The sequence below is a fragment of the Pseudomonas antarctica genome, from assembly GCF_900624995.1.
Classification (GTDB): domain Bacteria; phylum Pseudomonadota; class Gammaproteobacteria; order Pseudomonadales; family Pseudomonadaceae; genus Aquipseudomonas; species Aquipseudomonas antarctica.
On sequence record NZ_UYXQ01000009.1, the window covers coordinates 1 to 54,788 of the forward strand.

The 54,788-nt window shown below is 56.2% G+C and carries 61 protein-coding genes, 4 tRNA genes, 1 rRNA gene and 1 pseudogene (1 of these 67 running past the window's edge); 57 read left to right on the forward strand and 10 right to left on the reverse strand.

The genetic code is table 11. The features are described from left to right. From rrf to bfr, 50 genes are all read left to right on the forward strand, one after another. A 5S ribosomal RNA gene (gene rrf, locus E0F99_RS31085) occupies positions 1-80 on the forward strand; the annotation flags it as partial. Positions 81-248: 168 nt separating this feature from the next. Next, positions 249-1,208, forward strand: coding sequence for a bifunctional biotin--[acetyl-CoA-carboxylase] ligase/biotin operon repressor BirA (gene birA / locus E0F99_RS08770; protein WP_083356517.1), 960 nt, complete (start codon positions 249-251; stop codon positions 1,206-1,208). Beyond that, positions 1,198-1,947 carry a pantothenate kinase gene (locus E0F99_RS08775; protein ID WP_083356518.1) on the forward strand — a complete coding sequence of 250 codons (750 nt, stop codon included), beginning with the start codon at positions 1,198-1,200 and terminating at the stop codon, positions 1,945-1,947. Before birA ends, E0F99_RS08775 begins: the two co-directional genes overlap by 11 nt. Positions 1,948-1,954: 7 nt before the next feature. Then, the gene (locus E0F99_RS08780) at positions 1,955-2,401 is read left to right on the forward strand and encodes a hypothetical protein (RefSeq protein WP_083356519.1); all 447 of its coding nucleotides are present in this window, start codon (positions 1,955-1,957) and stop codon (positions 2,399-2,401) included. A gap of 142 nt (positions 2,402-2,543) precedes the next feature. Further along, positions 2,544-2,628, forward strand: a tRNA-Tyr gene (locus tag E0F99_RS08785). A gap of 24 nt (positions 2,629-2,652) precedes the next feature. Further along, positions 2,653-2,726 (forward strand) — tRNA-Gly (locus tag E0F99_RS08790). Positions 2,727-2,752: 26 nt separating this feature from the next. Further along, positions 2,753-2,828 (forward strand) — tRNA-Thr (locus E0F99_RS08795). Between the two features lie 161 nt (positions 2,829-2,989). Then, positions 2,990-3,065 (forward strand) — tRNA-Trp (locus E0F99_RS08800). A gap of 45 nt (positions 3,066-3,110) precedes the next feature. Next, positions 3,111-3,479 carry a preprotein translocase subunit SecE gene (secE, locus tag E0F99_RS08805; RefSeq protein ID WP_083356520.1) on the forward strand — a complete coding sequence of 123 codons (369 nt, stop codon included), beginning with the start codon at positions 3,111-3,113 and terminating at the stop codon, positions 3,477-3,479. A gap of 9 nt (positions 3,480-3,488) precedes the next feature. After that, positions 3,489-4,022: a transcription termination/antitermination protein NusG gene (nusG, locus tag E0F99_RS08810; RefSeq protein ID WP_003176436.1), complete on the forward strand. Its 534-nt coding sequence runs from the start codon at positions 3,489-3,491 to the stop codon at positions 4,020-4,022. 117 nt (positions 4,023-4,139) lie between these two features. Next, a complete protein-coding gene (gene rplK, locus E0F99_RS08815; protein ID WP_003210097.1) occupies positions 4,140-4,571 on the forward strand; it encodes a 50S ribosomal protein L11 in 432 nt (143 codons plus the stop codon). Then, positions 4,571-5,266, forward strand: a complete 696-nt coding sequence (gene rplA, locus E0F99_RS08820) for a 50S ribosomal protein L1 (protein WP_003232403.1) — start codon at positions 4,571-4,573, stop codon at positions 5,264-5,266. The genes rplK and rplA overlap by 1 nt, the downstream gene beginning before the upstream one ends. Before the next feature lie 199 nt (positions 5,267-5,465). Beyond that, entirely contained in the window at positions 5,466-5,966 is a 501-nt protein-coding gene (gene rplJ / locus E0F99_RS08825) for a 50S ribosomal protein L10 (RefSeq protein WP_083356521.1), read from the forward strand. Between the two features lie 78 nt (positions 5,967-6,044). Then, positions 6,045-6,410 carry a 50S ribosomal protein L7/L12 gene (gene rplL, locus E0F99_RS08830; protein WP_083356522.1) on the forward strand — a complete coding sequence of 122 codons (366 nt, stop codon included), beginning with the start codon at positions 6,045-6,047 and terminating at the stop codon, positions 6,408-6,410. Between the two features lie 219 nt (positions 6,411-6,629). After that, a complete protein-coding gene (gene rpoB, locus E0F99_RS08835; protein ID WP_083356523.1) occupies positions 6,630-10,703 on the forward strand; it encodes a DNA-directed RNA polymerase subunit beta in 4,074 nt (1,357 codons plus the stop codon). Positions 10,704-10,767: 64 nt separating this feature from the next. Next, on the forward strand, positions 10,768-14,967 hold the full coding sequence (rpoC, locus tag E0F99_RS08840; RefSeq protein WP_083356524.1) for a DNA-directed RNA polymerase subunit beta': 4,200 nt from the start codon (positions 10,768-10,770) through the stop codon (positions 14,965-14,967). A gap of 216 nt (positions 14,968-15,183) precedes the next feature. Then, positions 15,184-15,555 carry a 30S ribosomal protein S12 gene (rpsL, locus tag E0F99_RS08845; RefSeq protein WP_002555494.1) on the forward strand — a complete coding sequence of 124 codons (372 nt, stop codon included), beginning with the start codon at positions 15,184-15,186 and terminating at the stop codon, positions 15,553-15,555. Positions 15,556-15,673: 118 nt separating this feature from the next. Continuing rightward, complete coding sequence (gene rpsG / locus E0F99_RS08850; protein WP_002555493.1) at positions 15,674-16,144, forward strand: 30S ribosomal protein S7; 471 nt, start codon at positions 15,674-15,676, stop codon at positions 16,142-16,144. 30 nt (positions 16,145-16,174) lie between these two features. Next, on the forward strand, positions 16,175-18,280 hold the full coding sequence (gene fusA / locus E0F99_RS08855; protein WP_015886136.1) for an elongation factor G: 2,106 nt from the start codon (positions 16,175-16,177) through the stop codon (positions 18,278-18,280). A 30-nt stretch (positions 18,281-18,310) separates the two neighbouring features. After that, a complete protein-coding gene (tuf, locus tag E0F99_RS08860; RefSeq protein ID WP_003176426.1) occupies positions 18,311-19,504 on the forward strand; it encodes an elongation factor Tu in 1,194 nt (397 codons plus the stop codon). Between the two features lie 159 nt (positions 19,505-19,663). Then, the gene (rpsJ, locus tag E0F99_RS08865) at positions 19,664-19,975 is read left to right on the forward strand and encodes a 30S ribosomal protein S10 (protein ID WP_003186070.1); all 312 of its coding nucleotides are present in this window, start codon (positions 19,664-19,666) and stop codon (positions 19,973-19,975) included. Positions 19,976-20,056: 81 nt separating this feature from the next. Then, positions 20,057-20,692, forward strand: coding sequence for a 50S ribosomal protein L3 (rplC, locus tag E0F99_RS08870; protein ID WP_007253310.1), 636 nt, complete (start codon positions 20,057-20,059; stop codon positions 20,690-20,692). A 12-nt stretch (positions 20,693-20,704) separates the two neighbouring features. Then, positions 20,705-21,307, forward strand: a complete 603-nt coding sequence (gene rplD, locus E0F99_RS08875; protein ID WP_017135963.1) for a 50S ribosomal protein L4 — start codon at positions 20,705-20,707, stop codon at positions 21,305-21,307. Beyond that, complete coding sequence (gene rplW, locus E0F99_RS08880) at positions 21,304-21,603, forward strand: 50S ribosomal protein L23 (protein ID WP_002555488.1); 300 nt, start codon at positions 21,304-21,306, stop codon at positions 21,601-21,603. The genes rplD and rplW overlap by 4 nt, the downstream gene beginning before the upstream one ends. A 14-nt stretch (positions 21,604-21,617) precedes the next feature. Beyond that, positions 21,618-22,442 carry a 50S ribosomal protein L2 gene (gene rplB, locus E0F99_RS08885; protein WP_003176423.1) on the forward strand — a complete coding sequence of 275 codons (825 nt, stop codon included), beginning with the start codon at positions 21,618-21,620 and terminating at the stop codon, positions 22,440-22,442. Positions 22,443-22,458: 16 nt separating this feature from the next. Further along, on the forward strand, positions 22,459-22,734 hold the full coding sequence (gene rpsS / locus E0F99_RS08890) for a 30S ribosomal protein S19 (protein ID WP_003232420.1): 276 nt from the start codon (positions 22,459-22,461) through the stop codon (positions 22,732-22,734). An 11-nt stretch (positions 22,735-22,745) separates the two neighbouring features. Further along, positions 22,746-23,078, forward strand: a complete 333-nt coding sequence (gene rplV / locus E0F99_RS08895; RefSeq protein WP_003103908.1) for a 50S ribosomal protein L22 — start codon at positions 22,746-22,748, stop codon at positions 23,076-23,078. 13 nt (positions 23,079-23,091) lie between these two features. Further along, complete coding sequence (gene rpsC, locus E0F99_RS08900; protein ID WP_003176422.1) at positions 23,092-23,778, forward strand: 30S ribosomal protein S3; 687 nt, start codon at positions 23,092-23,094, stop codon at positions 23,776-23,778. A gap of 12 nt (positions 23,779-23,790) precedes the next feature. Beyond that, a complete protein-coding gene (gene rplP, locus E0F99_RS08905) occupies positions 23,791-24,204 on the forward strand; it encodes a 50S ribosomal protein L16 (RefSeq protein WP_003232424.1) in 414 nt (137 codons plus the stop codon). Then, on the forward strand, positions 24,204-24,395 hold the full coding sequence (gene rpmC / locus E0F99_RS08910; RefSeq protein ID WP_002555481.1) for a 50S ribosomal protein L29: 192 nt from the start codon (positions 24,204-24,206) through the stop codon (positions 24,393-24,395). The genes rplP and rpmC overlap by 1 nt, the downstream gene beginning before the upstream one ends. Before the next feature lie 2 nt (positions 24,396-24,397). Next, a complete protein-coding gene (gene rpsQ, locus E0F99_RS08915) occupies positions 24,398-24,664 on the forward strand; it encodes a 30S ribosomal protein S17 (RefSeq protein WP_003176419.1) in 267 nt (88 codons plus the stop codon). Between the two features lie 23 nt (positions 24,665-24,687). Next, positions 24,688-25,056 (forward strand): 50S ribosomal protein L14, encoded by a 369-nt coding sequence (gene rplN, locus E0F99_RS08920; protein ID WP_002555479.1) that lies wholly within the window; start codon positions 24,688-24,690, stop codon positions 25,054-25,056. A gap of 11 nt (positions 25,057-25,067) precedes the next feature. After that, a complete protein-coding gene (rplX, locus tag E0F99_RS08925) occupies positions 25,068-25,382 on the forward strand; it encodes a 50S ribosomal protein L24 (protein ID WP_003176416.1) in 315 nt (104 codons plus the stop codon). A 20-nt stretch (positions 25,383-25,402) separates the two neighbouring features. Beyond that, the gene (rplE, locus tag E0F99_RS08930) at positions 25,403-25,942 is read left to right on the forward strand and encodes a 50S ribosomal protein L5 (protein ID WP_003176415.1); all 540 of its coding nucleotides are present in this window, start codon (positions 25,403-25,405) and stop codon (positions 25,940-25,942) included. A gap of 13 nt (positions 25,943-25,955) precedes the next feature. Further along, entirely contained in the window at positions 25,956-26,261 is a 306-nt protein-coding gene (rpsN, locus tag E0F99_RS08935) for a 30S ribosomal protein S14 (RefSeq protein ID WP_003176414.1), read from the forward strand. A gap of 208 nt (positions 26,262-26,469) precedes the next feature. Beyond that, positions 26,470-26,862, forward strand: a complete 393-nt coding sequence (gene rpsH / locus E0F99_RS08940; RefSeq protein WP_010566853.1) for a 30S ribosomal protein S8 — start codon at positions 26,470-26,472, stop codon at positions 26,860-26,862. 12 nt (positions 26,863-26,874) lie between these two features. Next, positions 26,875-27,408 (forward strand): 50S ribosomal protein L6, encoded by a 534-nt coding sequence (rplF, locus tag E0F99_RS08945; protein WP_003176412.1) that lies wholly within the window; start codon positions 26,875-26,877, stop codon positions 27,406-27,408. 10 nt (positions 27,409-27,418) lie between these two features. After that, positions 27,419-27,769 carry a 50S ribosomal protein L18 gene (rplR, locus tag E0F99_RS08950; protein WP_003176410.1) on the forward strand — a complete coding sequence of 117 codons (351 nt, stop codon included), beginning with the start codon at positions 27,419-27,421 and terminating at the stop codon, positions 27,767-27,769. A gap of 3 nt (positions 27,770-27,772) precedes the next feature. Continuing rightward, complete coding sequence (gene rpsE, locus E0F99_RS08955) at positions 27,773-28,273, forward strand: 30S ribosomal protein S5 (protein WP_003176409.1); 501 nt, start codon at positions 27,773-27,775, stop codon at positions 28,271-28,273. A 2-nt stretch (positions 28,274-28,275) separates the two neighbouring features. Beyond that, positions 28,276-28,452 (forward strand): 50S ribosomal protein L30, encoded by a 177-nt coding sequence (rpmD, locus tag E0F99_RS08960; protein ID WP_003176408.1) that lies wholly within the window; start codon positions 28,276-28,278, stop codon positions 28,450-28,452. A 3-nt stretch (positions 28,453-28,455) separates the two neighbouring features. Next, on the forward strand, positions 28,456-28,893 hold the full coding sequence (gene rplO, locus E0F99_RS08965) for a 50S ribosomal protein L15 (protein WP_003176407.1): 438 nt from the start codon (positions 28,456-28,458) through the stop codon (positions 28,891-28,893). Then, positions 28,894-30,222, forward strand: coding sequence for a preprotein translocase subunit SecY (gene secY, locus E0F99_RS08970; RefSeq protein ID WP_083356525.1), 1,329 nt, complete (start codon positions 28,894-28,896; stop codon positions 30,220-30,222). 28 nt (positions 30,223-30,250) lie between these two features. Beyond that, positions 30,251-30,367 (forward strand): 50S ribosomal protein L36, encoded by a 117-nt coding sequence (gene rpmJ / locus E0F99_RS08975; RefSeq protein WP_002555468.1) that lies wholly within the window; start codon positions 30,251-30,253, stop codon positions 30,365-30,367. Between the two features lie 129 nt (positions 30,368-30,496). Beyond that, positions 30,497-30,853, forward strand: coding sequence for a 30S ribosomal protein S13 (rpsM, locus tag E0F99_RS08980; protein WP_003210063.1), 357 nt, complete (start codon positions 30,497-30,499; stop codon positions 30,851-30,853). Positions 30,854-30,883: 30 nt separating this feature from the next. After that, a complete protein-coding gene (gene rpsK / locus E0F99_RS08985) occupies positions 30,884-31,273 on the forward strand; it encodes a 30S ribosomal protein S11 (protein WP_002555466.1) in 390 nt (129 codons plus the stop codon). 18 nt (positions 31,274-31,291) lie between these two features. Beyond that, positions 31,292-31,912: a 30S ribosomal protein S4 gene (gene rpsD, locus E0F99_RS08990; RefSeq protein WP_003210056.1), complete on the forward strand. Its 621-nt coding sequence runs from the start codon at positions 31,292-31,294 to the stop codon at positions 31,910-31,912. 22 nt (positions 31,913-31,934) lie between these two features. Next, positions 31,935-32,936 (forward strand): DNA-directed RNA polymerase subunit alpha, encoded by a 1,002-nt coding sequence (locus tag E0F99_RS08995; RefSeq protein ID WP_003176403.1) that lies wholly within the window; start codon positions 31,935-31,937, stop codon positions 32,934-32,936. A gap of 41 nt (positions 32,937-32,977) precedes the next feature. After that, on the forward strand, positions 32,978-33,364 hold the full coding sequence (rplQ, locus tag E0F99_RS09000) for a 50S ribosomal protein L17 (RefSeq protein WP_003176402.1): 387 nt from the start codon (positions 32,978-32,980) through the stop codon (positions 33,362-33,364). Positions 33,365-33,606: 242 nt separating this feature from the next. Then, positions 33,607-35,052, forward strand: a complete 1,446-nt coding sequence (locus E0F99_RS09005) for a catalase (RefSeq protein ID WP_083356526.1) — start codon at positions 33,607-33,609, stop codon at positions 35,050-35,052. 155 nt (positions 35,053-35,207) lie between these two features. After that, the gene (gene bfr / locus E0F99_RS09010) at positions 35,208-35,672 is read left to right on the forward strand and encodes a bacterioferritin (protein WP_130908744.1); all 465 of its coding nucleotides are present in this window, start codon (positions 35,208-35,210) and stop codon (positions 35,670-35,672) included. A 64-nt stretch (positions 35,673-35,736) separates the two neighbouring features. Here bfr and uvrA read toward each other — a convergent pair whose 3' ends face one another. Beyond that, positions 35,737-38,571: an excinuclease ABC subunit UvrA gene (uvrA, locus tag E0F99_RS09015; protein ID WP_083360358.1), complete on the reverse strand. Its 2,835-nt coding sequence runs from the start codon at positions 38,569-38,571 to the stop codon at positions 35,737-35,739. Between the two features lie 178 nt (positions 38,572-38,749). Between uvrA and E0F99_RS09020 the strand changes: the two genes are divergently transcribed. Together E0F99_RS09020 and E0F99_RS09025 are read left to right on the forward strand one after the other, a co-directional pair. Beyond that, positions 38,750-40,144, forward strand: coding sequence for an MFS transporter (locus E0F99_RS09020; protein ID WP_083356528.1), 1,395 nt, complete (start codon positions 38,750-38,752; stop codon positions 40,142-40,144). 9 nt (positions 40,145-40,153) lie between these two features. Then, a complete protein-coding gene (locus E0F99_RS09025) occupies positions 40,154-40,681 on the forward strand; it encodes a single-stranded DNA-binding protein (protein WP_010467282.1) in 528 nt (175 codons plus the stop codon). 97 nt (positions 40,682-40,778) lie between these two features. On the opposite strand, the gene E0F99_RS09030 is transcribed toward E0F99_RS09025, so the two are convergent. Beyond that, on the reverse strand, positions 40,779-41,882 hold the full coding sequence (locus E0F99_RS09030) for a hypothetical protein (RefSeq protein WP_083356529.1): 1,104 nt from the start codon (positions 41,880-41,882) through the stop codon (positions 40,779-40,781). Between the two features lie 103 nt (positions 41,883-41,985). Here E0F99_RS09030 and tam point away from each other — a divergent pair, with 103 nt between their 5' ends. Further along, the gene (gene tam / locus E0F99_RS09035) at positions 41,986-42,747 is read left to right on the forward strand and encodes a trans-aconitate 2-methyltransferase (RefSeq protein ID WP_083356530.1); all 762 of its coding nucleotides are present in this window, start codon (positions 41,986-41,988) and stop codon (positions 42,745-42,747) included. 21 nt (positions 42,748-42,768) lie between these two features. Here tam and E0F99_RS09040 read toward each other — a convergent pair whose 3' ends face one another. Next, entirely contained in the window at positions 42,769-43,329 is a 561-nt protein-coding gene (locus tag E0F99_RS09040) for a cysteine hydrolase family protein (protein WP_083356531.1), read from the reverse strand. Positions 43,330-43,568: 239 nt separating this feature from the next. Between E0F99_RS09040 and E0F99_RS09045 the strand changes: the two genes are divergently transcribed. Together E0F99_RS09045 and E0F99_RS09050 are read left to right on the forward strand one after the other, a co-directional pair. Then, positions 43,569-44,678 (forward strand): DUF3182 family protein, encoded by a 1,110-nt coding sequence (locus E0F99_RS09045; RefSeq protein WP_083356532.1) that lies wholly within the window; start codon positions 43,569-43,571, stop codon positions 44,676-44,678. Continuing rightward, on the forward strand, positions 44,668-45,423 hold the full coding sequence (locus tag E0F99_RS09050) for an alpha/beta hydrolase family protein (protein WP_083356533.1): 756 nt from the start codon (positions 44,668-44,670) through the stop codon (positions 45,421-45,423). Before E0F99_RS09045 ends, E0F99_RS09050 begins: the two co-directional genes overlap by 11 nt. 142 nt (positions 45,424-45,565) lie before the next feature. Here the strand turns inward: E0F99_RS09050 and E0F99_RS09055 are convergent, their stop codons facing one another. The 4 genes and pseudogenes from E0F99_RS09055 to E0F99_RS30405 all read right to left on the reverse strand — a co-directional run. Further along, on the reverse strand, positions 45,566-46,522 hold the full coding sequence (locus E0F99_RS09055; RefSeq protein WP_083356534.1) for a lysylphosphatidylglycerol synthase domain-containing protein: 957 nt from the start codon (positions 46,520-46,522) through the stop codon (positions 45,566-45,568). Further along, positions 46,512-47,774, reverse strand: a complete 1,263-nt coding sequence (gene clsB, locus E0F99_RS09060) for a cardiolipin synthase ClsB (protein ID WP_083356535.1) — start codon at positions 47,772-47,774, stop codon at positions 46,512-46,514. The genes E0F99_RS09055 and clsB overlap by 11 nt, the downstream gene beginning before the upstream one ends. Further along, positions 47,771-48,547: an endonuclease/exonuclease/phosphatase family protein gene (locus E0F99_RS09065; protein ID WP_083356536.1), complete on the reverse strand. Its 777-nt coding sequence runs from the start codon at positions 48,545-48,547 to the stop codon at positions 47,771-47,773. The genes clsB and E0F99_RS09065 overlap by 4 nt, the downstream gene beginning before the upstream one ends. Positions 48,548-48,558: 11 nt before the next feature. Next, a pseudogene (locus E0F99_RS30405) lies at positions 48,559-48,702 on the reverse strand (DUF72 domain-containing protein); the annotation flags it as partial. Between the two features lie 256 nt (positions 48,703-48,958). Between E0F99_RS30405 and E0F99_RS09070 the strand changes: the two are divergent. Together E0F99_RS09070 and E0F99_RS09075 are read left to right on the forward strand one after the other, a co-directional pair. Continuing rightward, the gene (locus E0F99_RS09070; protein ID WP_083356537.1) at positions 48,959-51,064 is read left to right on the forward strand and encodes a mechanosensitive ion channel family protein; all 2,106 of its coding nucleotides are present in this window, start codon (positions 48,959-48,961) and stop codon (positions 51,062-51,064) included. A gap of 595 nt (positions 51,065-51,659) precedes the next feature. Beyond that, positions 51,660-52,544, forward strand: a complete 885-nt coding sequence (locus tag E0F99_RS09075) for a sugar nucleotide-binding protein (protein ID WP_083356538.1) — start codon at positions 51,660-51,662, stop codon at positions 52,542-52,544. A gap of 137 nt (positions 52,545-52,681) precedes the next feature. Here the strand turns inward: E0F99_RS09075 and E0F99_RS09080 are convergent, their stop codons facing one another. The 3 genes from E0F99_RS09080 to E0F99_RS09090 form a co-directional block, all read right to left on the reverse strand. Continuing rightward, a complete protein-coding gene (locus E0F99_RS09080; RefSeq protein ID WP_083356539.1) occupies positions 52,682-53,380 on the reverse strand; it encodes an OmpW/AlkL family protein in 699 nt (232 codons plus the stop codon). Between the two features lie 96 nt (positions 53,381-53,476). Beyond that, positions 53,477-53,998 (reverse strand): DUF3299 domain-containing protein, encoded by a 522-nt coding sequence (locus E0F99_RS09085; protein ID WP_083356540.1) that lies wholly within the window; start codon positions 53,996-53,998, stop codon positions 53,477-53,479. 11 nt (positions 53,999-54,009) lie between these two features. Further along, positions 54,010-54,788: the 3' portion of an ABC transporter permease gene (locus tag E0F99_RS09090; RefSeq protein WP_083356541.1), read on the reverse strand. Its footprint extends 487 nt past the window's final position; the window shows 779 of its 1,266 coding nt (coding positions 488-1,266); its start codon lies beyond the right edge, outside the window; its stop codon occupies positions 54,010-54,012.

Here is a 54,788-nt window from a genome sequence, read left to right on the forward strand (position 1 = left end):
ATCCCGAACTCAGCAGTGAAACGATGCATCGCCGATGGTAGTGTGGGGTTTCCCCATGTGAGAGTAGGTCATCGTCAAGATTAAATTCCAGAACCCCTGTTTGCTAACGCAAACAGGGGTTTTGTTTTGGGCGGTCGGAAAGCGTGAATAGGCTCATCTCAACGGACATCAATGCTAAACCCCGCCCTTTCTATGCAATGGCGTTACGCATGGCTATCATGCCTGCCTCATTGTGAGGCGATACTTGCATGCTGATGTTGTTAGAACTTCTAAAAGATGGCCGATTTCATTCCGGAGAAGCGCTGGGTGCCGCCTTGGGCGTCAGCCGCAGTGCTATTTGGAAGCAGCTCCAGCATCTCGAGGCAGAGCTGAATCTGCCCATTCACAAAATCCGTGGTAAGGGCTATCAGCTTGCGGCTCCGTTGGTGTTCTTGAATGCAGGGGAGATTGAGGCGAATGCCGCCTCTCTGGCGTGGCCTGTTTACATCTATGACTCTATTGACTCCACGAATGCTGAGGCTTTGCGTCTAGTCGAGGCGGGCTGCGCTGCGCCGTTTCTGGTGCTTGCGGAGCAGCAAACGGCGGGAAGGGGGAGGCGAGGCCGTAAGTGGGTGAGCCCGTTCGCTCAGAATGTCTATTACAGCCTTGTATTGCGTATCGAGAGTGGGCTGCGACAGTTGGAGGGCCTTAGTCTCGTAGTCGGGTTGGCAGTCATGCAGGCTCTGCGTGAGTTGGGTGTGCAGGGGGCGGCCTTGAAGTGGCCAAATGATGTCTTGGTTGGGCACAAGAAAATTGCTGGCATCTTGCTTGAGTTGGTTGGCGATCCTGCGGACATCTGCCACGTTGTTCTCGGAATAGGAGTTAACGTCAATATGCAGCAAGCAGCTGAGGTTGATCAGCAGTGGACCTCGGTGCAATTGGAGGCTGGTTCTGCCGTCGACCGCAATTACTTGGTTGCACAGTTAGGTCTGCAGTTGCAAAGTCATCTTGAACGTCATAATGCCTCTGGTTTTGGTGAGCTCCAGGAAGAGTGGGAGCGGAATCATTTATGGCAGGGCAGGGCCGTCTCCCTCATCGCGGGCGTCAACCAGATTGACGGGGTTGTACTGGGGGTCGACCACCGTGGCGCGCTACGCCTGAGCGTCGATGGTGTCGAGCAAATATATAGCGGTGGTGAGTTAAGCCTGAGGCTGCGTGATGATTCTTGAGCTCGACTGTGGGAATAGCTTTATCAAGTGGCGTGTGCTCGATTCGCAGGTGGCTGGCACCTCTGTAGAGGGGGTTGTCGATTCGGATCTGGCGCTGATTGAGAGTTTGATAGCGGTTCCGGGGCTGTTGTTGACGCGTTGCCGCCTAGTGAGTGTACGTGCTTCAGAGGAGACCGATAAGCTGGTTGCTGCACTGCAAGAAGCCTTCGGTGTCACCGTCTCCTGTGCTACCTCGGCGCGAGAAATGGCAGGGGTGCGCAATGGCTATGAAGAGTTCGAGCGCCTTGGGCTTGATCGCTGGTTAGCTATGTTGGGTGGATTCAAGTTGGCATCAGGTGCTTGTCTGGTGCTCGATTTTGGTACAGCGGCGACAGCGGACTTTATTGCTGCTGATGGTAAGCATCTCGGCGGCTTTATATGTCCTGGGATGCCCCTAATGCGCAGTCAGTTGCGAACGCACACCCGTAAGATTCGCTACGACGACGCCGCGGCCGAGCAAGCCTTGGAGCGTCTCTCCCCGGGCCGGACAACCGTTGAGGCTGTCGAGCGAGGCTGTACGTTGATGCTCAGAGGGTTTGTGTTGACTCAGTTGGAGCTGGCACGCCGCTATTGGGGGGATGACTTCACTGTTTTCCTGACCGGGGGCGATGCTGACCTGGTCTCGGATGCTGTGCCGCACGCTCGCTTTATTCCTGATTTGGTCTTTGTCGGTCTGGCGATGGCGTGCCCTTTTTCCTGAGGTATTTATGCGTTGGCTATTTTTGCTTTTGCTCGTTCTCAATGCCTTTTATTACATCTGGCATCAACAAGAGGCGCCTCTGCGTGCCAAGGATGTCACGCCCCTAAGTCTCTATCGAGGCTCTCAGCAGGACATTCGCCTGTTGAGTGAGTCCTCTGATTCGGTGGTCCGTCGTGCTCGAGCGAAAAGCCCTGATTCACAAAATACTTGCTTATACATAGGCGGCTTTGCTGATCAGCGGCAAGTTCAGTCCCTTGAGCAGCGGCTGATGAGCCTGGATATAAAGGCCAGGGTGCAACTGCTGAATGAGCCTGACGTTTCCGGCTACTGGCTCCGCGTGGCGCCTGAAAGCAGGCGCCTGGCCGATGATCTACCCTTTGAAAACCTTGCTAAGGAATTCAATGAGTTAAAACATAAAATAATGTTGTGCGAAGGCGTTGCAACTGTCGAATAGTTTGCATAGAATGGCGCCCGCTTCGCAGTGAAGACCTTTACGGTCTACGGCGTGAAGTGAAGGTCAATGCAGCTAACCTCATATTTTTAATGAGAAAATGCTTGACAGAAGGTCGGCGTGATGTAGAATGCCGGCTCGCTTAGGAGGGGTTCCCGAGCGGCCAAAGGGATCAGACTGTAAATCTGACGTCTACGACTTCGAAGGTTCGAATCCTTCCCCCTCCACCATTTTTAGCGTGAGCTGCAAGCTCCGCGGGTATAGTTTAGTGGTAGAACCTCAGCCTTCCAAGCTGATGATGCGGGTTCGATTCCCGCTACCCGCTCCAAGTTTGCAGGTTGTGCACGGTGTTTTGCTCTTGTAGCTCAGTTGGTAGAGCACACCCTTGGTAAGGGTGAGGTCAGCGGTTCAAATCCGCTCAAGAGCTCCATATAACAAGGCAGATATGAAAATATCTGCCTTTGTTTTAACAGCTGCCTCGGCTTGATGGTGTTGTATCTGGCTTTATCGTCAGGTGATTTCAAGTCTGTTGGGGTTGGTTGTTGTAATGTCTTTTTCAGGCCTGCATAATGGTCGGCCTGATTTTGTTTTAGGTCAGTAGCTCAATTGGCAGAGCGACGGTCTCCAAAACCGTAGGTTGGGGGTTCGATTCCCTCCTGACCTGCCAGATTCACGTGGTGTATCTGGCTTTCTTTTCACAGGATCTTCATAGATGACTCCTAAGGCTGAAGCTCAAAGCTCTCGTTTCGATCTCGTCAAGTGGCTCGCTGTGGTCGCGTTGGTGGTCGTAGGCGTTGTTGGCAATCAGTATTATTCTGCTTCGCCGATCCTGTACCGTGTGCTCGCTTTGCTCGCTCTTGCTGCTGTAGCTGCCTTTGTAGGTCTGCAGACTGTCAAGGGCAAGTCTTTCGCGGTCCTGGTAAAGGAAGCTCGCACCGAAATCCGTAAAGTCGTTTGGCCGACTCGCCAAGAAACTACGCAGACCACGTTGATTGTTGTGGCTGTTGTTCTGGTTATGGCGTTGCTGTTGTGGGGGCTTGATTCCCTGCTCGGTTGGCTTGTTTCCTTGATTGTTGGCTAAGGGTGTCCCGTGGCTAAGCGTTGGTACGTTGTGCATGCTTACTCGGGTTACGAGAAGCATGTTATGCGCTCTTTGCTAGAGCGCGTAAAGCTGGCAGGCATGGAAGATGGCTTCGGCGAAATTCTGGTTCCCACTGAAGAAGTGGTTGAAATGCGGAATGGTCAGAAGCGCAAAAGCGAACGTAAGTTCTTTCCTGGCTATGTGCTGGTTCAGATGGACATGAATGAAGGTACTTGGCACTTAGTCAAGGACACTCCTCGTGTCATGGGCTTCATTGGTGGTACTGCCGATAAGCCTGCTCCTATCACTGACAAAGAGGCGGAAGCGATTCTGCGTCGTGTTGCTGATGGTAGCGACAAGCCTAAGCCGAAGACGTTGTTCGAGCCGGGTGAGGTTGTTCGTGTCACAGATGGTCCGTTTGCTGATTTCAACGGCACCGTCGAAGAAGTTAACTACGAAAAGAGCCGGATCCAAGTGGCAGTGCTCATTTTCGGTCGCTCTACTCCGGTAGAGTTGGAGTTCAGCCAGGTCGAGAAGGTCTAGCTGAGCAAGCATCCCAACCCCGCAGCCTTAGGCTGTGGGGTTTTGTCGTCACTGGGATAAACGCGCAAGTAACCGGGGAGCCTTTCGAGGCGTTTGAACCCGTAATTGGAGTGCCTCATGGCCAAGAAGATTACCGCTTACATCAAGCTGCAAGTGAAGGCCGCTCAGGCCAACCCAAGTCCACCTGTCGGCCCTGCTCTGGGTCAGCACGGCGTGAACATCATGGAATTCTGCAAGGCATTCAACGCCCGTACTCAGGGTATTGAGCCAGGCTTGCCGACTCCAGTGATCATCACTGTGTACAGCGACCGTAGCTTCACTTTCGAAACCAAGTCGACCCCGGCTTCGGTTTTGTTGAAGAAGGCTGCAGGTCTGACCAGCGGTTCCGCTCGTCCTAACACCGTTAAGGTTGGCACCGTAACTCGTGCTCAGCTGGAAGAAATCGCGAAAACCAAAAACGCGGATCTGACTGCAGCTGATATGGATGCAGCCGTGCGTACCATCGCCGGTTCTGCTCGTAGCATGGGCCTTAACGTGGAGGGTGTGTAATGGCTAAGCTGACCAAGCGCCAAAAGGCTATCGCCGGCAAAATCGAAGCAGGCAAGGCCTACAACTTTGTAGACGCTGCTGCCCTGCTGACCGAGCTGTCGACTGTCAAGTTCAGCGAGTCCGTTGACGTTGCTGTAAATTTGGGTGTTGACCCACGTAAATCCGACCAGGTCGTTCGTAGCGCTACTGTGCTGCCACACGGTACTGGCAAGACTGTACGTGTTGCTGTCTTCACCCAAGGCCCAGCAGCTGAAGCTGCTCTGGCCGCCGGCGCCGATCGCGTTGGTATGGACGACCTGGCTGCCGAAATGAAAGGCGGCGACCTGAACTACGACGTAGTTATTGCTTCCCCGGATGCAATGCGCGTTGTGGGTCAGTTGGGCCAGATCCTCGGTCCACGTGGTCTGATGCCTAACCCTAAAGTCGGCACCGTAACGCCAGACGTAGCTACCGCGGTTAAAAACGCCAAGGCTGGTCAGGTTCGTTATCGCACCGACAAAAACGGCATCATTCACACCTCCGTTGGCAAGGTCGGCTTCGACGCCGTCAAGCTGAAGGAAAACGTTGAAGCCCTGATCGCTGATCTGAAGCGTATCAAGCCAGCTTCCTCGAAAGGTATCTACGTGAAGCGCGTTACCCTGAGCACCACTATGGGCCCAGGTCTGGTCATCGACCAAGGCTCGCTGGACGTATAAGACACAGGTTGGTGCGAGAGATCGCGCCAATTGAAAAAATTGGGGTCCCTGCCTGGCGGGGGCTATCCAAGACCGTAGGCGGCGCAAGTCTTAAACCACAAGCCTACGCAGATGGTGCTCCCGGTTCCTTACCGAATCAGACACCAAAACGACATCCGGCTTCGGCCAGATGAAACGGTAACAAGCAGGAGTTAAACCCGTGGCAATTAATCTCAATGACAAGAAGGCCATCGTCGCTGAAGTCAACGAGGCTGCCAAAGCTGCTCTGTCCGCTGTCGTGGCTGATGCCCGTGGTGTGACAGTAAGCGCTATGACCGGACTCCGTAAAGAGGCTCGTGAAGCTGGCGTGTACGTACGTGTTGTACGTAACACCCTGCTCAAGCGCGCTGTTGCTGACACTGAATACAGTGTCCTCAATGACGTGTTCACCGGCCCGACTCTGATCGCATTCTCCACTGATCATCCAGGCGCTGCTGCCCGTTTGTTCAAAGAGTTCGCCAAGAGTCAGGACAAGTTCGAGATCAAGGCAGCTGCGTTCGAGGGCAAGTTCCTCGCAGCTAACCAAATCGACGTATTGGCAACACTGCCGACCCGTAACGAAGCTATTTCGCAGCTGATGAGCGTGATTCAAGGCGCTACCAGCAAGCTGGCTCGTACTCTGGCAGCAGTTCGCGAGCAAAAAGAAGCTGCAGCAGCCTAAGGCTGAGCATCTCCTTTCGCGTATTTTTGTTTATTTCGATGGCCGCGTAGGCCGTCCCCCAATTCAGGAAATACAGTAATGTCTATCTCCCAAGAAGATATCCTCAACGCCGTAGCTGAAATGTCGGTTCTGCAGGTTGTTGAGCTGATCAAAGCTTTCGAAGAAAAATTCGGCGTTTCCGCTGCTGCTGCTTCCGCTGGCCCAGCTGTTGCTGCTGTTGCTGCTGAAGAGCAAACCGAATTCAACGTCATGCTGCTTGAAGCTGGCGAGAAGAAAGTAAACGTGATCAAGGCAGTTCGTGAACTGACCGGTCTGGGCCTGAAAGAAGCCAAGGCTGTAGTTGATGGCGCTCCTGCCCAGGTTCTGGAAGCAGTGTCGAAAGACGCAGCTGACAAAGCCAAAGCTACTCTGGAAGAAGCAGGCGCTAAAGTCGAGCTGAAGTAAGCATCGACCTTGCGTCTCCAGCCCAAGCGTTAAGCTGAAGGCTGATGGCTGGTGGCTCATGCCACCGGCCTTTTTCCGTTCTTGGCTGTCGACTCGGTCGCCGCCATTAACGCGCTGTAGCCACCCGATGCGGTGGTGCAAACCATGGGGTTTGCAAGATTTTCTGGCTGCTCCCGTCGGGAGGGCCAAACAAGCAGGTGACCAAGCTGGGGAACGCTGATGGCTTACTCATATACTGAGAAAAAACGTATCCGCAAGGACTTTAGCAAGTTGCCGGACGTCATGGATGTCCCGTACCTTCTGGCTATCCAGCTGGATTCGTATCGTGAATTCTTGCAAGCGGGAGCGACTAAAGATCAGTTCCGCGACGTGGGCCTGCATGCGGCCTTCAAATCCGTTTTCCCGATCATCAGCTACTCCGGCAATGCTGCGCTGGAGTACGTGGGTTATCGCCTGGGCGAACCGGCATTTGATGTCAAAGAATGCGTGTTGCGCGGTGTTACGTACGCCGTACCTTTGCGGGTAAAAGTCCGTCTGATCATTTTCGACAAAGAATCGTCGAACAAAGCGATCAAGGACATCAAAGAGCAAGAAGTCTACATGGGCGAAATCCCACTGATGACTGAAAACGGTACCTTCGTTATCAACGGTACTGAGCGCGTTATCGTTTCCCAGCTGCACCGTTCCCCGGGCGTGTTCTTCGACCACGACCGCGGCAAGACGCACAGCTCCGGTAAGCTCCTGTACTCCGCGCGGATCATTCCGTACCGCGGCTCGTGGTTGGACTTCGAGTTCGATCCGAAAGACTGCGTGTTCGTGCGTATCGACCGTCGTCGTAAGCTGCCGGCCTCGGTACTGCTGCGCGCGCTCGGCTATACCACCGAGCAAGTGCTGGACGCTTTCTACACCACCAACGTATTCAGCCTGAAGGATGAAACCCTCAGCCTGGAACTGATTGCTTCGCGTCTGCGTGGTGAAATTGCCGTTCTGGATATCCAGGATGAAAATGGCAAGGTCATCGTTGAAGCCGGCCGCCGTATTACCGCGCGCCACATCAACCAGATCGAAAAAGCCGGTATCAAGTCGCTGGACGTGCCGCTGGACTATGTCCTGGGTCGCACCACCGCCAAGGTCATCGTTCACCCAGCTACGGGCGAAATCCTGGCCGAGTGCAACACCGAGCTGAACACCGAGATCCTGGCGAAAATCGCCAAGGCTCAGGTTGTTCGCATCGAGACCCTGTATACCAACGACATCGACTGCGGTCCGTTCATCTCCGACACACTGAAGATCGACTCCACCAGCAACCAATTGGAAGCGCTGGTTGAGATCTATCGCATGATGCGTCCAGGTGAGCCACCAACCAAAGACGCTGCCGAGACCCTGTTCAACAATCTGTTCTTCAGCCCTGAGCGCTATGACCTGTCTGCGGTCGGCCGGATGAAGTTCAACCGTCGTATCGGTCGTACCGAGATCGAGGGTTCGGGCGTGCTGTGCAAGGAAGACATCGTCGCGGTACTGAAGACCCTGGTCGACATCCGTAACGGTAAAGGCATCGTCGATGACATCGACCACCTGGGTAACCGTCGTGTTCGCTGCGTAGGCGAAATGGCAGAGAACCAGTTCCGCGTTGGCCTGGTGCGTGTTGAGCGTGCGGTCAAAGAGCGTCTGTCGATGGCTGAAAGCGAAGGCCTGATGCCGCAAGACCTGATCAACGCCAAGCCAGTGGCTGCGGCGGTGAAAGAGTTCTTCGGTTCCAGCCAGCTCTCGCAGTTCATGGACCAGAACAACCCGCTCTCCGAGATCACCCACAAGCGCCGTGTTTCCGCACTGGGCCCGGGCGGTCTGACCCGTGAGCGTGCTGGCTTTGAAGTTCGTGACGTGCACCCAACGCACTACGGTCGTGTTTGCCCGATCGAAACGCCGGAAGGTCCGAACATTGGTCTGATCAACTCCCTGGCCGCTTATGCGCGCACCAACCAGTACGGCTTCCTTGAAAGCCCGTACCGCGTGGTGAAAGACGCACTGGTCACCGACGAGATCGTGTTCCTGTCCGCCATCGAAGAAGCTGATCATGTGATCGCTCAGGCTTCGGCCACGATGAACGACAAGAAAATGCTGATCGACGAGTTGGTAGCTGTTCGTCACTTGAACGAGTTCACCGTCAAGGCGCCGGAAGACGTCACCTTGATGGACGTATCGCCGAAGCAGGTAGTTTCGGTTGCAGCGTCGCTGATCCCGTTCCTGGAACACGATGACGCCAACCGTGCGTTGATGGGTTCCAACATGCAGCGTCAAGCTGTACCCACCCTGCGTGCTGACAAGCCGCTGGTAGGTACCGGCATGGAGCGTAACGTAGCCCGTGACTCCGGCGTTTGCGTCGTGGCTCGTCGTGGTGGCGTGATCGACTCTGTTGATGCCAGCCGTATCGTGGTTCGTGTTGCTGATGACGAAGTTGAAACTGGCGAAGCCGGTGTCGACATCTACAACCTGACCAAATACACCCGCTCCAACCAGAACACCTGCATCAACCAGCGTCCGCTGGTGCGTAAAGGTGATCGAGTGCAGCGCAGCGACATCATGGCTGATGGCCCGTCCACAGACATGGGTGAGCTGGCGCTGGGTCAGAATATGCGCATCGCGTTCATGGCCTGGAACGGTTACAACTTCGAAGACTCCATCTGTCTGTCGGAACGAGTTGTTCAAGAAGACCGCTTCACCACGATCCACATTCAGGAACTGACCTGTGTGGCGCGTGACACCAAGCTTGGGCCAGAGGAAATCACTGCAGACATCCCGAACGTGGGTGAAGCTGCACTGAACAAGCTGGACGAAGCCGGTATCGTTTACGTAGGTGCTGAAGTCGGCGCAGGCGACATCCTGGTTGGTAAAGTCACTCCGAAAGGCGAGACCCAACTGACTCCGGAAGAGAAGCTGTTGCGTGCCATCTTCGGTGAAAAAGCCAGCGACGTTAAAGACACTTCCCTGCGCGTACCTACCGGTACCAAGGGTACTGTCATCGACGTACAGGTCTTCACCCGTGACGGCGTTGAGCGTGATGCTCGTGCACTGTCGATCGAGAAGACTCAACTCGACGAGATCCGCAAGGACCTGAACGAAGAGTTCCGTATCGTTGAAGGCGCGACCTTCGAACGTCTGCGTTCCGCTCTGGTAGGCCACAAGGCTGAAGGCGGCGCAGGTCTGAAGAAAGGTCAGGACATCACCGACGAAATCCTCGACGGTCTCGAGCACGGCCAGTGGTTCAAGCTGCGCATGGCTGAAGATGCTCTGAACGAGCAGCTCGAGAAGGCCCAGGCCTACATCGTTGATCGTCGCCGTCTGCTGGACGACAAATTCGAAGACAAGAAGCGCAAACTGCAGCAGGGCGATGACCTGGCTCCAGGCGTGCTGAAAATCGTCAAGGTTTACCTGGCAATCCGTCGCCGCATCCAGCCGGGCGACAAGATGGCCGGTCGTCACGGTAACAAAGGTGTGGTCTCCGTGATCATGCCGGTTGAAGACATGCCGCACGATGCCAATGGCACCCCGGTCGACGTCGTCCTCAACCCGTTGGGCGTACCTTCGCGTATGAACGTTGGTCAGATCCTTGAAACCCACTTGGGCCTCGCGGCCAAAGGTCTGGGCGAGAAGATCAACCGTATGATCGAAGAGCAGCGCAAGGTCGCAGACCTGCGTAAGTTCCTGCACGAGATCTACAACGAGATCGGCGGTCGCAACGAAGAGCTGGACACCTTCACTGACCAGGAAATCCTGGATCTGGCGAAGAACCTTCGCGGCGGCGTTCCAATGGCTACCCCGGTATTCGACGGTGCCAAGGAAAGCGAAATCAAGGCCATGCTGAAACTGGCAGACTTGCCAGAAAGCGGCCAGATGCAGCTGTTCGACGGCCGTACCGGCAACAAGTTTGAGCGCCCGGTTACTGTTGGCTACATGTACATGCTGAAGCTGAACCACTTGGTAGACGACAAGATGCACGCTCGTTCTACCGGTTCGTACAGCCTGGTTACCCAGCAGCCGCTGGGTGGTAAGGCTCAGTTCGGTGGTCAGCGTTTCGGGGAGATGGAGGTCTGGGCACTGGAAGCATACGGTGCTGCTTACACTCTGCAAGAAATGCTCACAGTGAAGTCGGACGATGTGAACGGTCGGACCAAGATGTACAAAAACATCGTGGACGGCGATCACCGTATGGAGCCGGGCATGCCCGAGTCCTTCAACGTGTTGATCAAAGAAATTCGTTCCCTCGGCATCGATATCGATCTGGAAACCGAATAACACGTGACGCGAATCGAGAGCGGGGCTGTATAGCCCGCTCTCTGCTCCGCCAGGAGGAAAGGCCTTGAAAGACCTACTGAATTTGCTGAAAAACCAGGGTCAAGTCGAAGAGTTCGACGCCATCCGTATTGGATTGGCATCGCCTGAGATGATCCGTTCGTGGTCGTTCGGTGAAGTTAAAAAGCCGGAAACCATCAACTACCGTACGTTCAAACCTGAGCGTGACGGCCTGTTCTGCGCCAAGATCTTTGGCCCGGTAAAGGATTACGAGTGCCTGTGCGGTAAGTACAAGCGCTTGAAGCACCGTGGTGTGATCTGCGAGAAGTGCGGCGTTGAAGTTGCACTGGCTAAAGTTCGTCGTGAGCGCATGGCGCACATCGAGCTGGCTTCGCCGGTTGCCCATATCTGGTTCCTGAAATCGCTGCCGTCCCGTATCGGCTTGCTGATGGACATGACCCTGCGTGATATCGAACGCGTTCTCTACTTCGAGAGCTATGTCGTTATCGATCCAGGCATGACCACCCTTGAAAAAGGTCAGCTGCTGAACGACGAGCAGTACTTCGAAGCGCTGGAAGAGTTCGGCGACGATTTTGATGCCCGCATGGGTGCCGAAGCTGTCCGCGAACTGCTGCACGCTATCGACCTGGAACACGAGATTGGCCGTCTGCGTGAAGAAATTCCGCAAACCAACTCCGAAACCAAGATCAAGAAACTGTCCAAGCGTCTGAAGTTGATGGAAGCCTTCCAGGGTTCCGGCAACTTGCCAGAGTGGATGGTGCTGACTGTTCTGCCGGTTCTGCCGCCAGACCTGCGTCCGCTGGTACCGTTGGATGGCGGTCGCTTCGCGACTTCCGACCTTAACGACCTGTACCGTCGCGTGATCAACCGTAACAACCGCTTAAAGCGTCTGCTCGATCTGTCCGCTCCGGACATCATCGTGCGCAACGAAAAGCGTATGTTGCAAGAAGCTGTCGATGCCTTGCTCGACAACGGTCGTCGTGGCCGTGCTATCACCGGTTCGAACAAGCGTCCTCTGAAATCCTTGGCTGACATGATCAAGGGTAAGCAAGGTCGTTTCCGTCAGAACTTGCTCGGTAAGCGTGTTGACTACTCCGGTCGTTCGGTAATTACCGTAGGCCCGACCCTGCGTCTTCACCAGTGCGGTCTGCCTAAGAAGATGGCTCTTGAGCTGTTCAAACCGTTCATCTTCGGCAAGCTGGAAATGCGCGGTCTCGCGACCACCATCAAAGCGGCCAAGAAAATGGTCGAGCGCGAACTGCCAGAGGTTTGGGACGTTCTCGCTGAAGTGATTCGCGAACACCCGGTTCTCCTCAACCGTGCGCCGACCCTTCACCGTCTGGGTATCCAGGCGTTTGAACCAGTACTGATCGAAGGTAAGGCTATCCAGCTGCACCCTCTGGTCTGTGCTGCGTACAACGCCGACTTCGACGGCGACCAAATGGCCGTGCACGTACCGCTGACACTGGAAGCCCAGTTGGAAGCGCGCGCGTTGATGATGTCGACCAACAACATTCTGTCGCCAGCCAACGGTGAGCCAATCATCGTTCCGTCGCAGGACGTTGTATTGGGTCTGTACTACATGACGCGTGAAGCGATCAACGCCAAGGGCGAAGGTCGTGTGTTCGCTGACCTGCAAGAAGTTGACCGTGTGTTCCGTGCCGGCGAAGCCGCACTGCATGCCAAGGTCAAGGTGCGGATCAACGAAACCGTCAACGACCGTGATGGCGGCAGCGTGAGCGGCACTCGTATTGTCGACACTACTGTCGGCCGTGCGCTGCTGTATCAGGTTGTGCCAAAAGGTCTGTCGTACGACGTCGTCAACTTGCCGATGAAGAAAAAGGCGATCTCCAAGCTGATCAACCAGTGCTACCGCGTGGTTGGTTTGAAAGAGACTGTGATCTTCGCTGACCAGTTGATGTACACCGGCTTTGCTTATTCGACCATTTCCGGCGTTTCCATCGGTGTTAACGACTTCGTTATCCCGGATGAAAAAGCCCAGATCATCAATGCTGCTACTGATGAAGTGAAAGAAATCGAAAGCCAGTACGCCTCCGGCCTGGTAACCCAGGGCGAGAAGTACAACAAAGTGATCGACCTTTGGTCCAAGGCCAACGATGAAGTGTCGAAGGCGATGATGGCTAACCTCTCGAAAGAGAAGGTTATCGACCGTCATGGCGTAGAAGTCGATCAAGAGTCGTTCAACTCGATGTACATGATGGCCGACTCGGGCGCACGGGGTTCTGCTGCGCAAATCCGTCAGCTCGCCGGTATGCGTGGCCTGATGGCTAAGCCGGACGGTTCCATCATTGAAACGCCGATCACTGCGAACTTCCGTGAAGGTTTGAGCGTACTTCAGTACTTCATCTCCACGCACGGTGCTCGTAAGGGTCTTGCGGATACCGCGTTGAAAACCGCTAACTCCGGTTATCTGACTCGTCGTCTGGTAGACGTAGCGCAAGACTTGGTTGTGACTGAAGTCGACTGCGGCACCGAGCACGGTCTGCTGATGACTCCGCACATCGAAGGCGGCGACGTTGTAGAGCCGTTGGGTGAGCGCGTACTGGGTCGAGTAATCGCCCGTGACGTATTCAAGCCGGGTACCGAGGAAATTATCGTTCCTGCCGGCACTCTGGTGGACGAGAAGTGGGTAGAGTTCATTGAACTCAACAGCATCGACGAAGTGATCGTTCGCTCGCCGATCAGTTGCGAAACCCGTTACGGCATTTGCGCCAAGTGCTACGGCCGTGACTTGGCTCGTGGTCACCAGGTGAACATCGGTGAAGCGGTCGGCGTTATCGCTGCCCAGTCCATCGGTGAGCCGGGTACCCAGCTGACCATGCGTACGTTCCACATTGGTGGTGCGGCAAGCCGGACCTCCGCAGCTGACAGTGTTCAGGTGAAGAATGGCGGTACCGTCCGTCTGCACAACCTGAAACACGTTGAACGAGTGGATGGTTGCCTGGTTGCTGTGTCCCGTTCCGGTGAGCTGGCAATCGCTGATGACTACGGTCGTGAGCGCGAGCGTTACAAGCTGCCGTACGGTGCCGTGATTTCGGTTAAAGAAGGTGACAAGGTCGACGCTGGCGCAATCGTGGCCAAGTGGGATCCGCACACTCACCCAATCGTTACCGAAATGAAAGGTACCGTGACCTACGTGGGCATGGAAGAAGGCATCACGATCAAGCGTCAGACTGACGAATTGACCGGTATGACCAACATTGAAGTACTCGATGCTAAAGACCGTCCAGCAGCAGGCAAAGATATCCGTCCTGCCGTGAAGATGGTTGATGACAACGGTAAGGACTTGTTGCTGCCAGGCACTGACGTTATCGCTCAGTACTTCCTGCCAGCCAACGCCCTGGTCGGTGTTGCGGACGGTGCGAAGATCGCGATCGGTGATGTTATCGCGCGTATCCCGCAAGAAACTTCGAAGACCCGTGACATCACCGGTGGTCTGCCGCGTGTTGCCGACTTGTTCGAAGCTCGTCGTCCGAAAGAAGCGTCGATTCTGGCTGAAGTCAGCGGCACCATCGCGTTCGGTAAAGAGACCAAAGGCAAGCGCCGTCTGGTTATTACCCCGAACGACGGTACCGATCCGTACGAGGAGCTGATTCCTAAGTGGCGTCACCTGAACGTCTTCGAAGGCGAACAGGTAAACCGCGGCGAAGTTATCTCCGACGGCCCGAGCGATCCACACGACATCCTGCGTCTGCTGGGTGTGAGTGCGTTGGCCAAGTACATCGTCAACGAGATCCAGGACGTTTACCGTCTGCAAGGCGTGAAGATCAACGACAAGCACATCGAGACCATCCTGCGTCAGATGCTGCGTAAAGTTGAAATCGCTGAATCCGGCGATTCCAGTTTCATCAAGGGCGACCAGATGGAACTGACTCACGTACTGGTAGAAAACGAACGTCTGGGCGCGGAAGACAAATTTGTCTCCAAGTTCACTCGTGTGTTGCTGGGTATCACCAAGGCGTCGTTGTCCACTGAGTCGTTCATCTCGGCGGCCTCCTTCCAGGAGACCACTCGCGTACTGACCGAAGCGGCGGTAACCGGCAAGCGCGATTACCTGCGCGGCCTGAAAGAAAACGTGGTCGTGGGTCGTCTGATCCCGGCGGGTACCGGTTTGGCTTACCACAGCGAGCGTAAGCGCCGCCGTGATGCTGACAAGCCGCTGCGCGTAAGCGCCAGTGAAGTGGAAGCTGCACTGACCGAAGCGCTGAACTCAAGCGGTAACTGAGTTCTGCGATAAATAAGTCTGGGCCCTGGCAGCCCCATTCGTCGGATCAAGGCAGATTTGCCCCGGTTCGACGAGAGGGGAGGTCGGGGCCTTGCCTTGACTGGGGGCAAGATCCTCTTTAGACTCTTGTACCCCTAAATTTGGCGGGAATTCGTTCCTGCCATTTTGCTTTTCTTGCAAGACAATAGCGTCGCAAGACAACAGTGGAGCTAGTAGATGGCAACTATCAACCAGCTGGTACGTCAGCCGCGTAAGCGTATCGTCGAGAAATCCGACGTGCCTGCGCTGCAGAACTGCCCGCAACGTCGTGGCGTATGCACTCGCGTGTATACCACTACGCCGAAAAAACCTAACTCGGCACTGCGTAAAGTATGCCGTGTGCGTCTGACCAACGGTTTCGAGGTTTCCTCGTACATCGGCGGTGAAGGCCACAACCTGCAAGAGCACAGCGTGGTACTGATCCGCGGCGGTCGTGTAAAAGACTTGCCAGGTGTTCGTTACCACACCGTACGCGGCTCCTTGGATACTTCCGGCGTTAAAGGTCGTAATCAGGGTCGTTCGAAGTACGGTACCAAGAAGCCTAAGTAGTAGCGGCTTTTTGTAAAACTGAATCATCTTATTTTCTGAGTCGATAAGAGTAAGGTCGGAGGCGTCCCGCAAGGGCACCGATTCCGAGCGAACCTGAAGACCGTTTGAGGGCTTATCCATGCCAAGAAGACGCGTAGCAGCCAAGCGCGAAGTGCTTGACGATCCAAAATACGGAAGCCAAATTCTGGCCAAGTTCATGAACCACGTGATGGAAAGCGGCAAGAAAGCCGTTGCCGAGCGTATCGTTTATGGCGCGCTGGAAAAGGTTAAAGAACGCAAGAACAGCGACCCCCTGGAAATCTTCGAGAAAGCTCTCGACGCCATCGCTCCGCTGGTCGAAGTGAAGTCGCGCCGTGTAGGCGGTGCTACTTACCAGGTTCCGGTTGAAGTTCGTCCGTCCCGTCGTAACGCCCTGGCAATGCGCTGGTTGGTAGACTTCGCCCGTAAGCGTGGCGAGAAGTCTATGGCTCTGCGTTTGGCTGGCGAACTGTTGGACGCTGCTGAAGGTAAAGGTGCTGCTGTTAAGAAGCGTGAAGACGTGCACCGTATGGCTGAAGCTAACAAAGCTTTCTCGCACTACCGCTTCTAATCTTAGCTTCACTAATTTTGCGAGGGCTTTATGGCTCGTACTACTCCGATTAGCCGCTACCGTAACATCGGTATCGTTGCTCACGTGGATGCTGGTAAAACCACCACCACCGAGCGCGTACTGTTTTACACCGGCAAAAGTCACAAGATGGGCGAGGTGCATGACGGCGCCGCGACCACAGACTGGATGGTTCAGGAGCAGGAGCGTGGTATTACCATTACTTCTGCTGCTATTACCGCCTTCTGGAAAGGTTCCGAGAAGCAGTACAAAGATGAGCACCGCTTCAACGTAATCGATACCCCGGGCCACGTAGACTTCACCATTGAAGTTGAGCGTTCCCTGCGCGTACTCGACGGCGCTGTCGTTGTGTTCTGTGGTACCTCGGGTGTTGAGCCTCAGTCGGAAACCGTATGGCGTCAAGCCAACAAATACGGCGTTCCACGTCTTGTTTACGTAAACAAGATGGACCGTGCTGGTGCTAACTTCCTGCGCGTGATCGGTCAGATCAAGCAGCGCCTGGGTCACACCCCGGTGCCAATCCAGTTGGCTATCGGTTCCGAAGACAATTTCCAAGGCCAGATCGATCTGCTGACCATGGAAGCTGTTTACTGGAACGATGCTGACAAGGGTATGGTTCCTGTTCGTAAGCCTATCCCTGCTGAACTGCAGGAACTGGCTGATGAATGGCGCAACAACATGGTTGAAGCTGCGGCCGAAGCCAACGAAGAGCTGATGAACAAGTACCTCGAAGGTGAAGAACTCACCAACGTGGAAATCAAGGCTGCTCTGCGCCAGCGTACTATCGCTGGTGAGATCGTCTTGGCTGTTTGCGGTTCCTCGTTCAAGAACAAGGGTGTTCCCCTGGTTCTCGATGCTGTGATCGACTACCTGCCTGCGCCAGTTGATATTCCTGCCATCAAGGGTACTGACCCGGATGACGAGACTATCGAGCTGGAGCGTCATGCAGACGATGCAGAGCCGTTCTCTGCTCTGGCATTTAAAATTGCCACTGACCCATTCGTGGGTACCTTGACCTTCGTCCGCGTTTACTCGGGCGTGTTGAACTCCGGCGACGGCGTGATCAACTCGGTTAAGGGCAAGAAAGAGCGCGTGGGTCGTATGGTGCAAATGCACGCAAACGCCCGTGAAGAGATCAAGGAAGTACGCGCTGGTGACATCGCGGCCTTGATCGGCATGAAGGACGTCACCACTGGTGAGACTTTGTGCAACGCTGATAAGCCAATCATCCTGGTTCGTATGGACTTCCCGGAGCCGGTTATTTCGGTTGCCGTAGAGCCTAAAACCAAGGATGACCAGGAAAAAATGGGTATCGCTCTGGGCAAGCTTGCTCAGGAAGATCCATCTTTCCGCGTCAAAACTGATGAAGAGACGGGTCAAACGATCATCTCCGGCATGGGCGAGCTGCACTTGGACATCCTGGTTGACCGGATGCGCCGTGAGTTCAACGTCGAAGCCAACATCGGTAAGCCTCAGGTTTCCTATCGTGAGCGCATCACGAAGAACTGTGAAATCGAAGGCAAGTTCGTTCGTCAGTCCGGCGGTCGTGGTCAGTTCGGTCACTGCTGGATCCGTTTTGCTCCTGCTGACGAAGGTCAGGAAGGTTTGCAATTCGTGAACGAAGTAGTAGGTGGTGTGGTTCCTAAGGAATACATCCCTGCTATCCAGAAGGGTATCGAAGAGCAGATGAAGAACGGTGTTGTTGCCGGCTATCCGCTGATCGGCCTGAAAGCAACCGTTTTTGACGGTTCTTACCACGACGTCGACTCCAACGAGATGGCGTTCAAGGTGGCTGCTTCCATGGCAACCAAGCAACTGGCCCAGAAGGGCGGTGGTGAGTTGCTTGAGCCAATCATGGCGGTAGAAGTTGTTACACCTGAAGACTATATGGGTGATGTCATGGGCGACCTTAACCGTCGTCGCGGCATGATCTTGGGCATGGAAGACACGGTTTCCGGCAAAGTGATTCGCGCCGAGGTTCCGTTGGGTGAGATGTTCGGTTATGCGACCGACGTTCGCTCCATGTCTCAGGGTCGCGCAAGCTACTCTATGGAATTCAAAAAATACAACACAGCTCCGGCGCACATCGCTGAAACTGTATCCAAAAAACAAGGCTGATTCAGTCCTTTAGGCAAGGAGTTAATTGTCGTGGCTAAAGAAAAATTTGATCGTTCCCTACCGCACGTCAACGTTGGCACCATCGGTCACGTTGACCACGGTAAAACCACTCTGACTGCTGCTCTGACTCGCGTTTGCTCCGAAGTATTCGGTTCCGCAATCGTTGATTTCGATAAAATCGACAGCGCACCAGAAGAAAAAGCTCGTGGTATCACCATCAACACCGCGCACGTTGAATACAACTCGCTGATCCGTCACTACGCTCACGTTGACTGCCCAGGTCACGCTGACTATGTGAAGAACATGATCACCGGTGCTGCCCAGATGGACGGCGCGATCCTGGTTTGTTCGGCCGCTGATGGTCCGATGCCACAAACTCGTGAGCACATCCTGCTGTCCCGTCAGGTTGGCGTTCCGTACATCGTGGTTTACCTGAACAAGGCTGACCTGGTAGACGACGCTGAGCTGCTGGAACTGGTTGAGATGGAAGTGCGCGATCTGCTGAGCACTTACGACTTCCCAGGCGACGACACTCCGATCATCATCGGTTCTGCTCGTATGGCTCTGGAAGGCAAAGACGACAACGAAATGGGCACCACGTCCGTTCGTAAACTGGTTGAAACTCTGGACAGCTACATCCCAGATCCAGTTCGTGTTATCGACAAGCCGTTCCTGATGCCAATCGAAGACGTATTCTCGATCTCCGGTCGCGGTACTGTTGTGACTGGTCGTATCGAGCGCGGTATCGTTAAGGTTCAAGATCCACTGGAAATCGTTGGTCTGCGTGACACTACCGTCACCACCTGCACCGGTGTTGAAATGTTCCGTAAACTGCTCGACGAAGGTCGTGCTGGCGAGAACTGCGGCGTTCTGCTGCGTGGTACCAAGCGTGACGACGTTGAGCGTGGCCAGGTTCTGGTTAAGCCAGGTTCGGTTAAGCCGCACACCAAGTTCGAAGCTGAAGTGTACGTGCTGAGCAAAGAAGAAGGCGGTCGTCACACTCCGTTCTTCAAAGGCTATCGTCCACAGTTCTACTTCCGCACTACCGACGTTACTGGTAACTGCGAACTGCCGGAAGGTGTAGAAATGGTAATGCCAGGCGACAACATCAAAATGGTTGTCACCCTGATCAAAACCATCGCTATGGAAGACGGTCTGCGCTTCGCAATCCGCGAAGGCGGCCGTACCGTTGGTGCTGGCGTTGTAGCTAAAATCATCGAGTAATTATCTCTTCTGAGATAGCTCCGATGTTTTGAGGAGGCCCCCGCTTAGCGGGGGCCTTTTTTATTGGGTTGACACCCATCAGGGCCGTCTATAGAATTGCGCCTCCTTTTAACGGGCGTATTGCGCTCGCTGGGAATAGCAGCCGGAGTCTGAAATCCAATGCAAAATCAGCAAATCCGTATCAGGTTGAAGGCTTTTGACCATCGCCTGATCGACCAATCCACCCAGGAAATCGTGGAAACCGCGAAACGTACTGGTGCTCAAGTGCGTGGTCCAATTCCACTGCCTACCCGTAAAGAGCGGTTCACCGTTCTGGTCTCCCCGCACGTCAACAAAGACGCGCGTGACCAGTACGAGATCCGTACTCATAAGCGCGTACTGGACATCGTCCAGCCAACGGATAAAACCGTTGATGCACTTATGAAGCTTGATCTGGCGGCCGGTGTGGAAGTACAGATCAGCCTCGGCTAAGACTTGGGTCTTAGTCGTGTAACGCTCTGAAATGGGCGGCCATAGCGGGTGAAAGCCCCGTACACTCATGAGGTTTACAACATGACTATTGGTGTAGTCGGTCGTAAATGCGGTATGACCCGTATTTTCACCGAAGAAGGTGTCTCCATTCCGGTCACGGTCATTGAGATCGAACCGAATCGCGTCACCCAGTTCAAAACTGAAGAAACCGATGGCTATCGTGCAGTGCAAGTCACTGTCGGCGAGCGTCGTGCTTCGCGCGTGACTGCTGCTCAAGCAGGTCACTTCGCTAAAGCAAACGTTGCAGCTGGTCGCACTGTTATGGAGTTCCGTCTTGAAGAGGGTGACTACCAGGCTGGCGATCTGATCAACGCTGAAATCTTCGCCGCTGGTCAACTGGTTGATGTAACCGGTCAGTCCAAAGGTAAAGGCTTCCAGGGTACGATCAAGCGTTGGAATTTCCGTGGCCAAGACAACACTCACGGTAACTCCGTCTCCCACCGCGTCCCGGGCTCTATTGGCCAGTGCCAGACTCCTGGTCGTGTATTCAAGGGCAAAAAAATGTCCGGTCATATGGGCGCTGAGCGCGTGACCGTGCAGTCCCTCGAAGTAGTGCGCGTCGACGCTGAACGCAATCTGTTGTTGGTCAAGGGTGCTGTTCCTGGCGCTACTGGCGGCAACCTGGTTGTACGTCCAGCGGCCAAGGCTCGCGGTTAAGGGGAAGCTGACATGCAATTAAATGTAAATGACGCTCAAGCGATCGAAGTTTCCGAACTGACATTTGGCGGCGAATTCAACGAGACGCTGGTTCACCAAGCAGTCGTGGCCTACATGGCCGGCGGCCGTCAAGGTAGCAAGCAGCAAAAGACCCGTTCCGACGTTCGTGGTGGCGGTAAGCGCCCATGGCGTCAGAAAGGCACTGGCCGTGCTCGTGCCGGTACTATCCGTAGCCCAATCTGGCGCGGCGGCGGTACCACGTTCGCAGCTCGTCCACAGGATCACACTCAGAAGCTCAACAAGAAGATGTATCGCGCAGCTCTGCGCTCCATCCTTGCTGAACTCGTGCGTACTGATCGTCTGGTCGTGGTTCAGGACTTCGCTGTTGAAAGTCCAAAAACCAAAGATCTGCTGGGCAAACTGAACAACATGAGCCTGACCGATGTTTTGATCGTGTCTGAAGCTGTTGATCAGAACCTGTACCTGGCTGCTCGCAACCTGCCACACGTTGATGTACGTGACGTGCAAGGTTCCGATCCAGTTAGTCTGATCGCATACGACAAGGTGTTGATCACCGTGTCGGCCGTGAAGAAATTCGAGGAGCTGCTGGGATGAACCAGGAACGCGTATTTAAAGTTCTGCTTGGCCCGCACGTTTCCGAAAAGGCTACGGTTCTGGCTGACAAGAAAGGCCAGTTCGTTTTCAAGGTTGCAACTGACGCAACCAAGCTGGAAATCAAGAAGGCCGTCGAAAGCCTGTTCAGCGTGAAAGTAGAGCGTGTTACTACCCTGAATGTTCTGGGTAAGAGCAAGCGCACTGCTCGCGGTCTGGGCAAGCGTAATGACTGGAAGAAGGCAGTTATCTCCCTTCAGCCAGGCCAAGATCTCGATTTCAGCAGCAGTGCTGAGTAAGGAAGGGGTGCATCATGGCAATCGTTAAATGCAAACCGACTTCCCCTGGCCGCCGTTTTGTGGTCAAGGTGGTCAACCAGGAGCTGCATAAAGGCGCTCCTCACGCACCGCTGCTCGAGAAAAAATCGAAGACTGGTGGTCGTAACAACAATGGTCGTATTACCACTCGTCACATCGGTGGTGGCCATAAGCAGCATTATCGTCTGGTCGACTTCCGTCGCAACGACAAAGATGGCATCTCTGCCACTGTCGAGCGTATTGAATACGATCCAAACCGTACTGCTCACATCGCCCTGCTGCTGTACGCAGATGGCGAGCGTCGCTACATCATTGCCCCTAAAGGCGTGAGTGCTGGCGACCAGCTGATCGCAGGTGCTCTGGCGCCGATCAAGCCGGGCAACGCTCTGCAACTGCGTAACATTCCAGTTGGTAGCACCGTACACGGCATCGAATTGAAGCCAGGTAAAGGCGCGCAAATCGCTCGTTCCGCTGGTGCTTCGGCTCAGCTGATCGCTCGTGAAGGTGTCTACGTGACCCTGCGTCTGCGTTCTGGTGAGATGCGTAAAGTGCTGGCTGAATGCCGCGCGACCCTGGGTGAAGTCTCGAACTCCGAGCACAGCCTGCGTTCGCTGGGTAAAGCTGGTGCCAAACGCTGGCGTGGCGTTCGCCCAACCGTTCGTGGTGTTGCCATGAACCCGGTTGACCACCCACACGGTGGTGGTGAAGGTCGTACCTCTGGTGGTCGTCATCCGGTATCGCCATGGGGCTTCCCGACTAAGGGCGCGAAGACTCGTGGTAATAAGCGTACCGACAAAATGATCGTCCGTCGTCGCAAGTAAATAGAGGGATACGACAGTGCCACGTTCTCTGAAAAAAGGTCCTTTTATTGATCTTCACCTACTGAAGAAGATCGAAGTGGCGGCGGAAAAGAACGATCGCAAGCCGGTGAAAACCTGGTCGCGTCGTTCGATGATCCTGCCACAAATGGTCGGTCTGACCATCGCTGTACACAACGGTCGCTTGCACGTCCCAGTTCTCGTGAACGAAGACATGGTCGGCCACAAACTAGGCGAGTTTGCCGGTACCCGCACTTATCGTGGGCACGTGGCAGACAAGAAAGCCAAGCGTTAAGGGGTTAGGAAATGGAAGTAGCCGCTAAGTTGTCGGGCGCTCGAATCTCCGCCCAGAAAGCCCGCTTGGTCGCCGACCAGATCCGCGGGAAGAAGGTGGGCGAAGCGCTCAACCTGTTGGCTTTCAGCAGTAAGAAAGCCGCCGAGATCATGAAGAAAGTGCTGGAGTCGGCCGTAGCCAACGCCGAGCATAACGAAGGCGCAGACGTTGATGACCTTAAAGTCAGCACCGTTTTCGTCAACGAAGGGCGTTCGCTGAAGCGCATCATGCCACGTGCCAAAGGCCGTGCTGATCGCATCGTCAAGCGGTCTTGCCATATCACTGTCAAGGTTGCTGACAAGTAACGGAGTCGAAGAGATGGGTCAGAAAGTACATCCCATTGGCATTCGCCTGGGAATCGTCAAGGAGCACACCTCCGTCTGGTACGCAGACGGTCGGACTTATGCGGACTATTTGTTCGCTGATCTGAAGGTGCGTGAGTATCTCCAAGACAAACTAAAAAGCGCGTCCGTAAGCCGTATCGATATCCATCGTCCGGCGCAAACTGCACGTATCACCATCCACACCGCTCGTCCAGGTATCGTTATCGGGAAGAAAGGTGAAGATGTTGAGAAACTGCGTCAGGACCTGACCAAGCAAATGGGTGTGCCTGTGCACATCAATATCGAAGAGATCCGTAAGCCGGAGCTCGACGGTATGCTGGTTGCGCAGAGCGTAGCTCAGCAGCTGGAGCGTCGCGTCATGTTCCGTCGCGCTATGAAGCGCGCCGTACAGAACGCCATGCGCATTGGTGCCAAAGGCATCAAAATCCAAGTGAGCGGTCGTCTCGGCGGTGCTGAAATCGCACGTACTGAATGGTATCGCGAAGGTCGTGTGCCATTGCACACCCTGCGTGCCGACATCGACTATGCCAACTACGAAGCTCACACCACTTACGGTGTGATCGGTGTAAAGGTTTGGATCTTCAAAGGCGAAGTAATTGGTGGTCGCCAAGAAGAACTGAAACCACAAGCACCAGCGCCTCGTAAAAAAGCTGCTAAGTAAGGGGTACGCCAAATGTTGCAACCAAAGCGTACGAAGTTCCGCAAGCAGATGACAGGCCACAACCGTGGTCTGGCTCAGCGCGGTAGCAAAGTCAGCTTCGGCGAGTTCGCGCTGAAGTCTGTAGCTCGTGGTCGTCTCACCGCTCGTCAGATTGAGTCAGCGCGTCGTGCACTGACCCGTCACGTTAAACGTGGCGGCAAGATCTGGATCCGTGTATTCCCGGACAAGCCGATCTCCAAAAAGCCTCTCGAGGTTCGTATGGGTAAAGGTAAGGGTAACGTGGAATACTGGGTAGCCCAGATTCAGCCAGGCAAAGTCCTGTATGAAATCGAGGGTGTAACTGAAGAGCTGGCGCGTGAGGCTTTTGCCCTGGCTGCTGCAAAGCTGCCGCTCGCCACCGCCTTTGTTAAACGGACGGTGATGTGATGAAAGCGAATGAACTTCGTGAAAAATCCGCACAGCAGCTGAACGAGCAACTGCTCGGCCTGCTGCGCGACCAGTTCAATCTGCGTATGCAGAAAGCAACTGGCCAGTTGGGGCAGTCTCATCTGCTCTCGCAAGTTAAGCGTGACATCGCTCGCGTGAAGACTGTGCTCAACCAGCAGGCAGGTAAGTGATCATGGCTGAAGCCGAAAAGACTGTCCGTACGCTGACTGGCCGTGTTGTCAGCGACAAGATGGACAAAACCATCACCGTTTTGATCGAGCGTCGCGTTAAGCACCCGATCTACGGTAAATATGTTAAGCGTTCGACTAAGCTGCACGCGCACGACGAAACCAACCAGTGCCACATCGGCGACAAAGTCACTATTCGTGAAACTCGTCCGCTGGCCAAGACCAAGTCTTGGGCGCTGGTTGATGTTCTCGAACGCGCTGTGGAAGTCTAAGGACTAGGGGTCGGAGAAATTATATGATTCAGACTCAATCCATGCTCGATGTGGCCGATAACAGCGGCGCTCGCCGTGTTATGTGCATCAAGGTGCTGGGTGGCTCCCATCGTCGTTACGCTGGTATCGGTGACATCATCAAAGTTACCGTGAAGGAAGCAATTCCTCGCGGTAAAGTGAAAAAAGGCCAAGTGATGACTGCTGTTGTAGTCCGCACTCGTCACGGCGTTCGCCGTGCAGATGGCTCCATTATCCGCTTTGATGGCAACGCTGCTGTTCTTTTGAACAACAAGCAAGAGCCGATCGGCACCCGTATCTTTGGGCCAGTGACCCGTGAGCTTCGTACTGAGAAGTTCATGAAGATCGTCTCGCTCGCCCCAGAAGTGCTGTAAGGAGATCCGACATGCAAAAGATTCGTCGTGACGACGAGATCATCGTGATCGCCGGCAAAGACAAAGGTAAGCGCGGTAAGGTGCTTAAGGTTCTCGCTAATAACCGTCTGGTTATTGGTGGTCTGAACCTGGTTAAGCGCCATACCAAGCCTAACCCTATGTCGGGCGTACAAGGCGGTATCGTCGAAAAAGAAGCTCCGCTGGACGCTTCTAACGTCGCCATTTTCAACGGCGAAACCAACAAGGCTGACCGCGTTGGTTTCAAAGTAGAAGATGGCAAGAAAATTCGTGTCTTCAAGTCGACCCAAAAAGCGGTTGATGCTTGAACACTGCTAGGTAGAAGACCATGGCACGACTAAAAGAGATTTACTGGAAAGAAATCGCACCGAAGCTTAAGGAAGAACTTAAGCTCTCGAACGTGATGGAAGTTCCACGCGTTACCAAAATCACCCTGAACATGGGTCTGGGCGAAGCGGTCGGTGACAAAAAAGTCATCGAGCACGCTGTTGCTGACCTGGAAAAGATCACCGGTCAAAAAGTCGTTGTGACTTATGCTCGGAAATCCATCGCTGGCTTTAAAGTCCGCGAAGGTTGGCCGATCGGCGTCAAAGTGACTCTGCGCCGTGAGCGTATGTACGAATTCCTGGATCGTCTGTTGTCGATCTCCCTGCCTCGGGTTCGCGACTTCCGCGGCCTGAATGCCAAGTCCTTCGATGGTCGTGGTAACTACAGCATGGGCGTGAAAGAGCAGATCATCTTCCCGGAAATCGACTACGACAAGATCGATGCTCTCCGCGGTCTGGACATCACCCTGACCACCACTGCCAAGAACGATGATGAAGGTCGCGCGCTGTTGCGTGCTTTCAAATTCCCGTTCCGCAACTGATTGGAGTAGGACCATGGCCAAGATGAGCATGAAAAACCGCGAGCTGAAGCGTCAGCTCACGGTTGCCAAGTACGCCAAGAAGCGTGCAGCACTGAAAGCAATCATCGTTGATCTGAACGCAAGTCCAGAAGCGCGTTGGGAAGCTACAGTTGCACTGCAGAAGCAGCCACGTGACGCAAGCGCTTCGCGCATGCGTAACCGCTGCCGCCTGACCGGTCGTCCACACGGCGTTTACCGCAAGTTCGGCCTCGGCCGTAACAAACTGCGTGAAGCGGCAATGCGTGGTGACGTACCAGGTCTGGTTAAAGCCAGCTGGTAAGTACTTTCAACGTCCTGGAGGTCTGAATCGTAAGATACTGACCGCCGGTGGCCTTGAATTTGGAACAAGCCCCTTTTGGGGCTTGTTTCATTTCTGCAGTGTGTCTAAAATACGCGGCTCGCCTGAGCCCGTGTTTTTTATGCTCGGAGATTCTCGGCGACATATGTAGCCGCAAGGCTAATTTTTTTGTATTAGGAGCGTCTAGCCCATGAGTATGCAGGACCCGTTAGCGGACATGCTAACTCGTATCCGTAATGCCCAGATGGCTGAAAAGTCCGTCGTAAGCATGCCATCTTCCAAGTTGAAGGTAGCTGTTGCCAAAGTCCTGAAAGACGAAGGCTACATTGCGGGTTATCAGATCAGCAGCGAAACCAAGCCACTGCTGTCCATCGAGCTGAAGTACTTCGAAGGCCGTTCGGTCATCGAGGAAGTGAAGCGCGTTAGCCGTCCAGGCCTGCGTCAGTACAAGTCCGCTGAAGATCTGCCGAAAGTTCGTGGCGGTCTGGGCGTGTCTATCGTCTCCACCAACAAAGGTGTGATGACGGATCGTGCTGCGCGCGCTGCCGGTGTCGGCGGCGAAGTTCTTTGCACTGTGTTCTAAGGGGGGATAAGCATGTCTCGCGTCGCTAAGAACCCCGTTAAGCTGCCAGCCGGTGTCGAAGTAAAATTCGCAGGCCAACAGCTTTCGGTGAAGGGTGCCAAGGGCACTCTTGAACTGAACATCCATTCGTCCGTTGAGATCGTTGAAGAAGCTGGTGAGCTGCGTTTCGCTGCTCGCAATGGCGATCAACAAACTCGCGCAATGGCCGGTACCACGCGTGCGTTGGTAAACAACATGGTCCAAGGCGTAAGCCAAGGCTTCGAGCGCAAGCTCCAGCTGGTCGGTGTTGGTTACAAAGCGCAAGCAAAAGGCACGGTTTTGAACCTTGCCCTTGGCTTCTCGCACCCAGTGGATTACGAACTGCCGGAAGGCATCACCGCTGAGACCCCTAGCCAAACCGATATCCTGATCAAGGGTATTGATAAGCAGCTGGTAGGTCAGGTGGCCGCTGAGATCCGCGACTTCCGTCCACCAGAGCCTTACAAAGGCAAAGGTGTGCGCTACGCGGACGAAGTCGTCCGTCGTAAAGAAGCCAAGAAGAAGTAGGGCATAGCAAATGACCGACAAAAAAGTTACTCGACTGCGTCGCGCTCGCAAAGCACGCCTGAAAATGCACGAACTCGAAGTCGTGCGTCTCTGCGTGTACCGCTCGTCGCAGCACATCTACGCCCAGGTCATCTCGGCCGACGGCAACCAAGTCCTGGCAAGCGCCTCGACTTTGGATAAAGAACTGCGTGATGGTGCCACTGGCAACATCGACGCGGCCACTAAGGTTGGCCAGCTGGTCGCTACGCGTGCTAAGGCCGCTGGCGTCTCGCAAGTGGCTTTCGACCGCTCTGGCTTCAAGTATCACGGCCGCGTGAAAGCGCTGGCTGATGCTGCTCGTGAAGCTGGGCTGGAGTTCTAAGTTATGTCAAATAACGACCAAAAGCGCGACGAAGGCTACATTGAGAAGCTGGTTCAAGTTAACCGCGTAGCCAAAACCGTTAAAGGCGGCCGTATCTTCACGTTCACCGCGTTGACCGTGGTGGGTGATGGTAAAGGGCGTGTTGGCTTCGGCCGTGGCAAGTCACGTGAAGTGCCTGCTGCGATCCAGAAGGCAATGGAAGCTGCTCGTCGCAACATGATCCAAGTTGATCTGAACGGCACCACTCTGCAGTACGCAATGAAGTCTGCCCATGGCGCTTCGAAGGTGTACATGCAGCCTGCTTCTGAAGGTACCGGTATCATCGCTGGCGGCGCTATGCGTGCTGTCCTCGAAGTTGCTGGCGTTCAGAACGTTCTGGCCAAGTGCTACGGCTCGACTAACCCGGTAAACGTGGTTCACGCCACTTTCAAAGGTTTGAAAGCTATGCAATCTCCTGAGTCCATCGCTGCTAAGCGTGGTCTGACTGTCAAGGAGATCTTCTGATCATGGCTACCGTTAAAGTAACGCTGATCAAAAGCATGACCGGCCGCATCCCTAACCACAAATTGTGTGTTAAAGGTCTGGGTCTGCGTCGCATCGGTCACACTGTAGAAGTCCAGGATACTCCCGAGAATCGCGGGATGATCAATAAGGCTTACTACATGCTGCGTGTAGAGGGTTAATCGATGAAACTCAATGATCTGAGTCCAGCGCCGGGTTCCCGTCGCGAAAAGCATCGTCCGGGCCGTGGTATCGGTAGCGGTTTGGGTAAGACGGGTGGCCGCGGCCACAAAGGTCAAACCTCCCGCTCCGGTGGCACCATCGCTCCAGGCTTTGAAGGCGGTCAACAGCCGCTGCATCGTCGCCTGCCTAAGTTCGGTTTCGTATCCCTGAAGGCCATGGATCGCGCAGAAGTGCGTCTGTCCGAGCTGGCTAAAGTGGAAGGCGACATCGTTACTGTGCAGACCCTGAAAGATGCCAACGTGATCAACGTCAACGTACAGCGTGTGAAAATCATGCTGTCCGGTGAAGTGACTCGCGCTGTCACTATCGGCAAGGGAATCGGCGCCACCAAAGGTGCGCGTTCGGCTATCGAAGCAGCTGGCGGCAAGTTCGAGGAATAAATGGCTAAGCAAGGTGCTCTCTCAGCGCTCGGCAAAGGCGGTATGTCTGAACTTTGGGCTCGTCTGCGTTTTCTGTTCCTGGCGATTATCGTCTACCGAATAGGCGCACACATCCCGGTTCCAGGTATCAACCCGGACCGACTCGCAGACCTGTTTCGACAGAATGAGGGGACCATTCTTAGCTTGTTCAACATGTTTTCTGGCGGCGCGCTGGAACGGATGAGCATCTTTGCACTGGGGATCATGCCGTACATTTCGGCATCGATCATCATGCAACTGATGACCGCCGTCAGCCCGCAGTTGGAGCAGTTGAAGAAGGAAGGTGAGGCTGGCCGTCGCAAGATTAGCCAGTACACCCGCTACGGCACTGTCGTCCTCGCCCTGGTTCAAGCTATCGGCATGTCCGTTGGCTTGGCGGGGCAGGGGATTGCGTTCACTGCTGACTTTGGCTTCTATTTCGTCGCGGTATCCACTTTTGTGGCTGGTGCGATGTTCATGATGTGGCTGGGTGAGCAGATTACTGAGCGCGGTGTTGGTAACGGTATCTCGATGTTGATTTTCGCAGGTATCGTCGCCGGTCTTCCGAGAGCAATTGGGCAGTCTTTCGAGTCTGCGCGTCAGGGTGATATCAATATCTTCGCCTTGGTTGCTATCGGTTTGCTGGCAGTAGCGATTATCGGTTTTGTGGTGTTCATTGAGCGTGGCCAGCGACGTATTGCTGTTCACTACGCCAAGCGTCAGCAGGGCCGTAAGGTCTTTGCTGCGCAGACTAGCCACTTGCCGCTGAAAGTGAATATGGCCGGCGTTATTCCGGCAATTTTCGCGAGCAGCATTTTGCTGTTTCCGGCTTCGTTGGGTACCTGGTTTGGTCAGTCTGAAAATATGGGCTGGCTGCAGGATCTCTCTCAGTCGATCGCTCCTGGTCAGCCGTTGAATATTCTGCTGTTTAGTGCAGGGATTATTTTCTTCTGCTTCTTCTATACGGCGTTGATGTTCAATCCGAAAGACGTAGCGGAAAACCTGAAGAAGTCCGGTGCCTTTATTCCGGGTATCCGTCCAGGTGAGCAGTCCGCGCGCTACATTGATGGCGTTCTGACTCGTTTGACCCTGTTCGGTGCTCTATATATGACGGCCGTGTGCTTGTTGCCCCAGTTCTTGGTGGTTGCAGCAAACGTTCCGTTCTACCTTGGCGGGACCTCGTTGCTGATCGTGGTCGTGGTTGTGATGGACTTCATGTCCCAAGTACAATCGCACCTCGTTTCGCACCAGTACGAATCCCTGATGAAGAAAGCCAACCTGAAGGGCTACGGCAGCGGCATGTTGCGCTGAGTACCCCATAAGGTTCGAGGAGTTGGTGATGAAAGTTCGTGCATCGGTGAAAAAGCTGTGCCGTAACTGCAAGATTATTCGCCGCGAAGGTGTTGTTCGAGTAATTTGCAGCGCGGAACCGCGTCACAAACAGCGCCAAGGCTGAGTGTGATCCGCTTGAAGCCCGGCAGCTAGTGCGCTGCCGGGTTGATTATTTGTTATTACAGCGATATTATCTCGCGCCCTATTTCTTGGCTTCCGGGGCGTAGGTAGCTGTCAATTGGAGTCCCACTGAATGGCCCGTATTGCAGGCGTTAACATTCCAGATAACAAGCACACTGTTATCTCGCTGACCTACATCTATGGTGTTGGTCGCACTACTGCGCAGAAAATTTGCGCAGACACTGGGGTAAACCCAGCCGCTAAGATCAAAGATCTGAGCGACGAGCAGATTGAGCTGTTGCGTGGCGAAGTGGCGAAGTTCACCACTGAAGGTGACCTGCGTCGCGAAATCAACATGAAAATCAAGCGTTTGATGGACCTCGGTTGCTACCGTGGTCTGCGTCATCGTCGTGGTCTTCCAGTACGCGGTCAGCGTACCAAGACTAACGCGCGTACCCGTAAAGGTCCGCGTAAGCCGATCCGCAAGTAATCGCCCACGCGAATCGACAGGAAATTAATCATGGCAAAACCTGCTGCTCGTCCTCGTAAAAAAGTTAAAAAGACAGTGGTTGATGGCATCGCCCACATCCATGCATCTTTTAACAACACAATCGTGACCATCACCGACCGTCAAGGTAACGCGCTTTCTTGGGCTACCTCCGGTGGTTCGGGTTTCCGCGGTTCCCGCAAGTCCACCCCGTTTGCTGCTCAAGTAGCTGCTGAACGTGCTGGCCAAGCTGCGCTGGAATATGGCCTGAAAAACCTCGACGTTAACGTCAAAGGTCCAGGTCCAGGTCGTGAGTCTGCTGTCCGTGCTTTGAACGGCTGTGGCTATAAGATCGCCAGCATCACCGACGTGACGCCAATCCCGCACAACGGGTGCCGTCCGCCGAAGAAGCGCCGCGTGTAATCCAGGAGATTGTAAAGAATGGCTCGTTACATTGGTCCAAAATGCAAACTCGCTCGTCGCGAAGGCACCGATCTCTTCCTGAAGAGCGGCGTGCGCGCGATCGAATCGAAGTGCAACATTGAAGCAGCACCTGGTATCCACGGCCAACGCCGCGGTCGCCAGTCCGATTACGGCACCCAACTGCGTGAAAAGCAGAAGGTCCGTCGTATCTACGGCGTTCTCGAGCGTCAGTTCAGCGGCTACTACAAAGAAGCTGCTGGCAAAAAAGGTGCAACCGGTGAAAACCTGCTGCAACTGCTCGAATGCCGTCTGGACAACGTTGTATACCGTATGGGCTTTGGTTCGACTCGTGCCGAATCCCGTCAGCTGGTATCGCACAAATCCGTCAGCGTAAACGGCCAAACCGTTAACGTTCCGTCTTACCAGGTTCGTGCTGGTGACGTAGTCGCGATTCGCGAGAAAGCAAAAAACCAACTTCGCATTGTCCAAGCTCTCGATCTGTGTGCCCAACGTGGCCGCGTAGAATGGGTAGAAGTAGACACTGAGAAGAAGTCGGGCGTTTTCAAGAACGTTCCTGCTCGCAGTGATCTGTCCGCCGACATCAACGAAAGCCTGATTGTCGAGCTCTACTCCAAGTAAGGGCTAGAAAATAGGTGCATCCATGCAGATTTCGGTAAATGAGTTCCTGACACCCCGCCACATTGATGTGCAGGTTGTCAGTCCAACCCGCGCCAAGATCACTCTCGAGCCTCTCGAGCGTGGTTTTGGCCACACCCTGGGCAACGCGCTGCGCCGCATCCTGTTGTCCTCAATGCCCGGCTGTGCAGTAGTCGAGGCCGAGATTGACGGTGTGCTCCACGAGTACAGCGCCATCGAAGGTGTACAGGAAGACGTAATTGAAATCCTGTTGAACCTTAAAGGTCTGGCTATCAAGCTGCACGGCCGTGACGAAGTTACGCTGACCTTGTCGAAGAAGGGTTCGGGGGTGGTTACCGCTGCCGATATTCAGCTGGATCATGATGTCGAGATCGTTAACCCCGATCACGTAATCGCTAACCTGGCGTCTAACGGCGCCCTGAACATGAAGCTCACCGTAGCTCGTGGTCGTGGTTATGAACCGGCCGACTCGCGTCAGAGCGATGAAGACGAAAGCCGCAGCATTGGTCGCTTGCAGCTTGACTCTTCGTTCAGCCCGGTTCGCCGTATCGCATACGTGGTGGAAAACGCCCGTGTCGAGCAGCGTACTAACCTGGACAAGCTGGTTATTGATCTGGAAACCAACGGTACTCTGGATCCTGAAGAGGCAATCCGCCGCGCTGCAACCATTCTGCAACAGCAGTTGGCTGCGTTCGTCGACCTCAAAGGTGACAGCGAACCAGTGGTAATCGAGCAGGAAGACGAGATCGATCCGATCCTGCTTCGCCCGGTTGACGATCTGGAACTGACTGTACGTTCGGCTAACTGCCTTAAGGCGGAAAACATTTACTACATCGGCGACCTGATTCAGCGTACCGAAGTAGAACTGTTGAAGACTCCGAACCTGGGCAAGAAATCCTTGACTGAAATCAAGGACGTTCTGGCCTCCCGCGGTCTGTCCCTCGGCATGCGCCTCGACAACTGGCCGCCTGCAAGTCTTAAGAAGGACGACAAGGCGACTGCCTGATCGTCGTAATCACCGAACGTGAGTTTGGTAAGGAATGAACCATGCGTCATCGTAAAAGTGGTCGTCACCTGAGCCGTACCAGCTCGCACCGCAAGGCCATGTTTCAAAACATGGCGGTGTCGCTGTTCGAGCACGAGCTGATCAAAACTACACTGCCGAAAGCTAAAGAACTGCGTCGCGTTGCTGAGCCGCTGATCACTTTGGCCAAGACAGACAGCCTGGCTAACCGCCGTCTGGCTTTCGACCGTACTCGTTCGAAAGCTATCGTCGGTAAGCTCTTCAACGACCTGGGCAAGCGTTACGCTACCCGTGAGGGTGGCTACCTGCGCATCCTCAAGTGCGGTTTCCGCGCTGGCGACAACGCGCCTATGGCGTACGTCGAGTTGGTTGATCGTGCTACTGCCGGCGAAGCTGTAAGCGCCGAGTAAGACGACAGTCTGCAACGAAGAACCGGGCCTAGTGCCCGGTTTTTTGTGCGCGACTGAAAAGCTGTCTATATTCCTTACGTCTCTGCCGACGCTGTTATTAAACCAATAGCTATTTGACGGGATGGTTCGTTAGTTATTTTCTATCAAAGTCCATGATTTAATGCATTTGATGGTGTCATCTTGATGGTCAATACTCCCTCCAAGCCGATGAGTCGGCAGTTCCTAGACTGACCTGAGGAAGATTGAGCATGAGTAAAATTCTTACTACCGCCAGCGGTGCGCCCGTTGCGGATAACCAGAACTCCCGGACCGCCGGCCCGCGCGGTCCCTTGCTCCTGGATGACTTTCATCTGATCGAGAAGCTTGCGCACTTCAACCGTGAAAACATCCCGGAACGCCGTGTGCACGCCAAGGGGTCGGGCGCCCACGGGACGTTCACAGTCACGCGCGATATCACCGAATACACCCGCGCCAAGCTCTTTGAATCTGTTGGCAAGAAGACGCCAACGTTCTTGCGTTTCTCCACCGTAGGTGGCGAACGTGGTTCAGCGGATACAGCTCGCGATCCGCGGGGTTTCGCTTTGAAGTTCTATACCGAAGAGGGCAACTGGGACATCGTTGGCAACAACACCCCGGTGTTCTTTATCCGCGACCCGTTGAAGTTCCCGGATTTCATCCACACCCAAAAGCGTTTGCCGCAAACCAATCTGAAAAGTGCACAGATGGTATGGGATTTCTGGTCACTGTCTCCCGAGGCGTTGCACCAGATCACCATTCTGTTCTCGGATCGTGGCACTCCAGATGGCTACCGCCATATGCACGGCTTCGGCAGTCATACCTATAGCCTGATCAACGCCAAGGGTGAACGTCACTGGGTGAAGTGGCACTACAAAACCAAGCAAGGTATTAAGAACCTGACGCCTGAGGAGGCAACCCGCATTGCCGGCACTGATCCTGATTACGCTCAGCGTGACTTGTTTAGCGCTATTGAGCGCGGAGACTTTCCCAAGTGGAGCGTCAACATCCAGATCATGACCGAGGCTCAGGCCGTTGCTCACTACGAAAACCCGTTCGATGTGACCAAAACCTGGTCACAGCAGGAGTTTCCGTTGATCGAGGTTGGCGAACTGGAATTGAACCGTAATCCGGTGAATTACTTCGCTGAAGTCGAGCAGGCGTGCTTTGGTCCAAGCAACATGGTTCCAGGTGTTGGTCTTTCGCCGGATCGCATGCTTCAAGGTCGTGTGTTCGCTTACGCGGACGCTCACCGCTATCGTGTCGGCACTAACCACCAGCAGTTGCCGGTCAATGCGCCATTAAGTCCAGTGAATAACAACCAGCGTGACGGTTCAATGTCCTTTGGTGTCGGTGGTGCGTCTCCTAACTATGAGCCAAACAGCGTCGCTGATACGCCAAAACAGGCGCCACAGTATGCTGAACCGCCTTTGGCACTGCATGGTGCGGCAGATCGTTATGATCAGCGTGAAGACACTGACTACTACAGTCACGCGGGGGCGTTGTTCCGACTGATGACCGATGATCAGAAGACGCTGCTGATCAATAACATTGCCGGTGCCATGGCCGGGGTGTCCAGCAATGTGGTGCAGCTTCAGCTCCAGCATTTTTTCAGGGCAGATCCGGCTTATGGGCAAGGGATCGCAACGGCACTGGGCGTAACGCTTAGCTGACTCTAAACGAGAAGCAGAACCGCCCTCGTTTGGGCGGTTTTTGCGTTATTTCAGCTACTTTTCTACGGAAATCTTCACTTTTCTGCCGTTAGTCCCGTGACCTCCGAGTCATCATGGTTCAAACTACAGACTTTAAAGTAGGGAGATGTAGGGCGATGCAAGGTCACCCCGACGTAATCGATTACCTCAACACGTTGCTGACGGGCGAACTGGCAGCTCGTGACCAATATTTCATCCATTCGCGTATGTACGAAGACTGGGGCTTTACTGAGCTCTACGAGCGTATCAACCACGAAATGGAAGAAGAGGCGCAGCATGCCGACGCTCTGATGCGCCGTATCCTGATGCGCGAAGGTACGCCCCGTATGCGTCCTGACGACCTGGATGTGGGCACCACGGTGCCTGACATGCTCGCAGCTGACCTTCGCCTCGAGTACAAAGTGCGTGCCGCGCTCTGCAAGGGCATCGCGTTGTGTGAGCAGCACAACGACTATGTCACTCGGGAAATCTTGCGGGTGCAGTTGAATGACACCGAAGAAGATCACACCTACTGGCTGGAAAAGCAGTTGGGCCTGATCAAGCTGGTGGGTCTGGAAAACTACCTGCAATCGCAGTTCTGATTCCTGGCATAAAAAAGCCCCTGTCACTGCGAGGTGACAGGGGCTTTTTCATGGGCCCGATAAATCAGGCTCTATCGCGTGCCAACAACGGCTTTAAGTAATAGCCAGTATGCGACTGTGGCATCTCGGAAACCTGCTCCGGCGTACCCACTGCAATGATCTGGCCACCTTTGGAGCCACCTTCCGGCCCCAGGTCCACTAGCCAGTCGGCGGTCTTGATTACGTCCAGGTTGTGTTCGATCACTACCACCGTGTTGCCGTGGTCGCGCAAGCGGTGCAGCACGTCCAGCAATTGCTGAATATCCGCAAAGTGCAGGCCCGTGGTCGGTTCATCAAGGATATACAGGGTCTTGCCGGTATCGCGCTTGGACAGCTCGCGCGACAGCTTCACGCGCTGCGCCTCACCTCCGGACAACGTTGTCGCCGATTGCCCTAGCTTGATGTACGACAGGCCCACATCCATCAACGTCTGCAGCTTGCGCGCCAGCGCTGGAACTGCGTCGAAGAACACCCGGGCCTCCTCGATGGTCATCTCCAGAGTTTCGTGGATGCTCTTGCCCTTGTACTTGATCTCCAAGGTTTCGCGGTTATAACGCTTGCTCTTGCACACGTCGCACGGCACGTAGATATCCGGCAGAAAGTGCATCTCCACCTTGATCAGGCCATCGCCCTGACAGGCTTCGCAGCGACCACCCTTGACGTTGAACGAGAACCGCCCAGGCCCATAACCCCGCGAGCGGGATTCCGGCACACCCGCGAAGAGTTCGCGTATTGGCGTGAACAAGCCGGTATAGGTTGCAGGGTTGGAGCGCGGTGTACGGCCGATCGGGCTTTGGTCGATGTCGACGACTTTGTCCAGATGCTCCAGGCCCTTGATGCTGTCATGTGCAGCCGCTTCCAGAGTGGTCGCGCCGTTCAAGGCGGTGGCACTGAGTGGGAACAACGTGTTGTTGATCAACGTTGACTTGCCCGAACCGGAAACACCGGTGACACAGGTCAGCAAGCCCAGGGGGATTTCCAGGTCGACATTGCGCAAGTTGTTGCCGCGTGCGCCCTTGAGGTGCAACGCCATCTTCTTGTTGCGTGGCGTACGCTTGGCTGGCACTTCAATCTTCACGCGGCCGGACAGGTACTTGCCGGTCAACGAGTCCGGGTGAGCCATAACTTCGGCAGGCGTGCCCTCGGCAACAATATGCCCACCGTGCACACCCGCGCCCGGGCCGATGTCGACCACATAGTCGGCCAAGCGAATCGCATCTTCGTCGTGCTCGACCACGATCACCGTGTTGCCGATGTCACGCAAATGTTTCAGCGTTCCCAGAAGGCGATCATTGTCGCGCTGGTGCAGGCCAATCGACGGTTCATCGAGAATGTACAACACGCCCACGAGGCCGGCACCAATCTGGCTGGCCAAGCGAATCCGCTGGGCTTCACCGCCAGACAAGGTATCCGCGCTACGATCCAGCGACAGGTAATCCAGGCCGACGTTAACCAGGAACTGCAGGCGCTCACGGATTTCCTTGAGGATCTTGTCGGCAATTTCCCCACGGCGTCCGGTCAGCTTGAGCCCGCCAAAATACTCACAGGCATCGCCGATCGGCAGGTTGGTCACCGCCGGCAACGTCTTCTCGCCCACCCACACATGCCGCGCCTCACGACGTAGGCGAGTGCCGCGGCAATCCGGGCATGGCTGAGTGCTGAGGAACTTGGCCAGCTCTTCGCGCACGCTCGCCGACTCAGTCTCGCGGTAGCGGCGCTCCAGGTTCGGCACGATGCCTTCGAACGGGTGCGAGCGCTTGACGATATCGCCACGGTCGTTCAGGTATTTGAAATCGACGTTCTGCGAGCCGCTGCCGTGCAGGATGACCTTTTGCTGATCCGCCGGGAGTTGGTTGAACGGCACTTCCAGGCTGAATTTGTAATGGGATGCCAATGAGCCCAGCATCTGGAAGTAGTAGACGTTACGCCTGTCCCAGCCGCGTATCGCACCTTCCGCCAGTGTCAGGTCGCCATTGACCAGCCGCTTGATGTCAAAGAACTGCTTAACCCCCAGGCCATCACAGGTCGGGCAGGCGCCGGCTGGGTTGTTGAAGGAAAACAGCTTGGGCTCCAGTTCGCTGATGGCATGGCCGCAGATCGGGCAGGCAAAGCGCGCGGAAAAGATGATCTCTTCGCCTGGCTCGTCATCCATCGGTGCGACCAGTGCAATACCGTCCGCCAGCTTCAGCGCAGTCTCAAACGATTCGGCCAGGCGTTGCTGCAAGTCGGCGCGCACCTTGAAGCGGTCGACCACCACGTCAATGGAGTGCTTCTTCTGCTTGTCGAGCTTCGGTGCTTCATCCAGCTCGTAGAGCTTGCCGTTGATGCGCGCGCGTACAAAACCTTGTGCACGCAGCTCTTCGAAGACCGAAAGATGTTCACCCTTGCGCTCGCGAATCACGGGTGCCAGCAGCATCAGCTTGGCGCCCTCCGGCTGGGCCAGTACCAGGTCGACCATCTGGCTGACGGTCTGGGCTTCCAGGGGAATATCGTGGTCCGGGCAGCGCGGAATACCCACGCGTGCATACAGCAGACGCAGGTAATCGTAGATTTCGGTAATGGTCCCCACGGTGGAGCGTGGGTTATGGGAGGTCGACTTCTGCTCGATGGAGATCGCCGGCGACAGACCTTCAATGGTGTCGACGTCGGGCTTTTCCATCATCGACAGGAATTGCCGGGCATAGGCCGACAGCGATTCCACATAGCGACGCTGGCCTTCGGCATACAACGTGTCGAAGGCCAGGGACGATTTGCCGGACCCCGACAAACCGGTGATGACGATCAGTTTGTCCCGGGGCAGGGTCAGGTCGATGTTCTTCAGGTTGTGGGTTCTAGCCCCACGAATCAGGATCTTGTCCAAGATGGCCTCGCACGGCGGGCGTAAATAATGCAGGAGTATACGGCTAAAGACTGGATGAATATACACTGTCAAAGTGCCGGGTGCAGCCTTACATGAAAGCTGCGTGGCAAAGCGCCGCATATACCCTCTCAATCGATGGGACTGGTAGAATCGCCGCCGGTTCACACGAGGTTTTTCCATGCACGATCCCCACAGCGAACGCATGAGTAGCGGCGAGACCCGAGCGGCAAGCGGTCTGGCCCTGGTGTTCGCCTTCCGTATGCTTGGCATGTTTATGGTGTTGCCGGTGCTGGCGACCTATGGAATGGATCTCGCAGGCGCGACCCCCGCCTTGATCGGCTTGGCGATTGGCGCCTATGGCCTGACCCAAGCCCTGTTTCAGATTCCGTTCGGGATCATTTCCGACCGTATCGGCCGTCGTCCGGTTATTTACCTAGGGCTTATCGTGTTCGCCCTCGGCAGCGTGCTCGCGGCGCAGTCGGATTCGATCTGGGGCGTCATAGCCGGGCGCGTCCTGCAGGGCGCCGGTGCGATTTCCGCCGCCGTCATGGCGCTGCTCTCGGACCTGACCCGCGAACAACACCGCACCAAGGCCATGGCCATGATCGGCATGACCATCGGCCTGTCGTTTGCCGTGGCCATGGTCGTCGGCCCGTTGCTGACGCGTGCGTTCGGTTTGCACGGGCTGTTTCTCGCCACCGGCGGCATGGCATTGTTCGGGATCGTGATCGTGGCCTTCATGGTGCCGCGCTCCACCGGCACCTTGCAGCACCGCGAGTCCGGCGTCGCACGCAAGGCGTTGTTGCCGACGCTCAAACACCCGGACCTGCTGCGCCTGGATTTGGGTATCTTCGTGTTGCACGCGATGCTGATGTGCAGCTTCGTCGCGCTGCCACTGGCCCTGGTGCAAAAAGCCGGGCTGCCCAAGGAGCAGCACTGGTGGGTCTACCTTACCGCGCTGCTGATCTCGTTCTTCGCCATGATCCCGTTCATCATCTACGGCGAGAAGAAACGCAAAATGAAACGAGTTCTCCTGGGCGCCGTCGCGACATTGATGCTCACTGAGCTATTCTTCTGGCAGTTCGGCGACAGCCTGCGGGCGCTGGTAATCGGCACGGTGGTGTTCTTCACCGCGTTCAACCTGCTGGAGGCCTCATTGCCTTCGCTGATCAGTAAAGTTTCACCGGCCGGTGGTAAGGGCACGGCGATGGGGGTGTATTCCACCAGCCAGTTCCTCGGCTCTGCGCTGGGCGGCATCATGGGTGGCTGGGTGTTCCAGCATGGCGGTTTGTCGGTTGTGTTCCTCGGATGCGCCGGGCTGGCTGCACTTTGGCTGGCCTTTGCTGTTACCATGCGCGAACCTCCCTACGTCACAAGTCTGCGTCTGCCGCTATCGCCCGAGGCGATCCGTGAGAGCGGTCTGGTAGAACGCCTGAAGGCCGTCGTAGGGGTAACAGATGCAGTTGTGGTCGCTGAAGAGGCGGCCATTTACATCAAATTGGACACCGAATTATTGGATCGCGCGACGCTCGAGCAACTGGTCAACCCAGTGCCGACAGCGCGCCCAGCTTAGGAGAACGTTATGGCCCGTGGGGTTAACAAAGTCATATTGGTCGGTACATGCGGCCAGGATCCCGAAGTTCGCTACTTGCCTAACGGTAACGCCGTGACCAACCTGAGTCTGGCGACCAGCGAACAGTGGACCGACAAGCAGACCGGCCAGAAGGTCGAAAAGACCGAATGGCACCGTGTGTCGATGTTCGGCAAGGTTGCAGAGATCGCCGGTGAGTACCTGCGCAAAGGTTCGCAGGTCTACATCGAAGGCAAACTGCAAACCCGCGAGTGGGAAAAAGACGGCATCAAGCGTTACACCACTGAAATCGTGGTAGACATGCAAGGCACCATGCAACTGCTGGGCGGCCGTCCACAGCAGGGCGATCAACAAGGCGGGGGCAATAACTACCAGCAGTCCGCTCCGGCCCCCCGCCAGCAGGCTCCGCGCCCGCAGCAGTCGGCACCGCAACAGTCGCGTCAGGCGCCGCCGCCACAGCAGGCTGCTCCTCAGCCGGCTCCGGATTTCGACAGCTTTGATGATGATATTCCGTTCTAAATCATCAGCCTAAGAAAAAAAGCGGACCCTGAGATCAGGTCCGCTTTTTTATGGGCACGCTAAAAAGAGCCCGGATCTTTGTAGGTGAGTTTTAGCGCTAAATTGAAGTAGCGTTTGGTTTTTCTGCGAAAAACCTTTCGATGTTTTTTTCCAGGTGATTGACCGAACTGTCGATGCGTTGAAGAAAGTTATCAATTTTTAAATGGCCCCGGTCATGCCTGTAGCGCAGCAGTTCCTTCGATACCGCGTCGACATTCATCCAATACGGCGAGGTCACTAATTCGTTTTCTCTGGTTGTGGCCAGGCGTCTCATGGTGGAACCCTCGAAAGGAGAAGAGTGAATGTCACGCGATATTCTGTACAGCTTGTGATCGTTGGTGCCCACCCAACTGTCGATCTTCAGCTTCTTTCCCGCTATTTCAATGTCGCCTTTCAGGTCTGATACGTTTGCACCGCTTAACCAGAATAGGTCCAGCGCAGCGTCGAAAGCGGAGCTTTTGCATTTTTCAAGCGTCGATTTGGGTTTGGCAAAGTTCTCTATGATGTCTTTCCTACGCTGCTTTACCGCTTGAGGTAACTGGTTTATTGCCTTTTTGCTAAGCGTCCAAAAGGCGTACTTCGCTATTTCCAACTCAAATGCACTCACCATGTCGATCATGCTGATCATGCCATGCAGATAGATCGAGAATTGAGTTTCTGGTGAGCGATTGGAGTGATTCAGTTTTACGTTTTGAATGTGTAAAAAGGCGGTATAGGCACAGCCAAAGACGAGTCTGGAACCGTCGTCAAGGTTGGTAAAAGTGACCCTTTGCTCTGCGGCATTGGCATCGTATGCGCGCTGTGTAGCCTCGTTATCGTCCTTATGGGCAGGCCAGAACTTTCTGCAAAAGCGTTCATAAGCTTGCTGGGCAGTACGGACTCGCCACTCAGGCATTTCATGAACGCCGATGCCTGAGAGCGCAACATTGCCTTCATTGAGTAGCCTGTAAAGGGGCAGTAACCCTACTCGTTCTACATCCTCAACGGTCGCCGCTTCCGTCAGGTCTTCCATCCTTTGTATTGAGCAATTATCCAGGTTTATTTGAACCAGATAGCCTGCTTGGGCCATTTGCAGCGTGTACGCCGGCGTCAACATCCGATGAGTCTCGTGGGGATGACGACAAGGCTTGATAAATTGAATGTCCCAATGTTCTTTGTTCATTTCTCTTGGGTGCCATTGGCTGAGCGCGCCTCAATCCTGGCATTTGTTCTCATGGCTCACAAGATTTAGGCTGTTGCCAACCTCAAGAAGAAGGAAAGCCGCGATGACCTGGTCAGCCAAGCAGTACACGATGTTTGAACAGCAGCGCACCCGTCCCGTCCGTGACTTGGTCGCGGCCATCCCTACTGCGGATGTGCGTGCCGCCGTCGACCTGGGCTGCGGCCCGGGCAATTCAACCGAAGTGCTGGCCGAGCGTTTTCCACAGGCACACGTCACCGGCCTGGACAGCTCCGACGATATGCTTGTCGATGCGCGCAAACGCCTACCGGCACTGAACTTCGAATTGGCGGATATCGGCGCCTGGAATCCCGCACAAAAATTCGACGTGATTCTGGCCAACGCATCCCTTCAATGGCTGGCGAACCACGCCACGCTCTATCCGCACCTGGTCAACCAACTGACGCCCGGTGGCACGCTGGCGGTGCAAACCCCGGACAACCTCGACGAGCCTGCGCACCGCCTGGCCCGCGAAATCGCGGCCGAGGGGCCGTGGGCGGCGAAGATCGGTTCGGTTAAACACAATGACCGGCATACCGCGAGCTACTATTACGAGCTGCTGAGCAAACACTGCGACACCGTTGACGTCTGGCGCACCACCTACCAACACCCGTTGGCGGACCACGCGGCCGTAGTGGAATGGTTCAAGGCTTCGGCGTTGCGGCCCTTTCTCGCACCGTTGAGCGATAGCGAGAAAGCCGCCTTCCTCCACGAATACCAGGCACGGATTACTCAGGCTTACCCAGCTCTGGGCGATGGCACCGTGTTGCTGCCATTCCCTCGCTTGTTCATCATTGCAACCCGCTGAAGTTCGGCAAACAAGTGGCGGTCATACCGCCGCTTGCGCCTTCAAGTACTCGTCCGTTGACACCACGCCCGCATAGCCAAAGGCCAGTGACGCCATATAGGCCCCATGCACCTGCGCCGCCGGAATCACTTGCCCATTGAATTCCAGATCCCGCGTGGCGCACGCGTCATGCAGTACAGTGACCTTGTAGCCCAGGTCCGCCGCCGCCCTCACCACCGCGTCGATGCACATATGACTCATGCTGCCCGCCACGACCACTTCGGTGATGGCGCGTCGCTCCAGCACCGCACGCAGATCAGTGCCGCGAAACGCATTCACAAAGTGTTTAAGCACCACCGGCTCATTCGCCTCATTCAACACCTTGGCATGCAACTGCGCGCCCTCGGAACCCGGCGTGAAAAACGGCGCGTCTTCAGCGGTGAACTCATGGCGCACATGAATGACTGCATGGCCCGCCTGACGAAAGGCCTGCAGCACCTGTGCGGCCTTGTCCGCCGCCGTGTCTACGCCTTCGAGCGGCCACTTGCCTTGTGGGAAGTAGTCGTTCTGGATGTCGATCAAGATGAGCGCTTGCTTGGCCATGCGTGTTGCCTCGTGATAGGTCGAAGGGCTCCAACATTTTAGCGGGTGCCGGGGCGAGAGCCGCGTGAGTCGTGCAGAACGCCGCGCGTTTAAAGCCGCGTCGTGCAGAATCAAGCAGGCCTACTGCCACTACTTTTCCAGTAACCGGTTGATTTAACAACCCTCCTGTTGCGCTGCGCCTTGGCTTGATCCCTGCAACCCTCTGTGCACACACATGGCAAGATGGCCAAGGGGGACGCATGACCCCAACTCAACGCAAGAAAATCGTGGTTGCTCACTCCACACGAGAGGGCGCACCACAGCACGAAGTCGAAACCAACCGCGCCTTGGCGCGCTGGCTGGCGCAGATACTGGGGCTCAAATTCGGCGGCAGCTATGACCCACAGTTACATGCCGATCGTGAGCTTTACCTGTTGCCCACGCAAACGCTGGTAGGCGCGGCCCAAGCGCTCAAGCTAAAGGTAAACGGGTCGCAAGACCTGTGGGGCGGCTATGTCGATCACGACTTCATCTGCACCAAAGCCATTACCCACGGCCTACTGAGCCCTGAAGCAACAGCGCCCGAGGGTTGGTCGTCGTTGTTTGGCGAGCGTGTGCGCAACGTCGTTCTCGATGGCCTCAGTGTGTTCGCCCTGCAAGACGCGCTGCCCGCAGCAACACGCTTGCTTTACAGTGGGCCGATTCGCCTGAAGCCTGTAAATGCTTGTGCCGGGCGCGGGCAGGAAGTTATCCACAGTCTCGACGAATTTGAAGCTCTGCTGGCGCGGCCTGAAGCGGCGAAGTTATTCACCGAAGGCGTGGTGCTCGAGCAAGACCTGCATGGCGTCATCACCCACAGCGTTGGCCAGAGTTTTATCGGCGATTACGTGTTCAGCTATTGCGGTGAGCAATACCTCACGCAGGACGGGCAGGGCGAAGAGGTTTACGGCGGTTCCAACCTACTGGTCGTACCGGGCTACTACGGCGACCTCTTGAAACTCGAGCTGCCCGACGATGTGCGCCAGGCCATCGAACAAGCCCAAGTTTTCGACACGGCGGCCGATGAGGCCTACCCTGGTTTCTACGCGTCACGGCGCAATTACGACATCGCCCAAGGCCTGGACAGTGAGGGCCAACGCCGCAGTGGCGTGCTCGAACAATCCTGGCGCATGGGCGGGGCCAGTAGCGCGGAAGTCGCGGCGCTGCAGAGCTTCGTCAACAACCCGGGGTTACGCGCGATCCACGTGTCATCGGTGGAAACCTACGTGGACCAACTGCTGCCAGCCGATGCCATTGAGGTGTACCGCGGCCCCGCCGAAAACAGCGACTTTCTTCTCAAGTACGTAACGGTTAAATCTTATGACGGCTAGAAGCGAAAGCATTGCGATCGATATCGACGACGAACAGATGAGCGGGACATTCCTGAGCCCTAAATCCAAAGTGCCGGGGGTTCTGTTTGTGCACGGCTGGGGCGGTAGCCAGGAGCGGGACCTTGAACGCGCCAAAGGCATTGCCGGCCTGGGTTGCGTGTGCCTGACCTTTGACCTGCGTGGCCACGCCGGCAACGGTATTGCGTTGTCTCGCGTTACCCGCGAAGACAACCTGCGCGACCTGTTGGCAGCCTACGACCGTTTGCTGTCGCACCCGGCCATCGACACCTCGGCCGTGGCGGTGGTGGGCACCAGTTATGGCGGTTACCTGGCTTCGATTCTGACCTCATTGCGCCCGGTGCGTTGGCTGGCGCTGCGTGTGCCGGCGTTGTACCGCGACCAGGAATGGCTCAAGCCCAAGCGTGACCTGGACAAGGCCGACCTGATGGATTACCGCAGCACGCGGGTGCATGCCGAAACCAATCGCGCCCTGCATGCCTGCGCGCAATTCACCGGCGATGTGCTGATTGTCGAATCGGAAACCGACGAGCACGTGCCCCATGCCACAATCATGAGTTACCGCGCAGCGTGTCAGCAGACCCACTCCTTGACCCACCGTATCATCGACGGCGCCGATCACTCCTTGAGCGACCCGGTGTCCCAGCAAGCCTACACCTCGATCCTGGTGGACTGGATTACCGAGATGGTCGTGGGCGAACGGTTGAGCATCATTCAATCGCGCTGATGCAGTGCTCTTCAGGGCCCCTTCGCGAGCAAGTCGACGCGTCGAACCGCCGCTCCCACCGTTTGATCTTATTTCAAGGATGTACTCGGTCGAATGTAGGCGCGGGCGTGCTCGCGAAGGCGCCAGACCACTCACACATTTCTCAGGCAGGTGTCTTCCTCACTCGCAACGCCTTGGCCTTAGCCTCAACCCCGAGGTACATCACCAGCGCGATCAACAGCGGCAAAATAAAGTAGATCGCCCGGTAGGCAATCAACCCCGCGAGCAGACTGCCCCGCGACGCCTCATGCTGCAACAGTCCGATAAACACAGCCTCCAGCACCCCGAGCCCGGCCGGGATATGGGTGACCACACCGGCAATCGCGCTGATCAGCAACACCCCCAACACCAGTGGATAGTCCAACTTGGCTGGCAACAAGGTAAAGATCACTGCCGCCATCAATGACCAATTCAACGCGCCCAACGCCAACTGCAAACAGGCCATGCGCAAAGAAGGCAGGTTGATCTCGATGCCCTTGATCGACCACGCGCGTTTTTTTGAAAACCGGCAGGCTGCGAGATAACCCAGGCTGACCAACACCAGCAACACCCCAATGCCCTGCAAGGCAAACGTGCTGACCTTCCAGCCCGGCGGCATTGTCACCAACCCGCTGCTGAACACCACGCCGGCCAGTGCCATGTAGCCAAACCAATTGGTGGCCAGGCTCAGGCCAAGAATCTTGGCGATATTGCCGGTGCTCACCCCGAGCCGCGAATACAGCCGATAACGCATGGCGATGCCACCGACCCACGCACTCAGGTTGAGGTTAAACGCATAGCTGATAATCCCCACCGGCAGGATCTGCTTCCACGTCAGAGATTGGCGAATGTAGGTGCGGCCGATCAGATCGAAGCTGGCGTAGACCAGAAAGCTGCACAAGGTCAGCACGCCAGCGATCAACAGCGTGCGCAGTTTGAAGTCACCCAGCGTCTGCAGCACGTCGCTCCAGTCGATGCGCCGAGCGAGCAAGGTGAACAGCACGATCAGCACCAGAAAGAAGGCGATGGTCAGCGGTTTCTTCCAGCGCTTGAGGCGCGAGCTGCCGGCTTCAGCAGTCATGGGCCTGGCTCTCAAAGGGTTTCAAGCGCGGTTTGTGCGCCGGTAGCCAGCCCGTCAATGCGGGGAAATGGCGCATCACATGAAACACCAGAAACCCCACGGTCAACCGCCATAACCACAAGCGTGGCTTGCGGTTTTCCGGCATGGTCTGGCAATGATTTTTCGCGAGTACTTCCAGGCGCTCATACAGTTGCTGATTGAACGCACGGTCGCGAATCAGCACGTTGGCTTCCAGGTTCAGTGACAGGCTCAATGGGTCCAAGTTGCTCGAGCCCACGGTGCTCCATTCGTCATCCACCAGCGCAACTTTGCCGTGCAGCGGGCGTTGGCAATATTCGTGAATCACCACGCCATCCTTGAGCAGATAGTCGTAGAGCATGCGCGCCGCCAGCTTGGCCAACAGCACATCCGGCTGGCCCTGCATGATCAGTTGCACGTGCACGCCACGGCGCGCGGCATTGCGGATCTCGCGCAGCAAGCGGTAGCCGGGGAAGAAGTACGCGTTGGCAATCACCACGCGTTTTTGCGCCTTGCTCAGCGCGTGGATATACGCCTCTTCGATGTCGTCGCGGTGCTGCAGGTTGTCGCGATAAATCAGGCGCACAAGGCCCTCGCCGTTAGCAGTTGTCCACAGCGACGGTCGTTGCTGGCGCCGTCGCCAGCCGCGCCGGGAGCGAACCTGGCGACCGCTTTGTGCGAGGGCAAAGTGGTGCAGGTCTGCCACTGCTGGGCCGATGATGTGTACGGCGTAATCCTGCTTGGCTTCGGGACCGAAATCAGCCAAGTGATCCGCCGAAAAATTGATCCCGCCAATAAACGCTACCGTCGCGTCCACCACCACAATCTTGCGATGCAGACGACGAAACCAGTTGGTGCGAACCCCCAATATTTTCGGCGCCGGGTCGAACATCTGCACCAACACGCCCGCCTGCGCCAGCTCGCCGAGAAAGGCAGGGCTCAGCTCGCCGCAGCCGAACCCATCCAGGCTGGCCACCACCTTCACGCCGCGCTGCGCCGCCTCGATCAGAATACTTTTGAGTTCATGACCGACCTTGTCTTCAAAAAGGATAAACGTCTCCAGCAGGATCTCCCGCTGTGCCTCGCGCATCGCGTCAAAGACCTTCGCAAAGTACGCCTCGCCGTTCTCCAGCAGCTCGAGCTGGTTGCCTTCCTGCCAGCCGTAATCGAGATCACGTGCCTTGGACGCATCCGGCGGCTGATCGGTGGCAATGTGCTCTACCGCGACACTCATAGCTCGATCTCCACTGACAGCGGCACGTGGTCTGACAGATGGGACCAAGGTCGGGTCGTCAGCACCTTGGGGTTGTGGATTTTCAAGTTGCGCACATAGATGCGATCCAGCGCCAGCAACGGCAGACGCGCCGGGAAGGTGCGCGCGGGCTTGCCATAGGTTTGGACGAACACTTCCTTGAGGCCGCTGCGGCTCAGGTCGGCCTTGTGGCGCCAGTCGTTGAAATCACCGGCGATCACCAGCGGTGCATCAGCGGGAATCTCGCTGATGCGCTGTTCGAGCAAACGCAATTGCTGCTGGCGATGCTCCTCGCGCAAACCCAAGTGCATGCAAATTGCGTGTACCTCCTGCCCGGTGCCTGGCAGGCGCAGCACACAGTGCAGCAGGCCACGACTTTCATGGCCGCTTTGCGAGATGTCGAGGTTGTCGTAGCGCACGATCTGGAATTTCGACAGCAGCGCATTGCCGTGGTCGCCATGCGGGTAGACCGCGTTACGCCCATAGGCAAACTGAGGCCAGATGCTGTCGGCGAGGAATTCATACTGCGGCATTTTCGGCCAATCACTGTAGCGCTCGGGATGGCGTTCGTGGGTGCCGTGAATTTCCTGCAGGAACACCATGTCGGCCCCCACGCTGCGCACCGCTTCACGCAACTCGGGCAGGATGAAACGTCGATTCAACGCGGTGAAGCCCTTGTGGATATTCACCGTCAGCACCGTGAAGCGGGTGATGGCTGTAGTGGGCGTGGCGGGGATCAACTCCGGATGCGTCATAGCAACACCGCAGGCTTCGCCAATGCGCTCGGCTCGATGTTGTGCTCGTTGTGGTGGACGGCGCGTGACGCAACGTGCAATTCGCGTTTCTGGGTCAGCCCCTCGGGGTAGACCCCCCCGCGCCAGCCGGAAATGCCGATGTAAATCGCCGCCATGGTTGCTCCCGTGGATGTAGGGTCAAGTGACCTCCGTTTTGGGATGACTGCCGTTTTTGCTGGAAAGTTTCCACGGTCCTACAGACGGTACAGGGTAAAAAATGTGCAGCAGGCAAGCCCGCTCCCCCATGAGATTGATGGTGTTGCTCAATCAGGCGCGCAGTGTCGGGTGCTGGCTTGTGCGGACAACGCCAGGGAACGATCAGGATGAAAACCCGTCAGTTCCTAACAGACCCTGCTGAAGGAGCGCGGTGTTTTGCTGAATCTAAAGGCTGCATTACTGCTCGGGGCGCTGCTGTTTTGCAGTAGCGGTGCACTGCAAGCGGCGGCCGCCGGGCCCGCACCGCAAACGCCCGCCAAGCCGGAGTTGTTGGTAGAAGGCGGCCTGCTTGGCGCTATCAGCGCCAGCATCGACGACGTCCAGGACAAACTCGACCTTAATCAAAACCTCATCGACGTCTGGCGTCTGCGTGCCGATCGTGCGGCGGACGAAGTAGGGCGGTTGGTCGACCAGGCCGCCGAACGTTCGCCGTGGAGCGTGGCCGGGGACTTCCTGTTGCTGTCCGCGGTATGGGTGGGTGCCTTTGCGGTGTTGATGCTGCTGGGGCGCTTTATGGTGCAACGCTTGTGTCGGCGGCATTTCGTCGAACAGCGCGAGCGCCTGCAAGCGGTACTTGGGTATGTGGTGCCCTATACGATGGCGGCCATTATTTGCCTGCCGCTGACCCTCTACGTCAGCCACTTCTTGCCCTCGTCTGCGGGGCGCGCGCTGGCGCTGTGTTTCGCCTACGCGACCAGCAGCGGCATTTTTTCCACTTCAATGTTGTTGTGCGTTAACGTCATGTTCAACGTCGGCCACAAACGTCCTGCGGTACGGATCATTCGTGACTACTGCCCCAAGCCGCTGTTCCTGATCGGCTTCCTCGCTGCCCTCAGCGACGCGCTGACCAGCCCGCAAATCGCTCGGCAACTGGGTGGCAATATCACCAGCAGCATCGCGGTGTTCACCGGCCTGTTCGCGGCGGTGATTTTCGGTGTGTTAGTGGTGCGCCTGCGTCGTCCGGTGGCGCATTTGATCCGCAATCGGCCACTGGCCCAGCGCCTCAAACACCCAGAGTTGCAGCAATCGCTGCGGGTATTTTCCGGGTTGTGGTATTGGCCGATTCTATTGATGGTGCTGGTCTCTGCCATCAACTTGATCGGCGCCGGCGACGATAACCAGGAGGCCCTGCGCTGCGCGTTGTTGACCACCCTCTTGCTGATCGGCACGGTGTTTCTCAGCACGGTGCTGCAACACCTGTTCAAGTCCCGCAGCCAGGCGGCGATTCAGCGCAGCAGTGCTTACAAAGAACGTTTCCTCAGCCTGTTGTACGCGCTCTTGCGCATTGCCATGGCCATCGCGTTTATTGAAATCCTCGGGCGTATCTGGGGTATCTCGCTGTTCGAGTTTGCCCAGCGCAATTCGGTGGGCCGCGCCATTAGCGGCTCACTCAGCAGCATCGGTCTGATCCTGCTGCTGACCTGGCTGTTCTGGGTGGTGCTCGACACTGCGATCCAGGAAGCGTTGAAGCCACCGGTGAATAAACACGCCAGCCGCCAGCCCAGTACCCGGATCAAAACCATCCTGCCGCTGCTGCGTAACGCGGTGAAAATCGTCCTGGTGGTGATCTGCGCAATCACCACCATGGCGAACCTGGGTATCAACGTCGCGCCGCTGCTGGCCGGTGCCGGTGTGGTCGGCCTAGCCATCGGTTTTGGTTCCCAGCAACTGGTGCAGGACGTGATCACCGGCCTGTTCATCATCATCGAAGACACGCTGTCCATTGGCGATTGGGTGGTGCTCGACTCCGGCCACGCCGGTACGGTCGAAGGCCTGACCATCCGCACTCTGCGTCTGCGCGACGGCAAGGGTTTTGTGCACTCGGTGCCGTTCGGGCAGATCAAGGCGGTCACCAACCAGTCGCGGCAATTTGCCTATGCCTTCTTCTCGGTGCAGTTCACCTATGACACCGACGTGGACAAGGCTGTGGAGCTGATCCGCGAGACGGGGCAGTCGATTCGCGACGACGTGTTCCTCAAGTACAACCTGCAAGGGCCCCTGGAGGTGTTCGGCGTCGACAAAATGGACCTCAACGGCGTGGTGCTCACCGCGCAGTTCCGCACGGTGTCGGGCGGGCAATATGCGGTGAGCCGTGCGTTTAACCAGCGTTTGAAAAAGCGTGTGGATAACTGTGATGAGGTGCGCTTCGCGCAAACTTATCCACAGCCGGTGTGGTTACCTAAGCGCGCAGCCGAGGTGGATGAGCCGGATGCCGAGGTGCAGGCTTCGGTGGTGTTGACCGAGCAGCCCAGGCCTCAATAATTCGTGGTGGCCGTGCGGGCCTCATCGCAGGCAAGCCACACACAGTGGGAATGCGTTCCCATGTGGGAGCCGTGCTTGCGCGCGATGAGCAGGGGTATCTACGCAATTTTTTGTGTTGCGCTAAGCTTTTCTACGGGGTTTTCAGGTAGATATGAGTACATATCCGTTACCCAAATTACGGATACATACCCAGCGCCCCCGCGACAACCAAAGAATTCAACCCATAAAAAGATGTGTAGATACCTATGCCGCGATGAGGCCAGTGCGGTCAATACAGGTTCACTGCCTGATCAACTTCTCCTGCACCGCCTACTGATCCCGCGCCACTCACCGCCGGCACCTTACTGCCCGGCAACAGCGTGCCGACAAGGTGCTGACGGCGGGGTGAAAGCCGTCCAAGACCGTGTCGGTTGATTCAGGAAGGTTCATAACCCTCATATGCAACCAGCGGTGCCAAGTTGCAACCCCGCACTTTGTCCGTGACGGTTGCGCTACAAACCCGCAAAATGCAACGATTCTGGAATAAACCTACGGCAGGCGTTACCCGCCCGTCGACAATAACCATCGTTCCAAACAGACCGGGCCTGCACACTCTATGCGAATGCGCCTTATGTTACTGGGCGGCGGGAATGCCCTCGGGCAGGCGCTGATTCGCCTCGGTGCAGAGGAAGACATCGGTTTCCTCGCCCCCAAACCGCCCCAAGACGGCTGGGATGCCGCGAGCCTCACCCAATTGCTCGACGACACCCGTCCCGATGCGTTGATCAACCTCGCCTACTATTTCGACTGGTTTCAGGCCGAAGCGGTCAGCGAAACCCGTTTGGCCGCTCAGGAATTCGCTATCGAACGCCTGGCCGAACTGTGCCAACACCACAGCATCACCTTGCTGCAGCCGTCCAGTTACCGCGTATTCGATGGCTCCCGCGCGACCGCCTACAGCGAAAAAGACGAGCCGGTGCCCCTGGGCCTGCGCGGCCAGGCGTTGTGGCGCATCGAACAGAGCGTGCGCGCCACGTGCCCGCAGCATGTGTTGCTGCGCTTTGGCTGGTTGCTCGATGACAGCGTCGACGGCACCCTCGGGCGCTTTTTGGCCCGGGCCGAGACGCCGGATGAGTTACTGATGGCCGATGATCGGCGCGGCAACCCGACGCCGGTGGACGACGCGGCGCGGGTGATCATCTCGGTGCTCAAGCAACTTGATTGCGCGGCGCCGCTGTGGGGCACTTATCACTACGCCGGGCACGAGGCGACCACGCCGTTGGCGCTGGGCCAGGCGATTCTTACCGAAGCGCGCAGTTTCCACCCATTGGCGATTGAATCCCCTACAGCCCAGGCCCATGCGGCCCGGCCGGATGCGGCGGATGAACCACAACATGCGGTGCTGGCTTGCAAGAAGATCCTGCACACCTTCGGCATCAAGCCACGCGCCTGGCGGGCGGGGTTACCGGCGTTGCTGGATCGGTTCTACCGGCGCAGCTGACGCCACACAAACCAAAAATGTGGGAGCGGGCTTGCTCGCGAATGCGCAGTGTCAGTCAACAACTCAGTCGACTGACCCACCGCTTTCGCGAGCAAGCCCGCTCCCACATGGGTTATGCAGTGTGACTTAAACCGGGTTTAGAACTTGTAGCCGATACCGACCATGTAAACCATCGGGTCGACGTCCACGTTGACCTTGGCGCGGGTGCCTTGGCCCAGCGCGTTATTGTCCACGGTGGCCTTGGTGCTGATGTCGATGTAACGCGCCTGGGCGTTGATCATCCACTTGTCGTTGATCATGTAGTCGGCGCCGATCTGCGCGGCCCAGCCCCAAGAGTTCTCCGCCTTGAAGTTGCTGAAACCAGCTTGTTCGGCGCGGCTGCTGACGTGCTCGTCGTAGATCCAGGTGTAGTTGATACCGGCGCCCACGTACGGCTGGAAGGCGGATTTATTGTCCAGTGGGTAGTACACGACGCTCAAGGTTGGCGGCAGGTGTTTCAGCGTACCGAGCTTGCCGTTGGCAGCGCCGAGGGCCGTGTTCTTGATCTTCACGTCATGCTCGAACGGTGTGGCCGCCAGCAATTCGATACCAACGTGGTTGGTCAGCATGTAGGCGAAGTTAAGACCCAATTGAGTGTCGCTGCTCATGGTCGCCTTGCCGCCCAGGTTGGTGCCTGCCAAAGGGCCCTGATCAACCTTGACGCTGCTGCTGTCTGCCTTCGGATTCACGGTGATTGCACCGGCTCGAATCAGAATATCGCCCGCTTCATGAGCATGGGCGGCAGGGGCGCAGAGGGCGAGCGCGACAAGCGACGCGCCGAGCAGGGACTTGTTCATGGGAGCTCCAGAGGATGTATTAAAAGAGATACATCCAATGGTAAAGATCGTTCCTGTCGGGCTTTTGACTCAGCTCAATGAAACCGTAATAACCCGCTACTCTTGAAGTTCGTAGACGTAAATTTTCTGCGCATCCATCTGATAACCGGCATCCGCCAATTCACTCGAAGACGGTTTGACCTGCATCTCGCCTTCGATCCAATACGGCTGGTACAGCTCATCGAGTTTCACCCCGATTTCGCTTTTCACATGCACGATCTGGTTCGACGGCGGTGGCGGCACATGGATGCACGCGCCGAAATACGGCACCAGCAAGAACTCGGTGGTGCGGCCTTCTTCGCTGACTTCCAGCGGCACGATGTAACCCGGCAAACGGATGTGCTTACCGTCGAGGCTCTGCACCACCGGCGCGTTGGGCAAGTCCTGTTTCGCGGCCGGCGCCGACTCGACCGACAACGCATCGGCCATGTTCGACAAGTCGTGCAGCGGCTTCATATTGGGGATTTCCGGCGGCGCGTCCGGCGGGATCATCTCCTGCCAGGACAGGTCCTTGGGCTGATCTTGCGCCCAGGCGGGCACCACCACCCACAGCAACAATGCAAACAGGGCACGACGCATCGACGCCTTCCTCATAAACGTATGGACAGGCCATCGGCCAAGGATTGTCTGTAGGCGCGCCACGCGGGCACGCTGCCCATCAACAGCGCCGCCGCCAGGATACCGGCGAGCAACGTCCATTCATATTCGCTGGGCCACGACATCGGCAGGTCCAGGCCATAGTTGGCCTGCAAGTAGCCGCGCGACGCGGCGATGCACACGTACAACAAGCCGACGCCCGCCACCACGCCGGACAAAGCCAGGGCGAAGGCTTCGAAGATCAGCAACGTTGCGATATGCCAGGGCCGGGCGCCCACCGAACGCAGGATCGCCATTTCGCGGCGGCGCTCGTTGAGGCTGGTGAGGATCGCCGTGAGCATGCCAATCAAACCCGTCAGCACCACGAACAGCGAGATCACGAACAGCGCTTTTTCGGCGGTGCCCATCATGCTCCACAGCTCTTGCAGGGCCACGCCGGGCAGGATCGCCAGCATCGGTTCGCCACGGAATTCGTTGATCTCGCGTTGCAGGGCGAAGGTGGAAATCTTGTTGTTCAGGCCGAGCATAAACGCGGTGATGGCTTGCGGGGTCAGGTCCATATTGCGTGCCTGATCGGCGCTGATGCGGCCTTTGCCCTGGGCCGGCACGCCGTTGTGCCAATCAATATGAATCGCTTCCATACCGCCGAGGCTGATGTGCAGCGTACGGTCAACCGGCGTGCCGGTGCGCTTGAGAATGCCAACCACGGTGAACGGCTTGTCATCGTGTTTCACCAGGCTGACCACCGCGACACCATGCGCCAGTACCAGCT

Bases quoted from the DNA above. Each gene is read 5' to 3' on its own strand.
- rplN (WP_002555479.1), top strand. From the start codon at position 24,688: ATGATTCAGACTCAATCCATGCTCGATGTGGCCGATAACAGCGGCGCT.
- rpsD (WP_003210056.1), top strand. From the start codon at position 31,292: ATGGCTCGTTACATTGGTCCAAAATGCAAACTCGCTCGTCGCGAAGGC.
- rplC (WP_007253310.1), top strand. From the start codon at position 20,057: ATGACTATTGGTGTAGTCGGTCGTAAATGCGGTATGACCCGTATTTTC.
- rpsN (WP_003176414.1), top strand. From the start codon at position 25,956: ATGGCCAAGATGAGCATGAAAAACCGCGAGCTGAAGCGTCAGCTCACG.
- rplE (WP_003176415.1), top strand. From the start codon at position 25,403: ATGGCACGACTAAAAGAGATTTACTGGAAAGAAATCGCACCGAAGCTT.
- fusA (WP_015886136.1), top strand. From the start codon at position 16,175: ATGGCTCGTACTACTCCGATTAGCCGCTACCGTAACATCGGTATCGTT.
- rpsL (WP_002555494.1), top strand. From the start codon at position 15,184: ATGGCAACTATCAACCAGCTGGTACGTCAGCCGCGTAAGCGTATCGTC.
- E0F99_RS09045 (WP_083356532.1), top strand. From the start codon at position 43,569: ATGACCCCAACTCAACGCAAGAAAATCGTGGTTGCTCACTCCACACGA.
- rpoB (WP_083356523.1), top strand. From the start codon at position 6,630: ATGGCTTACTCATATACTGAGAAAAAACGTATCCGCAAGGACTTTAGC.
- rpmC (WP_002555481.1), top strand. From the start codon at position 24,204: ATGAAAGCGAATGAACTTCGTGAAAAATCCGCACAGCAGCTGAACGAG.
- rplX (WP_003176416.1), top strand. From the start codon at position 25,068: ATGCAAAAGATTCGTCGTGACGACGAGATCATCGTGATCGCCGGCAAA.
- rpsE (WP_003176409.1), top strand. From the start codon at position 27,773: ATGTCAAATAACGACCAAAAGCGCGACGAAGGCTACATTGAGAAGCTG.
- E0F99_RS09025 (WP_010467282.1), top strand. From the start codon at position 40,154: ATGGCCCGTGGGGTTAACAAAGTCATATTGGTCGGTACATGCGGCCAG.
- rpsK (WP_002555466.1), top strand. From the start codon at position 30,884: ATGGCAAAACCTGCTGCTCGTCCTCGTAAAAAAGTTAAAAAGACAGTG.
- E0F99_RS09085 (WP_083356540.1), bottom strand. From the start codon at position 53,998: ATGCGTCGTGCCCTGTTTGCATTGTTGCTGTGGGTGGTGGTGCCCGCC.
- E0F99_RS09080 (WP_083356539.1), bottom strand. From the start codon at position 53,380: ATGAACAAGTCCCTGCTCGGCGCGTCGCTTGTCGCGCTCGCCCTCTGC.
- rplP (WP_003232424.1), top strand. From the start codon at position 23,791: ATGTTGCAACCAAAGCGTACGAAGTTCCGCAAGCAGATGACAGGCCAC.
- E0F99_RS09050 (WP_083356533.1), top strand. From the start codon at position 44,668: ATGACGGCTAGAAGCGAAAGCATTGCGATCGATATCGACGACGAACAG.
- E0F99_RS09020 (WP_083356528.1), top strand. From the start codon at position 38,750: ATGCACGATCCCCACAGCGAACGCATGAGTAGCGGCGAGACCCGAGCG.
- rplR (WP_003176410.1), top strand. From the start codon at position 27,419: ATGACCGACAAAAAAGTTACTCGACTGCGTCGCGCTCGCAAAGCACGC.
- E0F99_RS09075 (WP_083356538.1), top strand. From the start codon at position 51,660: ATGCGAATGCGCCTTATGTTACTGGGCGGCGGGAATGCCCTCGGGCAG.
- rpsM (WP_003210063.1), top strand. From the start codon at position 30,497: ATGGCCCGTATTGCAGGCGTTAACATTCCAGATAACAAGCACACTGTT.
- rpsG (WP_002555493.1), top strand. From the start codon at position 15,674: ATGCCAAGAAGACGCGTAGCAGCCAAGCGCGAAGTGCTTGACGATCCA.
- rplF (WP_003176412.1), top strand. From the start codon at position 26,875: ATGTCTCGCGTCGCTAAGAACCCCGTTAAGCTGCCAGCCGGTGTCGAA.
- rplW (WP_002555488.1), top strand. From the start codon at position 21,304: ATGAACCAGGAACGCGTATTTAAAGTTCTGCTTGGCCCGCACGTTTCC.
- rpmJ (WP_002555468.1), top strand. From the start codon at position 30,251: ATGAAAGTTCGTGCATCGGTGAAAAAGCTGTGCCGTAACTGCAAGATT.
- secY (WP_083356525.1), top strand. From the start codon at position 28,894: ATGGCTAAGCAAGGTGCTCTCTCAGCGCTCGGCAAAGGCGGTATGTCT.
- rplV (WP_003103908.1), top strand. From the start codon at position 22,746: ATGGAAGTAGCCGCTAAGTTGTCGGGCGCTCGAATCTCCGCCCAGAAA.
- birA (WP_083356517.1), top strand. From the start codon at position 249: ATGCTGATGTTGTTAGAACTTCTAAAAGATGGCCGATTTCATTCCGGA.
- clsB (WP_083356535.1), bottom strand. From the start codon at position 47,774: ATGAGTGTCGCGGTAGAGCACATTGCCACCGATCAGCCGCCGGATGCG.
- E0F99_RS09065 (WP_083356536.1), bottom strand. From the start codon at position 48,547: ATGACGCATCCGGAGTTGATCCCCGCCACGCCCACTACAGCCATCACC.
- rpsQ (WP_003176419.1), top strand. From the start codon at position 24,398: ATGGCTGAAGCCGAAAAGACTGTCCGTACGCTGACTGGCCGTGTTGTC.
- tam (WP_083356530.1), top strand. From the start codon at position 41,986: ATGACCTGGTCAGCCAAGCAGTACACGATGTTTGAACAGCAGCGCACC.
- rpmD (WP_003176408.1), top strand. From the start codon at position 28,276: ATGGCTACCGTTAAAGTAACGCTGATCAAAAGCATGACCGGCCGCATC.
- rplO (WP_003176407.1), top strand. From the start codon at position 28,456: ATGAAACTCAATGATCTGAGTCCAGCGCCGGGTTCCCGTCGCGAAAAG.
- rpsH (WP_010566853.1), top strand. From the start codon at position 26,470: ATGAGTATGCAGGACCCGTTAGCGGACATGCTAACTCGTATCCGTAAT.
- E0F99_RS08775 (WP_083356518.1), top strand. From the start codon at position 1,198: ATGATTCTTGAGCTCGACTGTGGGAATAGCTTTATCAAGTGGCGTGTG.
- rplB (WP_003176423.1), top strand. From the start codon at position 21,618: ATGGCAATCGTTAAATGCAAACCGACTTCCCCTGGCCGCCGTTTTGTG.
- rplA (WP_003232403.1), top strand. From the start codon at position 4,571: ATGGCTAAGCTGACCAAGCGCCAAAAGGCTATCGCCGGCAAAATCGAA.
- rplD (WP_017135963.1), top strand. From the start codon at position 20,705: ATGCAATTAAATGTAAATGACGCTCAAGCGATCGAAGTTTCCGAACTG.
- rplL (WP_083356522.1), top strand. From the start codon at position 6,045: ATGTCTATCTCCCAAGAAGATATCCTCAACGCCGTAGCTGAAATGTCG.
- E0F99_RS08995 (WP_003176403.1), top strand. From the start codon at position 31,935: ATGCAGATTTCGGTAAATGAGTTCCTGACACCCCGCCACATTGATGTG.
- E0F99_RS09040 (WP_083356531.1), bottom strand. From the start codon at position 43,329: ATGGCCAAGCAAGCGCTCATCTTGATCGACATCCAGAACGACTACTTC.
- rplK (WP_003210097.1), top strand. From the start codon at position 4,140: ATGGCCAAGAAGATTACCGCTTACATCAAGCTGCAAGTGAAGGCCGCT.
- secE (WP_083356520.1), top strand. From the start codon at position 3,111: ATGACTCCTAAGGCTGAAGCTCAAAGCTCTCGTTTCGATCTCGTCAAG.
- rpsJ (WP_003186070.1), top strand. From the start codon at position 19,664: ATGCAAAATCAGCAAATCCGTATCAGGTTGAAGGCTTTTGACCATCGC.
- rplQ (WP_003176402.1), top strand. From the start codon at position 32,978: ATGCGTCATCGTAAAAGTGGTCGTCACCTGAGCCGTACCAGCTCGCAC.
- bfr (WP_130908744.1), top strand. From the start codon at position 35,208: ATGCAAGGTCACCCCGACGTAATCGATTACCTCAACACGTTGCTGACG.
- E0F99_RS08780 (WP_083356519.1), top strand. From the start codon at position 1,955: ATGCGTTGGCTATTTTTGCTTTTGCTCGTTCTCAATGCCTTTTATTAC.
- rpsC (WP_003176422.1), top strand. From the start codon at position 23,092: ATGGGTCAGAAAGTACATCCCATTGGCATTCGCCTGGGAATCGTCAAG.
- E0F99_RS09030 (WP_083356529.1), bottom strand. From the start codon at position 41,882: ATGAACAAAGAACATTGGGACATTCAATTTATCAAGCCTTGTCGTCAT.
- E0F99_RS09055 (WP_083356534.1), bottom strand. From the start codon at position 46,522: ATGACTGCTGAAGCCGGCAGCTCGCGCCTCAAGCGCTGGAAGAAACCG.